Source organism: Blastochloris viridis (assembly GCF_001402875.1).
Lineage (GTDB): Bacteria > Pseudomonadota > Alphaproteobacteria > Rhizobiales > Xanthobacteraceae > Blastochloris > Blastochloris viridis.
In genome coordinates this window covers 3370247-3427917 of record NZ_CP012946.1, presented here as the reverse complement: position 1 = coordinate 3427917, position 57671 = coordinate 3370247, and the positions used below count along the sequence as shown (strand labels likewise).

At 68.9% G+C, this 57671-nt stretch carries 41 protein-coding genes, 1 other RNA gene and 1 riboswitch (1 of these 43 cut by a window edge); of the genes, 26 read left to right on the top strand and 16 right to left on the bottom strand.

Annotated elements, in window-relative coordinates; translation table 11 throughout:
- The 4 genes from BVIR_RS14895 to thrC form a co-directional block, all read right to left on the bottom strand.
- Window positions 1-1894 carry the 5' portion of a response regulator gene (locus BVIR_RS14895; protein ID WP_082781139.1) on the bottom strand. 710 nt of this gene lie to the left of the window's left edge, so 1894 of the gene's 2604 nt are visible here — the first part of the coding sequence; its start codon is at window positions 1892-1894; its stop codon lies beyond the left edge, outside the window.
- 139 nt (window positions 1895-2033) lie between these two features.
- Window positions 2034-2615: a GNAT family N-acetyltransferase gene (locus BVIR_RS14890; RefSeq protein WP_055038940.1), complete on the bottom strand. Its 582-nt coding sequence runs from the start codon at window positions 2613-2615 to the stop codon at window positions 2034-2036.
- A gap of 29 nt (window positions 2616-2644) precedes the next feature.
- Window positions 2645-3916, bottom strand: a complete 1272-nt coding sequence (locus tag BVIR_RS14885; protein ID WP_055038350.1) for a M16 family metallopeptidase — start codon at window positions 3914-3916, stop codon at window positions 2645-2647.
- Window positions 3913-5328, bottom strand: coding sequence for a threonine synthase (gene thrC / locus BVIR_RS14880; protein ID WP_055038349.1), 1416 nt, complete (start codon window positions 5326-5328; stop codon window positions 3913-3915). Before thrC ends, BVIR_RS14885 begins: the two co-directional genes overlap by 4 nt.
- A gap of 297 nt (window positions 5329-5625) precedes the next feature.
- On the opposite strand from thrC, the gene BVIR_RS14875 reads away from it, so the two are divergent.
- The 4 genes from BVIR_RS14875 to def all read left to right on the top strand — a co-directional run bounded on the left by BVIR_RS14875 (window position 5626) and on the right by def (window position 11392).
- Window positions 5626-6126 (top strand): invasion associated locus B family protein, encoded by a 501-nt coding sequence (locus tag BVIR_RS14875; RefSeq protein ID WP_055038939.1) that lies wholly within the window; start codon window positions 5626-5628, stop codon window positions 6124-6126.
- Between the two features lie 469 nt (window positions 6127-6595).
- Complete coding sequence (gene tldD / locus BVIR_RS14870) at window positions 6596-8023, top strand: metalloprotease TldD (protein WP_055038348.1); 1428 nt, start codon at window positions 6596-6598, stop codon at window positions 8021-8023.
- A gap of 406 nt (window positions 8024-8429) precedes the next feature.
- Window positions 8430-10253 carry a monovalent cation:proton antiporter-2 (CPA2) family protein gene (locus BVIR_RS14865; RefSeq protein ID WP_055038347.1) on the top strand — a complete coding sequence of 608 codons (1824 nt, stop codon included), beginning with the start codon at window positions 8430-8432 and terminating at the stop codon, window positions 10251-10253.
- A 623-nt stretch (window positions 10254-10876) separates the two neighbouring features.
- Complete coding sequence (gene def / locus BVIR_RS14860) at window positions 10877-11392, top strand: peptide deformylase (RefSeq protein WP_055038346.1); 516 nt, start codon at window positions 10877-10879, stop codon at window positions 11390-11392.
- Between the two features lie 193 nt (window positions 11393-11585).
- On the opposite strand, the gene BVIR_RS14855 is transcribed toward def, so the two are convergent.
- Complete coding sequence (locus BVIR_RS14855) at window positions 11586-12011, bottom strand: MerR family transcriptional regulator (RefSeq protein ID WP_055038345.1); 426 nt, start codon at window positions 12009-12011, stop codon at window positions 11586-11588.
- A gap of 448 nt (window positions 12012-12459) precedes the next feature.
- On the opposite strand from BVIR_RS14855, the gene BVIR_RS14850 reads away from it, so the two are divergent.
- Both BVIR_RS14850 and BVIR_RS14845 read left to right on the top strand, forming a co-directional pair.
- Window positions 12460-15708: an SEL1-like repeat protein gene (locus tag BVIR_RS14850; RefSeq protein ID WP_055038344.1), complete on the top strand. Its 3249-nt coding sequence runs from the start codon at window positions 12460-12462 to the stop codon at window positions 15706-15708.
- 586 nt (window positions 15709-16294) lie between these two features.
- On the top strand, window positions 16295-18259 hold the full coding sequence (locus tag BVIR_RS14845) for a methyl-accepting chemotaxis protein (protein ID WP_055038343.1): 1965 nt from the start codon (window positions 16295-16297) through the stop codon (window positions 18257-18259).
- Window positions 18260-18274: 15 nt separating this feature from the next.
- On the opposite strand, the gene BVIR_RS14840 is transcribed toward BVIR_RS14845, so the two are convergent.
- Window positions 18275-19069 carry a thymidylate synthase gene (locus tag BVIR_RS14840; protein WP_055038342.1) on the bottom strand — a complete coding sequence of 265 codons (795 nt, stop codon included), beginning with the start codon at window positions 19067-19069 and terminating at the stop codon, window positions 18275-18277.
- 134 nt (window positions 19070-19203) lie between these two features.
- Here BVIR_RS14840 and ssrA point away from each other — a divergent pair.
- The 3 genes from ssrA (at window position 19204) to BVIR_RS14830 (ending at window position 20967) form a co-directional block, all read left to right on the top strand.
- Window positions 19204-19566, top strand: a transfer-messenger RNA (tmRNA) gene (gene ssrA / locus BVIR_RS16540).
- Between the two features lie 250 nt (window positions 19567-19816).
- Entirely contained in the window at window positions 19817-20395 is a 579-nt protein-coding gene (locus BVIR_RS14835; protein WP_055038341.1) for an SspB family protein, read from the top strand.
- Window positions 20392-20967 (top strand): dihydrofolate reductase, encoded by a 576-nt coding sequence (locus BVIR_RS14830; protein ID WP_055038340.1) that lies wholly within the window; start codon window positions 20392-20394, stop codon window positions 20965-20967. Before BVIR_RS14835 ends, BVIR_RS14830 begins: the two co-directional genes overlap by 4 nt.
- 16 nt (window positions 20968-20983) lie before the next feature.
- Here the strand turns inward: BVIR_RS14830 and thiC are convergent, their stop codons facing one another.
- A complete protein-coding gene (gene thiC / locus BVIR_RS14825) occupies window positions 20984-22822 on the bottom strand; it encodes a phosphomethylpyrimidine synthase ThiC (RefSeq protein ID WP_055038339.1) in 1839 nt (612 codons plus the stop codon).
- A 132-nt stretch (window positions 22823-22954) separates the two neighbouring features.
- Window positions 22955-23061: riboswitch (TPP riboswitch) on the bottom strand.
- Between the two features lie 141 nt (window positions 23062-23202).
- On the opposite strand from thiC, the gene BVIR_RS14820 reads away from it, so the two are divergent.
- Window positions 23203-23691, top strand: a complete 489-nt coding sequence (locus BVIR_RS14820) for a hypothetical protein (RefSeq protein ID WP_055038338.1) — start codon at window positions 23203-23205, stop codon at window positions 23689-23691.
- A gap of 266 nt (window positions 23692-23957) precedes the next feature.
- Here BVIR_RS14820 and BVIR_RS14815 read toward each other — a convergent pair whose 3' ends face one another.
- Complete coding sequence (locus BVIR_RS14815) at window positions 23958-25664, bottom strand: carbamoyltransferase C-terminal domain-containing protein (protein WP_055038337.1); 1707 nt, start codon at window positions 25662-25664, stop codon at window positions 23958-23960.
- A 243-nt stretch (window positions 25665-25907) separates the two neighbouring features.
- Here BVIR_RS14815 and BVIR_RS14810 point away from each other — a divergent pair, with 243 nt between their 5' ends.
- Window positions 25908-26465, top strand: a complete 558-nt coding sequence (locus tag BVIR_RS14810; RefSeq protein ID WP_145911941.1) for a hypothetical protein — start codon at window positions 25908-25910, stop codon at window positions 26463-26465.
- A 117-nt stretch (window positions 26466-26582) separates the two neighbouring features.
- Here BVIR_RS14810 and BVIR_RS14805 read toward each other — a convergent pair whose 3' ends face one another.
- On the bottom strand, window positions 26583-28547 hold the full coding sequence (locus BVIR_RS14805; protein WP_055038335.1) for an acetoacetate--CoA ligase: 1965 nt from the start codon (window positions 28545-28547) through the stop codon (window positions 26583-26585).
- Between the two features lie 334 nt (window positions 28548-28881).
- Between BVIR_RS14805 and glmM the strand changes: the two genes are divergently transcribed.
- From glmM to mutL, 6 genes are all read left to right on the top strand, one after another.
- Window positions 28882-30231, top strand: a complete 1350-nt coding sequence (gene glmM, locus BVIR_RS14800) for a phosphoglucosamine mutase (RefSeq protein ID WP_055038938.1) — start codon at window positions 28882-28884, stop codon at window positions 30229-30231.
- 484 nt (window positions 30232-30715) lie between these two features.
- Window positions 30716-31525, top strand: a complete 810-nt coding sequence (locus BVIR_RS14795; protein ID WP_055038334.1) for an outer membrane protein — start codon at window positions 30716-30718, stop codon at window positions 31523-31525.
- A gap of 211 nt (window positions 31526-31736) precedes the next feature.
- Window positions 31737-32444 carry an outer membrane protein gene (locus BVIR_RS14790; RefSeq protein WP_055038333.1) on the top strand — a complete coding sequence of 236 codons (708 nt, stop codon included), beginning with the start codon at window positions 31737-31739 and terminating at the stop codon, window positions 32442-32444.
- Between the two features lie 183 nt (window positions 32445-32627).
- Window positions 32628-33803 (top strand): phosphoserine transaminase, encoded by a 1176-nt coding sequence (locus tag BVIR_RS14785; protein WP_055038937.1) that lies wholly within the window; start codon window positions 32628-32630, stop codon window positions 33801-33803.
- Window positions 33804-33967: 164 nt separating this feature from the next.
- Window positions 33968-35557 (top strand): phosphoglycerate dehydrogenase, encoded by a 1590-nt coding sequence (gene serA, locus BVIR_RS14780; RefSeq protein WP_055038332.1) that lies wholly within the window; start codon window positions 33968-33970, stop codon window positions 35555-35557.
- A gap of 83 nt (window positions 35558-35640) precedes the next feature.
- Complete coding sequence (mutL, locus tag BVIR_RS14775) at window positions 35641-37422, top strand: DNA mismatch repair endonuclease MutL (RefSeq protein WP_055038331.1); 1782 nt, start codon at window positions 35641-35643, stop codon at window positions 37420-37422.
- A gap of 3 nt (window positions 37423-37425) precedes the next feature.
- Here the strand turns inward: mutL and rsmD are convergent, their stop codons facing one another.
- Window positions 37426-37986 (bottom strand): 16S rRNA (guanine(966)-N(2))-methyltransferase RsmD, encoded by a 561-nt coding sequence (gene rsmD / locus BVIR_RS14770; protein WP_055038330.1) that lies wholly within the window; start codon window positions 37984-37986, stop codon window positions 37426-37428.
- A gap of 3 nt (window positions 37987-37989) precedes the next feature.
- Window positions 37990-40197 carry a pseudouridine synthase gene (locus BVIR_RS14765; RefSeq protein ID WP_055038329.1) on the bottom strand — a complete coding sequence of 736 codons (2208 nt, stop codon included), beginning with the start codon at window positions 40195-40197 and terminating at the stop codon, window positions 37990-37992.
- A 259-nt stretch (window positions 40198-40456) separates the two neighbouring features.
- On the opposite strand from BVIR_RS14765, the gene BVIR_RS14760 reads away from it, so the two are divergent.
- Window positions 40457-40885: a nucleoside deaminase gene (locus BVIR_RS14760; RefSeq protein WP_082417205.1), complete on the top strand. Its 429-nt coding sequence runs from the start codon at window positions 40457-40459 to the stop codon at window positions 40883-40885.
- A 114-nt stretch (window positions 40886-40999) separates the two neighbouring features.
- Window positions 41000-42076 (top strand): GTP cyclohydrolase II RibA, encoded by a 1077-nt coding sequence (gene ribA / locus BVIR_RS14755; protein WP_055038327.1) that lies wholly within the window; start codon window positions 41000-41002, stop codon window positions 42074-42076.
- Here the strand turns inward: ribA and cysN are convergent.
- Both cysN and cysD read right to left on the bottom strand, forming a co-directional pair.
- Window positions 42067-43986 carry a sulfate adenylyltransferase subunit CysN gene (gene cysN / locus BVIR_RS14750; RefSeq protein WP_055038326.1) on the bottom strand — a complete coding sequence of 640 codons (1920 nt, stop codon included), beginning with the start codon at window positions 43984-43986 and terminating at the stop codon, window positions 42067-42069. The two genes, ribA and cysN, sit on opposite strands and share 10 nt — an antisense overlap.
- Window positions 43986-44834, bottom strand: a complete 849-nt coding sequence (gene cysD, locus BVIR_RS14745) for a sulfate adenylyltransferase subunit CysD (protein WP_055038936.1) — start codon at window positions 44832-44834, stop codon at window positions 43986-43988. Before cysD ends, cysN begins: the two co-directional genes overlap by 1 nt.
- Before the next feature lie 558 nt (window positions 44835-45392).
- Here cysD and BVIR_RS14740 point away from each other — a divergent pair.
- From BVIR_RS14740 to BVIR_RS14720, 5 genes are all read left to right on the top strand, one after another.
- Window positions 45393-46187, top strand: a complete 795-nt coding sequence (locus BVIR_RS14740; RefSeq protein WP_055038325.1) for a glycosyltransferase family 2 protein — start codon at window positions 45393-45395, stop codon at window positions 46185-46187.
- Window positions 46188-46189: 2 nt separating this feature from the next.
- A complete protein-coding gene (locus BVIR_RS14735) occupies window positions 46190-47338 on the top strand; it encodes a GNAT family N-acetyltransferase (RefSeq protein WP_055038324.1) in 1149 nt (382 codons plus the stop codon).
- Between the two features lie 418 nt (window positions 47339-47756).
- The gene (locus tag BVIR_RS14730) at window positions 47757-48665 is read left to right on the top strand and encodes a WecB/TagA/CpsF family glycosyltransferase (protein ID WP_169788618.1); all 909 of its coding nucleotides are present in this window, start codon (window positions 47757-47759) and stop codon (window positions 48663-48665) included.
- 38 nt (window positions 48666-48703) lie between these two features.
- Window positions 48704-49864, top strand: coding sequence for a Gfo/Idh/MocA family protein (locus BVIR_RS14725; RefSeq protein WP_055038322.1), 1161 nt, complete (start codon window positions 48704-48706; stop codon window positions 49862-49864).
- The gene (locus tag BVIR_RS14720; RefSeq protein WP_055038321.1) at window positions 49861-50829 is read left to right on the top strand and encodes a DUF6492 family protein; all 969 of its coding nucleotides are present in this window, start codon (window positions 49861-49863) and stop codon (window positions 50827-50829) included. The genes BVIR_RS14725 and BVIR_RS14720 overlap by 4 nt, the downstream gene beginning before the upstream one ends.
- Here the strand turns inward: BVIR_RS14720 and BVIR_RS14715 are convergent.
- Both BVIR_RS14715 and BVIR_RS14710 read right to left on the bottom strand, forming a co-directional pair.
- Window positions 50799-51773 carry a glycosyltransferase family 2 protein gene (locus BVIR_RS14715; RefSeq protein WP_055038320.1) on the bottom strand — a complete coding sequence of 325 codons (975 nt, stop codon included), beginning with the start codon at window positions 51771-51773 and terminating at the stop codon, window positions 50799-50801. The two genes, BVIR_RS14720 and BVIR_RS14715, sit on opposite strands and share 31 nt — an antisense overlap.
- Window positions 51770-53131, bottom strand: coding sequence for an O-antigen ligase family protein (locus tag BVIR_RS14710; protein ID WP_055038935.1), 1362 nt, complete (start codon window positions 53129-53131; stop codon window positions 51770-51772). Before BVIR_RS14710 ends, BVIR_RS14715 begins: the two co-directional genes overlap by 4 nt.
- A gap of 190 nt (window positions 53132-53321) precedes the next feature.
- On the opposite strand from BVIR_RS14710, the gene BVIR_RS14705 reads away from it, so the two are divergent.
- Together BVIR_RS14705 and BVIR_RS14700 are read left to right on the top strand one after the other, a co-directional pair.
- A complete protein-coding gene (locus tag BVIR_RS14705; RefSeq protein ID WP_055038319.1) occupies window positions 53322-54251 on the top strand; it encodes a glycosyltransferase family 2 protein in 930 nt (309 codons plus the stop codon).
- A 41-nt stretch (window positions 54252-54292) separates the two neighbouring features.
- Window positions 54293-55921, top strand: a complete 1629-nt coding sequence (locus BVIR_RS14700) for a glycoside hydrolase family 44 protein (protein ID WP_236823621.1) — start codon at window positions 54293-54295, stop codon at window positions 55919-55921.
- A 66-nt stretch (window positions 55922-55987) separates the two neighbouring features.
- Here the strand turns inward: BVIR_RS14700 and BVIR_RS14695 are convergent, their stop codons facing one another.
- Complete coding sequence (locus BVIR_RS14695) at window positions 55988-57418, bottom strand: GumC family protein (RefSeq protein ID WP_058124848.1); 1431 nt, start codon at window positions 57416-57418, stop codon at window positions 55988-55990.
- Window positions 57419-57671 lie beyond the last annotated feature (253 nt).

The window sequence follows — 57671 nt, the reverse complement described above, 5'->3', positions numbered from 1 at the left end:
CGTAGCCGAGATCGCGCAGCGCGGCGCAGACGAAGCGGCGCACGCCGTCCTCGTCCTCCACCACCAGCACGGTGGCGTGGCCGCCGCCGGCGAGCGGCGGCAGCCGCTCGGCTGGGACCTCCTCCGACGCGCTCTCGCCGTAGCGGCGCGGCAGATAGAGCTTCAGCGAGGTGCCGCTGCCCGGCTCGCTGTAGATTTTGACGTGGCCGCCGGACTGTTTGACGAAGCCGTAGACCTGCGACAGGCCGAGGCCGGTGCCCTGGCCGGCGGGCTTGGTGGTGAAGAACGGCTCAAACGCCTTGGCGGCGACGTCCGGCGTCATGCCGCTGCCGGTGTCGGTGATGGAGATCATCACATACTGGCCGGACCCGACGTCCTGGTGGCCGGCGGCGTAGGCGTCGTCGAGGTGGGTGTTGGCGGTCTCGATGGTGAGGCGCCCGCCGCCCGGCATGGAGTCGCGGGCGTTGACAGCGAGATTGACCAGGGCGTTCTCGAGCTGGTTGGCGTCGACATAGGCCGCCCACAATCCGCCGGCCAGGACGGTTTCGACGTGGACCGTCTCGCCGAGCGTGCGGCGCAGCAGCTCGGAGACGCCCTGCACCAGCCGGTTGAGATCGACCGTCTTCGGCTCCAGCGGCTGGCGGCGGGCGTAGGCGAGCAGGCGTTGGGTCAGGCTGGCCGCGCGCGTCATCCCCTCCAGCGCCGCCTGCACCAGGTCGCGATTGCGGGTGTCGCCGTCGGCGAGGCGGCGCCGCAGCAGGTCCAGGCTGCCGATGGCGATTTGCAGCAAGTTGTTGAAGTCGTGGGCGATGCCGCCGGTGAGGCGACCGATCGCCTCCATTTTCTGCGCCTGGCGGAGCTGGTCCTCGATGGCGGCGCGTCGGCGCGTTTCGTTGGCGAGCCGTGCCAGCGCCGCGGACTCGCGGTGGGCCCGCCGCATCGCCACCAGCGTGAGCAAGGCAAGGGCGAGGGTGGCGGGCACGCCATAGGCGAGGTGCGGCAGCATCGCCTGGCGCCAGTCCTCGATGACGCGCGCCTGCGCCAGACCGACGGCAACGTAAATCGGCCGGCGCGGCAGCCGCCGATAGGCCATGATGCGTTCGACGCCGTCGACGGCCGACGTTGTCTCGAAGGTGCCGCTGTCGGAATCCCACTGGAGGGCGCGGAGGAACGTGCCGGGCGGCAACCGCTCCGGCGGGTCGGCCCGGCTCGGGAACTGCGCCAGGATGGCGCCGTCCTCGCGCAGCAGCCCGACCGTGTCGAAGCCCGCGCGCGCCGCCTGCTCGTAGAAGGTCTCGAAATATCGCGGCTCGATCGATATCGCGGTGACGCCGGCGAAACCGCCGTCGCGTTCGCGCCGGCGGCTCAGCTGGAAAAACCGGGCGTCGGGGGCGGCACGGCCGACCAGGACGTCGCTGACGAACACCGCGCCGGGCGGGATGCGGCGGTCGCGGTGGATGGTGAAATAGCCGCGGTCCGACAGATCGAGCCGGTGCGGCGCTGGCTTGAAATTGCTGGCCAGCAGCGGGTGGCCGGCCGCATCCACCACCCAGATGCCTCTGACCTGCGGCAGCCGGGCTACCAGCCGTTTCAGTTTGGCGTTCAGATCGGTCTCGCGGGCGAGGATGTCCGCGTCGCCCAGCCCCTCAAGCAGGATATTGACCTGCTCGGCCGCCAGCTCCTCGGTCTCGAACACCTTGACGGCGTGCTCGTGCACCACGTCGAGAAAGCGTAACAACCGCTCTTCGGCGTCGCGGACATGCGTCCGATAAGACACCACCGACGCCCCGGCGAACATCAGCAGCGGGACGAGGATGATGGCTGCGAGAAGCGCCCACAGTGTCCGCCCGAGCGGGCGCCCGGAGCTTTCCAGATCGGTGATTTTCGCCGGCACGTGACCGCGTTGTCGTTGGGAGCCCCCCGGCACCGAGCCAGTGATAGCAGAACCCTCCCGCGAGGTACAACCAATGCCGTTTCGGGCAGGATCGCGGGCAAACTGGCGGAACCGGCGGCCGAATCGGCCCGATTTCGGGTCAGTCCTCCCGCATCCGGGCGTAGAGGTAATGGTCGGCCCAGTTGCCGTTGATGCAGAGATAGCGCCGGGCGTAGCCCTCGCGCTCGAAGCCGTTGCGCTCCAACAGGCGGATCGAGGGCTGGTTGGTCGGCACGCACGCCGCCTCGACCCGATGCAGCCTGAGGGTCTGGAACGCGAACGGCACCAACGCCGCCACCGCCGCGCTCATATAGCCGCGGCCGGCATAGGGCTGGCCCATCCAGTAGCCGAGGCTGGCGCTCTGGGCGACGCCGCGGCGGACGTGCGACAGCGTCAGCCCGCCGACCAGCCCGTCGTCCTCGATGCGGAACACGAAGAACGGATAGGCGAGGTCCTCGCGCAGGTCGCGGGCGTAGCGGCGCAGCCGGCGGCGGAACGCGGCGCGCGACAGCTCGTCGGCCGGCCAGAGCGGCTCCCACGGCGTCAGGAAGTCGCGGCTCTGCGTCCTGAGCTCCGCCCACGGCTCGTAATCGGCCATCTGCGGCGTCCGCAGCACCACGCCGGCACCGGGGATGGCGGGAACCGCCGGCTCCGACCAGGGGACCGCTCGAAAAAGCGCCATGCTGCGTTGCCTGACGGTATCGGGCGGCCTCACGCCGCCGAGCGCCACAGACTTTCGGCCATGCTGGCGGCGGTTTCAAGCCCGCCGGCGGGGCCGACGCCGGCAAAGGCCGGCTTGGCGCGGGTCGTCAGCGCGAGCCCGGCATTGCGCACGTCCTCGACGGTGAGGGCGTCGATCTTGGCGACGATCTCGTCGGGGTCGAGCGGGCGGCCGTAGATCAGGATCTGGCGGGCGATCTGCTCGGCGCGGGTGGTCGGCCGTTCCATCGCCATCAGCAGCCCGGCCTTCATCTGCGCCTTGGCGCGCGCTACCTCGGCCAAGGTGATACCGGCACCGGCGCCGGCCAGTTCGTCGGCGATCACCCGCGTCACCTCGCCGGTGTCGCCCTGGTCGGTGCCGACATAGACGCCGAACAGGCCGGTGTCGGCGTAGGGCCAATGGAAGCTGTAGATCGAATAGGCCAGCCCGCGCTTCTCGCGCACTTCCTGGAACAGCCGCGACGACATCCCGCCGCCGGCCACGATGGTGAAGGCCTGCAGCGCGAAATAGGCCGGGTCGTGGTACGATACCCCCTCGAAGCCGAGGATCAGGTGGGTCTGGTCGAGATCGCGCGGATCGAGGCGGACGCCGCCCTGCCACAGCGCCGCCGGCGGCTCGGGCGGCAGGCCCTGGCCGAAGCCGCTCAGGCACGAATGCGCCGCGGCGACGATCTGGTCGTGATCGACCGCGCCCACTGCCGCCAGCACGGTCTGGCCGGTGAGGTAGTGGCGGTCGAGGTAGGCCTGGAGCTGGTCGCGGCCGAGCGCGCGCACCGAGCCCGGCGTGCCGAGGATCGAGCGGCCGATCGGCTGGTCCGCAAACGCCACCGCCTGGACGTGGTCGAACACGATGTCGTCCGGGGTGTCGTTGGCGGCGCCGATCTCCTGCAGGATGACGCTCTTCTCCCGCGTCAGCTCATCGGCCTCGAACACCGACTCGGTGAGGATGTCGGCCAGGATGTCGAGGCCGAGCCCGGCGTCCTCGGCCAGAACGTGGGCGAAATAGGCGGTGGTCTCGACCGAGGTCGCGGCGTTGAGGTCGCCGCCCACCGCCTCAATCTCCTCGGCGATGGCGCGGGCGGTGCGCCGCCGCGTGCCCTTGAACGCCATGTGCTCCAGCAGGTGCGACAGGCCGTGCTCGCCCTCCCGTTCGTCGCGGGCGCCGGCGTCGACCCAGACCCCGAGCGCGGCGGTTTTCAGCTCCGGCATGGCGTGGGTGGCGACGGTGAGGCCGTTGTCCAGGCGCGTCAGGCGAAGGGTCATCGGGCGGCTCCGGCTCGGACGGCGCGCGAGCGCTCGGCGACGAATTTCGCGACGGCGGCGGCATCGTTGGGCAGTACGGTCATACGCTCCGGCTTCGTCATCAGATCGGACAGCGTGGCCGGCAGGCCGGGACGCTTGCCGGACGCGGCTTCGACCGCATCGGGGAACTTGGCCGGATGGGCGGTGCCCAGCACCACCACCGGCGTCTTGGGGTCGACCTCGACCTTGCGGGCGCTGGCCAGGCCGACCGCGGTGTGCGGATCGAGCAGGTAGCCCGCCCGCCGCCAGGTCTCGCCGATGGTCGCCGCCACCTCGGCCTCGTCGGCCCGCGCGGCGCGGAACAAGCGCCGGATATTGACCAGGGTTCCGAGGTCGAGCGCGAAGCTGCCGCAATTGGCGAGGTCGGCCATCTGCCGGCGCACCGCGCCGGCGTCGCGGCCCCCGGCATCGAACAGCAGCCGCTCGAAGTTCGACGACACCTGGATGTCCATCGACGGCGAGGTGGTCGGCGTCACCTGGCGCGGCTGGTAGGCGCCGCTCTCCAGGGTGCGGGCCAGGATGTCGTTGACGTTGGTGGCGACGATCAGGCTCTCGACCGGCAGGCCGAGCTTGGCGGCCACATAGCCGGCGAACACGTCGCCGAAATTGCCGGTCGGCACCGCGAAGGCGAGCTTGCGCGCCGGCGCGCCCAGCGCCACCGCGCTGGTGACGTAGTAGACGATCTGGGCGAGCAGGCGCGCCCAGTTGATGGAGTTGACGCCGGACAGCCGCACCGTGTCGCGGAAGGCGTGGTCGTTGAACAGCGCCTTGAGGATGGCCTGGCAGTCGTCGAACGTGCCGTCGATTGCCACCGCGTGGATGTTGGCGTCCGGCGGCGTGGTCATCATCCGGCGCTGGACGTCGGAGACGCGGCCGTTGGGGAACAGCATCACCACGTCGACGCGGTCGCGGCCCCGGAACGCCTCGATGGCGGCGCCGCCGGTGTCGCCGGAGGTGGCGCCGACGATGGTGGCGCGCTCGTCGCGCTGGTCGAGAACGTAATCCATCAGCCGGCCGAGCAGCTGCATGGCGACGTCCTTGAACGCCAGGGTCGGGCCGTGGAACAGCTCCAGCACCCATTCGCGCTCGGTGAGCTGAACCAGCGGGCACACCGCGGGGTGGTGGAAGCCGGCATAAGCCTCCTCGACCATGCGGTCGAACGCCTGGGCCGGGATCGACTCGGCCACGAACGGCCGCATCACCGCCTTTGCGACGTCGGCGTAGCGGCGGCCGGCAAAGCCGGCGAAGGTTTCCGCCTCGAAGGCGGGCCAGTCGGCGGGAACATAGAGCCCGCCGTCGCGGGCAAGGCCGGTGAGCAGGGCATCGGCAAAGCCGAGCGCCGGAGCCTCGCCCCGGGTCGAGACATAGAGCATGAACGGTGTTCCGTGTTTGGCCGGGACCCTAGAGGGCGCGCGGGGCGGCGGCAAGCCGAACGGCCGGCCGAACCGCGGCGGCGGCCATTCCGCAGCGTTGGCCGGGCTGGTCGATCCGGCGCCGCCGCGGCGGCAGCTGGCCTCGGCGAGGGCGGCCGAATCGCGGGCGCTGCGCGAAGCCCCTTGTTCTTGACACGATTTTTGGGCGATGTGGCGTTGACGTGGCAGAGTGATCAGCGCCGCCGGCCTCCGATTCGCGCCGGCGCCGAAGGCGTTGAGGATGGCGAGGCGTTGAAGATGGCGAGACTGTGGAGCGTGGGAGCGGTTGCCGTCGCGGCGTTGGCCGCGCTGGTCGGACCGGCGGCTGCCCAGGGCGTGGTCAAGTCGGTGCATGGCGACTGGCAGGTGCGCTGCGATACCCCGCCGGGCTCGCAGGGCGAGCAGTGCGCGCTGGTCCAGAGCGTCACCGCCGAGGACCGGCCCAATGTCGGCCTCACCGTCATCGTGCTCAAGACCGCCGACCAGAAGGCGCGGCTGATGCGGGTGCTGGCGCCGCTCGGCGTGCTGTTGCCCTCCGGCCTCGGCCTGCGCATCGACGACGCCGACATCGGCCGCGCCGGCTTCGTGCGCTGCCTGCCCAATGGCTGCGTCGCCGAGGTGGTGATGGACGAAAAGCTGCTGGGCCAGCTCAAGGTCGGCAAGCAGGCCACCTTCATCATCTTCCAGACCCCGGAAGAGGGCATCGGCATTCCGATGCAGCTCAACGGCTTCGGCCCTGGCTTCGAGAAGCTGCCCTGAGGCTCCGCCGCGACGGTGGTCCGCCGCCACCCGCCGTGGCAGCGGCCGGCGGGGCGTCTTAATCCTTTGGCGTCGCGGATCATGGGTCCCCTTTCCTCGCATCGCTTCGCGATGCTCGCCGGGGACGACGCATCGAGGGTGTCGTGGGCGCGGCCGGAAAACTTGGCCAGAAAACTTGGCGGTGAAACCACCTCCGGTCATCCCCGGCGAGCGCGGCGTCAGCCGCGCGAGGGAAGGGGACCCATGATCCGCGGCAGGAACACGCGATACGGTTTCCGGATGATCCCTTCGGGCTCCCGGAAACAAGCTCGCCGAAAACCCCTTTGCGAATAAGGGTTTTCCGGCGATCGGAATACGGTTCTCCGACCTGATCGGCCGGAAACCGTATGAGGCGCACGGCTGGCGATCGCCCGAACTGGCAATCGCCTGGTGGCGGCCCTATCTTCCGGGCAACAGCCGGAGCCCGCCCATGACCGCGTCGTCCTCGCTCTCCCTCCTGGCCCGCGCCGGGCTCGACCCGGCCGCAGCCCTGCGCCTCACCGCCCACGCCCTCGATGGCGCCGACGATGGCGAGCTGTTCCTGGAGTATTGCCAGAGCGAGGCTCTGGTGTTCGACAACGGCCGGCTGAAGACGGCGAGCTACGACACCTCGCAGGGCTTCGGCCTGCGCGCGGTCAAGGGCGAGGCCGCCGGCTACGCCCACGCCTCCGACATCTCCGAGGCGGCGCTGGCCCGCGCCGCCGACGCGGTGCGGGCGGTGGCCTCCGGCCATCGCGGCACGCTGGCGCTGGCGCCGGAGCGCACCAACGTGCGGCTCTATGGCGACGACAACCCGCTGGGTGCCCCGGCGTTCGAGGTCAAGACTGCGCTGCTGGCCGAGATCGACGCCTATGCGCGCAGTCGCGAGCCGCGGCTCAAGCAGGTGTCGGCCTCGCTGGCCGGCTCCTGGCAGGTGGTCGAGATCGTGCGGCCGGACGGCGAGATCGTCCGCGACGTGCGGCCGCTGGTGCGGCTGTCGGTCAATGTGGTGGCCGAGCACGGCGGCCGGATGGAAACCGGCAGCTACGGCCTCGGCGGCCGCGAAGGCTTCGCCCGCATCATCGCGCCGGAGACCTGGCAGGCGGCGGTGGACGAGGCCATTCGCCAGGCGCTGGTGAATCTTGAGGCGGTGCCGGCGCCGGCCGGCGAGCTCGACGTGGTGCTGGGCGCCGGCTGGCCCGGCATCATGCTGCACGAGTCGGTCGGCCACGGCCTGGAAGGCGACTTCAACCGCAAGAAATCCTCCGCTTTCGCCGGGCTGCTCGGACAGCAGGTCGCGGCGCGTGGCGTGACAGTGGTCGACGACGGCACCATTCCCGGCCGGCGCGGCTCGCTCACCGTCGATGACGAGGGCACCCCCGCCCACCGCACCGTGCTGATCGAGGACGGCATCCTGGTCGGCTACATGCAGGACCGCCAGAACGCCCGGCTGATGGGCATGACGCCGACCGGCAACGGCCGGCGCGAGAGCCACGCCCACGTGCCGCTGCCGCGCATGACCAACACGGTGATGATGGGCGGCGACCGCAGCCCCGAGGAGATCATCGCCTCGGTCAGGAACGGCATCTATGCGGTGGCGTTCGGCGGTGGCCAGGTCGACATCACCTCCGGCAAGTACGTCTTCAACTGCACCGAGGCCTATCGCATCGAGAACGGCAAGGTCGGCGCGCCGCTGAAAGGCGCCATGCTGATCGGCAACGGCCCCTCCGACCTTCACCGCGTCACCATGATCGGCAACGACCTGGAGCTCGACCCCGGCATCGGTACCTGCGGCAAAGCGGGCCAGGGGGTGCCGGTCGGCGTCGGCCAGCCGACCCTGCGCATGGACAAGATCACCGTCGGCGGCACCGCCGGGTGAAGCTTGATGCCTGGGTCCCCTTCCCGACCGCCTGACGGCGGTCGCCGGGGACGACCGCGAGGTGGTTCGCAGCCATGTTCGGCGGTGAAGGTCCGTGGTCGGATTTTCGAGCTGCGGCGGCGACAGCTCGGCCGGTCGTCCCCGGCGAGCCCGCGCAGCGGGCGAGGGACGGGGACCCAGGGACCACGCTACAACCAAATCCGCTCCTCACTTCAGTGTGACCATCCGTCCCGAATCGGGACACGGGTTTTCGTTCCCCTGTCCGCATTGTGGTCACGAGCCTTGGCCAAGAAGGACGCGCGCGGCGGACGCCGCACGATTCGTACCGCGCAAGCCTGATGCGGCCTGCGAAATCCGGCCTGATCGGCCGGATTTCGTATGCCATCGCAGACCCCTTGGAGGACGGATGCACGCCGACGGCTTTGGCCTGTTCGAGCAGGTGTTGGTGTTGCTGGGCGCCGCGGTGCTGGCGGTGCCGCTGGCCAAGCGCGCCCGCCTCGGTTCGATTGTCGGCTACCTCCTTGCCGGGGTGGCGATCGGTCCGCAGGCGCTCGGGCTGTTCCACGATCCCGGCACCGTCTCCCACCTCGCCGAACTCGGCATCGTGTTCTTCCTGTTCCTGATCGGGCTGGAGATGAAGCCGTCGCGGCTGTGGAAGATGCGCGGCGACATTCTCGGCCTCGGCGGCGCCCAGATGCTGATCACCGGCGCCACCCTGATGTGCGTGCCGCTGGCATTCGGCCGGCCGTTCGATGCCGCGCTGGTGGCGGGGCTCGGCCTGGCGCTGTCGTCCACCGCCATCTTGATGCAGATCCTGGAGGAGCGCGGCGAGGTGCGCTCGGCCCACGGCCGCCGGGCGTTCGCGGTCGCCATCTTCCAGGATGTGGTGATCGTGCCGATCCTGGCGCTGGTGGCGTTCCTGTCGCCGCATCCGGCGGCGGCGGGCGAGCCGTTCTGGCTGTCGGCGGTGAAGATCATCAGTGCCATCGCCGCGGTGGTGGTGATCGGCCGCTATCTGCTCAACCCGATGTTCCGGGCGCTGGCGCGCTCGGGCGCCCGCGAGATCATGACCGCGGCGGCGCTGCTGGTGGTGCTGGGCTCGGCGACGCTGATGATGCTGGCCGGGCTTTCGATGGCGATGGGGGCGTTCCTGGCCGGGGTGTTCCTGGCCGAATCCAACTTCCGCCACCAGATCGAGGCCGACGTCGAGCCGTTCCGTGGCATCCTGATGGGGCTGTTCTTCCTGTCGGTCGGCATGGCGCTCGACCTCAACGTCATCGCCGAATCCTATTGGCGCATCGGGCTGGCGCTGGCCATGCTGGTGCTGCTCAAAGCCACCACCATGTACGTCATCATGCGGCTGTTCCGGCACGATCGCGAGGAGGCGGTGCGGGTGGCGCTTTTGATGGCGCAGTCCGGCGAACTCGGCTTCGTCGTCTACGCCGCCGCGGTTTCGGCCGGGGTGATCGGGCCCGACCACGCCTCGATCCTGGTGGCGATGGTGGTGATGTCGATGGCGGTGAACCCCTTCCTCTACCGCCTGGCGCCGCTGCTCACCCGGCGGGCGCCGACCCCGATCGTCGAGGACTTCTCCGACGCCCGCGGCTCGGTGCTGGTGATCGGGTTCGGCCGGTTCGGCCAGGTCGCCTCGCAGTGCCTGCTCACCAACGGCTACGACGTCACCATCATCGACAACGACGCCGAGATGGTGCAGTCGGCCGGCCGCTTCGGCTTCAAGGTCTATTACGGCGACGGCACAAGGCTCGACGTGCTGCGCGCCGCCGGCGGCGACCGGGTGCGGCTGGTGGCGGTATGCGTCGACGACCGCGACGATACCGACCGCATCGTCGACATCGTGCGCGCGGCCTTCCCGGTGTGCCGGCTCTATGTCCGCGCCTATGACCGCGGCCACAGCCTCGAACTCCTGGCCAAGGGCGTCGATTTCGAGGTGCGCGAGACCTACGAATCGGCCATCGCCTTCGGCCGCGGCCTCCTGGTCGGGCTCGGCGCCGACGACATCGTCGCCGACGAAGTGGTGGCGGACGTGCGCCGGCGGGATGCCGAGCGGCTGGTGCTGCAGCAGGCCCAGGGCTTCAATGCCGGGGCGCACCTTCTGCACTATCGCCGCAGCCCGGTGCCCGAGCCGCTGCTGCAGCCCGGCAAGACCGGCCGCGCCCTCAACCCGGAGGCCGAGGACGCGCTCACCGGCGAGACCGAATACTCCGGCTGAGGCGATTTTTGGTTGATCCCTTCGGGATCAAAGCAACGACCTCGCCGAAAACGCGCTGATCGGAAATGGGCTTTTCGGCGGTAGGAGTTCGAAACGCCGGCCTGATCGGCCGGGTTTGGGATCAGGTGGCCGGGGCGGACGGGCAAGGGCAAAGAACGCGGGCACTGTCGGCGCGCCATTGGTCGCATCTGCAACCGCAGGCGGCGCGCGAAGCCGGTGCGGTCGCGCCGCCGCCGCATAGACCATCGCCGCCGGCGGCAGGTTTTTGCACCGCAACACCGGCAGGATGCGACCAGGACAGAACAAAAGAGGAACAATCTGACCAAAAGAGAGGCCGGCACGATGTCTGGTGACAGACCGGTGCCGGCCTCTGAGTCTCGGGAAGACCACGGTGCAACTCGACGACGGACAGCCGGATGCGAACCAAGGTCCGCGGGGCTGCCCCATCGTCGTGTCAACCAGGCGGGCGGATATGACCATGGCGATGTGCGCTGCACATTGACCTGAATCAGACAACCGATAAGCAGGATTACCGACACGCAAAGCGTGTAATTCTGCGGTCGAACCCGGACTGCCGTTGCGGCCGCGTTGACCGGCCCGGTCGGTTACCCTATGTCGCGGTTATGGCCATCCGTGATATTTTGACAGTGCCCGATCCCAGACTGCGCGAGATTTCCGAGAAGGTCGCGGTGGTCGATGATGAGGTTCGGCGGCTCGTCGACGACATGTTTGAAACCATGTACGCCGCTCCGGGCATCGGGCTGGCGGCGATCCAGATCGGCGCGCCCCGTCGCATCGTGACCATCGACACCGCCCGCAAGGGCGAAGACAAGCGTCCGATGGTGTTCATCAACCCGGAAGTGGTGTGGTCCTCGGAGGACAGGCGCTCCCATGAGGAGGGCTGTCTGTCGATCCCGGATTATTACGAGCCGGTCGAGCGGCCGGACCGGGTGCGGGTGCGCTGGCTCGACCGCGACGGCAACGCGCAGGAGGCGGAGTTTTCCGGCCTGCTGTCGACCTGCCTTCAGCACGAGATAGACCACCTCAATGGCGGCCTGTTCATCGACTACCTGTCGCGCCTGAAGCGCGAGCGGGTGATGAAGAAGTTCACCAAGCTGGCGCGCCGCGCCGCCGAGTGAGTCGAAGTCGTTTTTCGGCAACCCGCGGCCGGCGGCGAGGCGTTACCGATGTTACCCTGTCGACGGTAGCTGGCCGCAGGTGTCGTTTCGCGCGAACGTTCTCTCGAGCCACGCCGCTGGCCACCCTGAAAACCCCGGTGGGGGATTTCGACGGCCCAGCCTCAGAACGCGCAGCCCTCGGCAGGAACTCGGGTCAGTCCGCCAAGGTGGAACGGTTGGCGTGGAGCTGAAGGTTGCTACGCAATTCGGCGATCGCGTCGTCGATCTCCTGGCGCTGCTTCTCCAGTACGGCGATCTGCTGCAGTACCTTGTCCTGCGACAACGCGAGGTTCTCGCCCTCGTCGCGGCCTTCGTGCGCCGCGACCATCGCCTTGATCTCGGTGAGGGTGAAGCCGAACCGCTTGCCCTTGAGGATCAGCACCAGTCGATTGCGGTCGGTACGGCTGTAAAGGCGGGTCAGGCCCTCGCGCTTGGGACTGAGCAGGCCCTTATCCTCGTAAAATCGGAGAGCCCGCAGTGTCACGCCGAACTCGCGGGAAAGATCGCCGATTGTAAAGTATTCCGAACGATTCGAGTTTGCAGGATCGGAGCCGATGGCCCGAACTGCAGTGTCGATCATGGCGATTCCACTTTCTTTCATCATTGTCCCAACTCGTATTTTATTTGAGGGATCCTCGTTCCTTCAGGTTATTCCTGTCGGCTGAGGGCGGCGCCATTCTTGTTCAGGGATGATTGAGGTTCGCGTCGGCCTCACGGAGTCGCAGTGCGAGCGGAGATCCCATTCGGATCGTCGGTGGATTCCGCTGCAATGGAAAACCTCGTGATTGGGCGAAAAACCGAGTCATTAGTTAGACTAATTTAAAACAAGTGGCGATCCCAGCCCGAAGGCCGATTGCCGCTGGGGACGATACCGTACTTCCGCACCGTCCGGGATGGTGAAGCTGTTAACCCGACGTTTACCCTGACGAGAAAAAGTGAATCGGGAAGCAAAGCGCCCGCGCGCCGCTGCTGATTCAGGGGCTGGCGGCCCCTTCGGCGGTGCCTGCAATCGCCCGACAGGTTCGGCCATGACACAAAGCGGATCGTGGAGCAGACGCAGCCAAGCCCCGGAGCCGGGCTCGGGGCTGCCAGCCGACGCACTGGAGGCGGCGCGCTCCGCCGCGGCGCGCGAAGGCGTGCCGGTGGAACGCTGGCTCGAACGCACCATCCTGGCGCGGACCGGCGCGGCGACGGCGCGCAGCCAGCCGCCCGCCGCGGCTGGCGAGAGCCAGCGCCCCCCCGACCCGGCCGCGCGCGGCACCGAGGACCTTTCCGCCGCGCTGGGCGAAGTCACCCGCCGGCTCAACGCCCTGCTGGGCGAGGTCGCCACCGCCCCGCCGCGGTCGCCGGCGTCGTCGGCGCAGCTGCGCGATACCGTCGCTAGGCTCGGCAGCCGGCTCGACGTGCTGACGGCCGAAGCGCGGGGCAGCCAGGGTGGCGGGCAGGGCGTCCCGTCCGCTCCCGGTCGCCGGCTCGACGACCTTGCCAGCTCGCTCGAAGGCATGGTCGAGCGCTTGAGCGCCCCGGCCGACCCGCGGTCCGGCCGCCGGCCCGGGGTCGACGCCGCGGTCGCCGAGATCAACGCCCGCCAGCGCATGCTCGACGCCCCGCCTGCCGCCGCCGCCCCGCCGCCGCCGCCGCGTCCGGGCCGGCTGGAAGCCGATGCCTTGTTCAATCTGCGCTGCGATATCGCCGATCTCGGCCGCGCCGTCGCCGATCTCGCGCCGCGTCACGCGGTCGAGGCGCTCGACGCCTCGGTGCGTGCGCTGGAGAGCCGGGTCGAGGCCAACGCCCCGCCGCCGATCGATATCGCCCAGCTCAACGAACTGACACGGATGCTGGTCGAGGTGCGCGAAAGCGTGCGCGACCTGCACGCCGACGACGGCCTTGCCGGGCTCACCGCCGACGTGCGGGGGCTGCACCAGCGCTTCGACGCGCTCGACCAGATGCGGCTGGAGCCGGCGGTGCTGCAGCACCTCACCAGCCAGGTCGCGGAGCTGCGCACCACGCTGGCGCAGCCGGCGCGGATGCCGGACGAATTCGCCCACGAGCTGGACCAGCTCGCCGGCAAGGTCGACCGCATTGGCGGCGTGCTCGACGATGCCGCCGCGGCGGTCGACATGATGGGCGCGCTCGAGCGCAAGCTCGACCGCCTCGCCGAGACCATGGTCGCCACCGCCGTCCCGGTGGGCAACCGCATCGACGACGCCGCGCTGATCGAGATCCGCGACCGGCTCGACCGCCTGCACACCGCGCTCCAGACCACAGCGCGCGACGCGCCGCTGGCGCTCGAGCACAAGCTCGACCAACTGGCCGAGGCTATTGCCGCCAACGCGGTGTCGCACCGCAGCCAGGGTGACGCCGCCGCCTTCGCCGAGATCCGCGACCGGCTCGACCGCCTGCAGACCGCGCTCGAGACCACCGCCCGCAACGCGCCGGTGGCGATCGAGCGCTCGATCCTGCTGCTGGTCGACAAGCTCGACCGCATCCAGTCGCTGGTCGCCGCCGGCGCTGATCCCGGCTCGGATTTCGACGCGCTCGGCGCGCGGCTCGACCGCATCGTCGAGCAGCTCGACCGCTCCGACGGCCGCTTCGGCCAGCTCGAGGCGATCGAACGCGGCCTCAACGACCTGTTCGTCCACCTGGAGGAAACCCGCTTCAGCGCCATCGACGCCGCGCGTGCTGCCGCCCGCGACCTTGGCGCAGCACCGGTCGAAGACCTGCTGCGCGATGTGTCGGACCTGCGCGCCGCCCAGCGCATCGCCGAGCTCAAGACCCACGACACCCTCGAATCGGTCCACAGCACCCTGGAGCGGGTGATCGACCGGCTGGCGACGCTGGAAGACGATCTGGTCTCACGGCCCGTGCCGGAGCCTGTCGCACCGGCCGCACTGCCGCCCCAGGCCGCGACGGTGCCGCCGCCGGCCCCGGCTGCGACGGTGGCGCTGCCGCCGGCCGAGTCGGCGCCCGCGCTGCCGCCCGACCATCCGCTCGAGCCTGGCTCGCGCACCCCGATCGTGCGCGCCGGCGCGCCGCTGCCGCCAAGTCGCGGCCAGGCACCTCAGGCCGCGCCGTCGCCGCAGGTCTTGCCTGCCGCAACGGCCAAGCCGGCGTCCGAGCCGAGCGCCAAGGCCAGCTTCATCGCCGCCGCACGCCGTGCCGCCCAGCAGGCTGCCGCAGACAGCGTCGGGCCTTCGGCGGCGACGGATGACGTTGCCGCGCCAGTCGGGCTGCGGGCTGCGGTCGCTCGCCACCGCACCTTGATCCTGGCCGGCCTGGTGTTGTTGGCCGCGGCCGCCACGGCGCCGCTGGTGCTGCCGAAGCTGCTGCCCGGTACGCCGAACCCGCCCGCCGTTGCGCCGGTGGTGCCGGTCCCCGAGCCCAATCCCTCCACCGTGCCGGGGCCGCAGTCGCGGCTGTCGCCGGCGGACCCGGTGATCGCCCGCGCGCCCTCGTCCGGCCTGTTGTCGCCGGAGTCGACGGCGGCAACGCCGGCACCGGCGTTCAGCGCCGCCGGGATTCCACAGGCGGAGCCCGACACCACCGCCGCGTTGGCGCTGAACGCTGCGTCCGGTGCACCGACCACCAAGCGCGACACCGATCTGCCGGCCGCGATCGGGCCGCTGGGGCTGCGCGACGCCGCCCTCGGCGGCGATCCGGCGGCGATGTTCGAGGTCGCAACCCGCTTTGCCGAGGGCCACGGCGTTCCGCAGAACTATGCCACCGCAGCGCGCTGGTACGAGCACGCCGCGCAGCAGGGCTCGATGCCGGCAGCCTACCGCTTGGGCAGCCTGTATGAGAAGGGTGAGGGCGTGGCGAAGAACGTCCAGCTCGCCCGCCGCTACTACACGCTGGCCGCCGACGCCGGAAACACCAAGGCGATGCACAATCTCGCCGTGCTCTATGCCGAAGGCATCGACGGCAAGCCGGACTACCGCGAAGCCAGCCAGTTGTTCCGCAAGGCGGCCGAGCGCGGCCTGCGCGACAGCCAGTACAATCTCGCCATTCTTTATGCCCGTGGCCTCGGCGTCGATCAGAACATCGGCGAATCGTTCAAGTGGTTCGCGCTGGCCGCCAACCAGGGCGACGCCGACGCCCAGAAGAAGCGCGAGGAGGTCGCCGCCCGGCTCGATGCCCAGACCCTGCTCGCCGCCCGGCTGGCGGTGCAGACCTGGGTGCCACAGGCGGTCGACGCCAGCGCCAACGACGTCCGGCCGTCGGCGGAGTGGGACCGGGTCGACGGCGGCCGCGCCCGCAAAGCGACCGGCCGGACCTGAACGGATACTGCGCGCGCTGCGCGCCGTGGCGTCCGTTGTCCGATGCCGCCCGGCCGCGGCGGAGACCTCGCGCCGTCGTCCCGGACAAGCGGCCAAGCCGCGCGATCCGGGACCCATCATCCGCGAGGCTTGCCGTCGTCCGCATCGCCCGCAGCGGCGCGGCATCGCTCGCAGCATGGTTCCCGGAGACGTTGCGGATCATGGGTTCCGGGTCCCAGCTTCGCTTCGCCCGGAACGACCGGCGGTTTCATGTTCGGCGGGCGGTGGCCGGCTCACGGGCAAAGCCGTCGTCAAGATCGAACCGCCCGGACAGGAGTGAAGGTCTCGCACGCAACTATGAGCTCGGATTGGCCGAATTTTGATCACTAATTGGGCAATATGACACAAGCATGCGCAATATGACGCAATCAATCGATGTGTTCGCCGGGCGACCTGGCCGATTTTGACTGTGAGAGGCGCAGCGAGCCCTGCTGTTTGGTCGCAGAAACACCTTCTCTCATCGCCGCGCTGCTCGCCATCGGTCGGATCAGTTCAATCCATATTAATAAAAGAGCCACAGGGTGCCGCCGTTCAAAGGGTATCACCTATGCGCTTCAGCCTGACTCACAAGATCGCCGCGATCGGATTGACCGGGGTTGTCGGACTGCTCGTCGTCAGCGGCATCTATTTCGTCGGTGCCGCGGTCGAGGATCGCCACCAGCGGCGGGCCGAGGACATCGGCGCGGTGGCGAAGCTCACCGCCACCACGCTGCGCGACATGCTGGAAGCACGGCGGGCGGAAAAGGATTTCCTGCTGCGGGCCGAGGCTGGCTACATCCAGCGCCACGCCGAACTCGCCACCAGTGCCAGCCGCCAAATCGACGCGCTGCATCGCGGCCTCCAGGCGGTCGGCCTCTCCGATCTGAAGGACAAGGCCGACGAGATCGAAACCGGCTTCGATGCCTACGTCGCCCAATTCAAGGAGCTGGCCGCGGCGCGGCAGACACTCGGGCTCGACCAGAACAGCGGGCTCGAGGGCCGGTTGCGGGCCTCGATTCATGCCGTCGAAAAGCGTCTCGGCGAGATCGGCTCGCCGCCGTCGCTGAGCGCGGCCATGCTGACGCTGCGACGGCATGAGAAGGACTTCATGCTGCGGCGCGATGCCAAATACGGCGCCCAGATGAAGACCGCCGCGGCGGAATTGCGCCGTCTGATCGAGGCCGAGCCGATGGCGGCGGCGACCAAACAGGCAATGTACGGCGAACTCGACGCCTATCAGCGCGACTTCTTCGCCTGGATGGACACCGCACTCGCGCTCGCCGACATCCAGCGCAAGATGTCATCGTCCTATGCCGGCATCGAGCCGGCGATCGCCGCGCTGTCGGAGCGGGTCGAGGCGGTCGACGCCGAAACCCTCAAGGCCACCGCCGCCGCGCGCGCCGAAACCGGACGATGGATCGTGGCGGCGATCGCGACCGTGGTGCTGGTGGTGACGCTGCTGGTGTTCGTCATCGGCCGCTCGATCACCCGGCCGCTGCGGGACATGACCTCCACCATGGGCGAGCTGGCGGCGGGCCGGCTGGACGTGGCCGTTCCGGGCGTCGGCCGCACCGACGAGATCGGCGCGATGGCGGCGGCGCTCGACGTGTTCAAAACGAGCATGGCCGACAGCGAGCGTCTGCGCAGCGAGCGCGCCGAGCTGGAGCGTCGCGCTGCCGCCCAGCGCCGAGACGAGATGCACCAACTGGCTGATCGGTTCGAGGCGGCGGTCGGCGGCATCGTCGACACCGTGTCGCGGGCGGCCGGCGACCTCGAAGCGGCGGCGCTGACGCTGTCGCGCACCGCCGAGATCACCCAGTCGCTGTCCGAATCGGTGGCGGCCACCTCCGAACAGGCCTCCGCCAACGTCCAGTCGGTGGCCTCCGCCGCCGAGCAGCTCGGCGCTTCGGTCGGCGAGATCGGGCGGCGGGTGCACGAGACCAACCAGATTGCCGACGCCGCGGTCGATGGCGCCCGCCAGACCGACGCCCGCATTTCCGAAATGGCGGCGGCGGCGCAGAAGGTCGGCGACGTCGTCAAGCTGATCACCGCCATCGCCGAGCAGACCAATCTGCTCGCGCTCAACGCCACCATCGAGGCCGCCCGTGCCGGCGAGGCCGGGCGCGGCTTCGCGGTGGTGGCAGCCGAGGTGAAGAACCTCGCCACCCAGACCGCGAAAGCGACCGAGGAAATCTCGCCGCAGATCGCCGGCATGCAGGCCGCGACCCGCGATTCGGTGGCGGCGATCGAGCGCATTTGCCTCACCATCGGCCAGATGTCGGAGGTCACCGGATCGGTTGCCGCCGCGGTCGAGCAGCAGGGCACCGCGACGCGCGAGATCGCCCGCAACGTCCACGAGGCATCGCAGGGCACCACCTCGGTCGCCCACGACATCGTCAAGGTCAGCCGCGGCGCCGAGGAAACCGGGGCGGCTTCCGCCCAGGTGCTGTCGGCGGCGCGGGCGCTGTCCGGCGACAGCGAACGGCTGCAGCACGAGCTGCGCGCGTTCCTGGAGACCATCCGCGCGGCGTGACGCGCCGGGCGGCGGCTACACCGCCACCGGCGCCTTGATGTGCGGGTGGGGGTCGTAGCCCTCGATGGCGACGTCGTCGTAGCGGAAGGCGAAGATGTTCGCGACCGCCGGGTTCAGCTTGAGCCGCGGCAGCGGGCGCGGCGGGCGGGAGAGCTGCAGCCGCGCCTGGTCGAGGTGGTTGAGGTAGAGGTGGGCGTCGCCGAATGAGTGGATGAACTCGCCCGGCTCAAGCCCGCTCACCTGCGCCACCATGTGGGTGAGCAGGGCATAGCTGGCGATGTTGAACGGCACGCCGAGGAACACGTCGGCCGAGCGCTGATAGAGCTGGCAGGACAGCCGCCCGCCCGCGACGTGGAACTGAAACAGGCAGTGGCAGGGCGGCAGCGCCATGTCCGCCACCTCGGCCGGGTTCCAGGCCGCCACCATCAGCCGCCGCGAATCGGGGTTGCGCTTGATCTGCTCGATCACCTCGGTGATCTGGTCGACGGTGCGGCCGTTCGCCCCCTGCCACGACCGCCACTGCTTGCCGTAGACCGGGCCGAGGTCGCCGGCGGCATCGGCCCACTCGTCCCAGATGGTGACGCCATGGTCGTGCAGGAATTTGACGTTGGTCTCGCCGCGCAGGAACCACAGCAGCTCGACGACAATCGACTTCAGATGCAGCTTCTTGGTGGTGAGGAGCGGAAAGCCCTGGGCGAGGTCGAACCGCATCTGGTGGCCGAACACCGAGAGGGTTCCGGTCCCGGTGCGGTCGCGTTTCTCGACGCCCGCGTCGAGAATAAGGCTCATCAGATCAAGATATTGGCGCATTGGAGGCTGCCAGGCGGTGACGGAGCGCGGCGGGAACGCCGCTCATCCACAAGCACCAGAACGCCCGCTGCCGCAAGCGCTTGCCAGCCGACTTTGCTCCCGCGCGGCGCCAATGCCTGCCGAATGTGACACACACCCTTCCTTTGCCGGCCGTCCGCCCCTATATTCATGAGGCCGGCGCAAGCCGGATATGGCGATAAATGGCTATCGGAATAAACCTTTCGGACCCGGGGGCGGTACCCGGCGCCTCCACCCCAGCCGGTTCTGAACCGAACAGGCCGGCTGCGGCGGGGGCGAAATAGGATCGACGAGGGCGTAAAGGGTGTGCTTTTGCCCGGCATGGTTCCGCCGTTATCGGGCCATTAGTGTAGTTGCGAATGACAACTATGCGCCGGTTGCTCAGGCCGCGTGACGCGGTTTGAAAGACCACTTAAAGCCCTAGTGCCTTGCGCGTACTAGGCGGGGTTCGGAGGCACCTGGCAACAGAAGCCTCCACTTCTCTCTGCGCCCTCCGCCGGGCGGATACCCCATTCCTGCCGGGGTTTCGGCGGTGATTTCAATGGTTTACGGCGGGCTCCGCCAATACGCTGTAGCGGAGCGGTTTCGCCGGATGGACGCCAATCGGGTTCGTATAAAAGCTGGATTCGACAGGCGCCGTCGCGGCGCTTAGGAATGAACCTCGAATCTCGTCTCGCGCCAGCCGGGCGTGGGGTTTTGCTCTCAAGGCGTGACCGGTTTTGTCCTCGTATGGCCGTCGACCACATTCGCTATGATCTTCTCGCCCAGGACGCCTTGCGCGGCGTGGTCCGCCGCGTCCTGCAGGACGCCATGCGCGACGGTCTGCCCGGCGAGCACCATTTCTATATTGCCTTCGACACCAGGGCGCCGGGGGTGCGGCTGTCGCCGCGTCTGCTCGAACGCTACCCCGATGAAATGACGGTCATTCTTCAGCACCAGTTCTGGGACCTGTCGGTCTCGGACTATGGCTTCGAGGTTGGCCTGTCGTTTTCCGGCATTCCCGAGCGGCTGTTCGTTCCGTTCAGCGCGCTCAAGGGGTTTTTCGATCCGTCGGTGCAGTTCGGGCTGCAGTTCGAGGTGGTCGACGACACTGCGGCCGAGGCGCCCGCCGAGGGTGCCGATCCGGCGGCGCGCCCTGCAGCGGTCGAGCCGATCGAGGGCCGACCGCGCGGTTCGGTGCCGCTGACCGGCAGCCCGGTTCAGGCCTTCGAGCGCGAGGCCGAGGACAAGCCGTCCGAGCCGGTCCAGGACGGCGCGCCGGACAGCGGCGCCACCGTTGTGCGGCTCGATAACTTCCGCAAGAAGTGACGGCGACCGATCCCATCGCTCCGGAGGCCCGCCCGGCCATCGCCTTCGTGGTGGCCCGCACTCCGCAAGGGGTGATCGGCTGCGACAACCGCTTGCCATGGCGGCTGAGAAGCGACCTCAAACGGTTCCGCGCGCTGACGCTCCATCACGCCGTCATCATGGGGCGCAAGACCTTCGAGTCGATCGGCAAGCCGTTGCCGAAGCGCGAGAACATCGTGGTGTCGCGCGCAAGTTCACTCGGCGTCGATGGCGTCACGGTGTGCCCGGACATTGCCACCGCCCTGCGCCATGCCGACGCCTGGTCGCTGGCCAACGGCCGCGACCGGGTGTTCGTCATCGGCGGCGAAGCGTTGTTCACCGCTCTCCAGGACGCAGTCGATTGCGTCCATCTCACCGAGGTCGAAGCCGATATTCCCGGCGACGTGTTCTTTCGGATGGCGTTCCCGCCGGCGGAGTGGCGGGCATCAGTGCCGGAGCGGGTGGCGAGGAGCGAGGACGACGAATTCGGCTCGGTCTACCGCCGGTTCGACCGCATCGAGCCGCGGCGCCGCACGCAGGGCGCCGCAGCCTGAACGTGGATTAGGCCGCTCAGCGGTTCGCCGGCACCTCGCCCACCTCGACGTAGACCTCGCTGCCAAGCGCCCTGAACTTCTCCGACATCTCGGCGAACCCTTGTTCGACGACGCCGGCGTCCGCAGTCTGTGCCGCTGCGTGATCGCGAACCGACGATTCGCGAATCTCGTGGCTGATCTTCATCGAGCAGAACTTCGGCCCGCACATCGAGCAGAAGTGCGCGGTCTTGTGGGCGTCCTTGGGCAGCGTCTCGTCGTGGAACGCGCGGGCGGTGTCGGTGTCGAGGGCGAGGTTGAACTGATCGTGCCAGCGGAACTCGAACCGCGCGCGGGAGATGGCGTCGTCCTGCGCCTGCGCGCCGGGGTGGCCCTTGGCGAGGTCGGCGGCGTGGGCAGCGATCTTGTAGGTGATGACGCCGGTCTTCACGTCATTGCGGTCGGGCAGGCCGAGGTGTTCCTTCGGCGTCACGTAGCACAGCATCGCGGTGCCGAACCAACCGATCATCGCGGCGCCGATCGCCGAGGTGATGTGGTCGTAGCCCGGCGCGATGTCGGTGACCAACGGCCCAAGCGTATAGAACGGCGCCTCGCCGCACAGCGCGAGCTGCTTGTCGATGTTCACCTTGATCTTGTGCATCGGCACGTGGCCGGGACCCTCGATCATCACCTGCACGCCGTGGTCCCAGGCGATTTTCGTCAATTCGCCCAGCGTCTCCAGCTCGGCGAACTGGGCGCGGTCGTTGGCGTCCGCGATCGAGCCCGGCCTGAGGCCGTCGCCGAGCGAGAACGCCACGTCATAGGCGGCGAGGATCTCGCAGATGTCGCGGAAGCGGGTGTAGAGAAAGCTCTCGGTGTGGTGGGCGAGGCACCACTTGGCCATGATCGAGCCGCCGCGCGAGACGATGCCGGTGACGCGGTTCGCGGTGAGCGGGATGTAGGCGAGGCGCACGCCGGCGTGGACGGTGAAGTAATCCACGCCTTGCTCGCACTGCTCGATCAGGGTGTCGCGATAGACCTCCCAGGTCAGATCCTCGGCGATGCCGCCGACCTTCTCCAGCGCCTGATAGAGCGGAACGGTGCCGATCGGCACCGGCGCATTGCGCACGATCCATTCGCGGATGTTGTGGATGTCGCGGCCGGTGGAGAGATCCATCACCGTATCGGCGCCCCAGCGGATCGCCCACACCAGCTTGTCGACCTCGTCGGCGACCGACGACAATACGGCCGAGTTGCCGATATTGGCGTTGATCTTGGTGAGGAAGTTGCGGCCGATGATCGCCGGCTCAAGCTCGGCGTGGTTGATGTTGGCGGGGATGATGGCGCGGCCGCGCGCAACTTCATCACGCACGAATTCCGGCGTGACGAGATCGGGGATCGACGCGCCGAAATCCTCGCCGTCGCGCGCCTGCTCGGCGGCTTTGGTGCGGCCGAGATTCTCGCGGATGGCAACAAATTCCATCTCCGGCGTGACGATGCCGGCGCGGGCGTAGGCGAGCTGGGTCGGCACCGCGCCGGGCTTTCCGCGCAGCGGGCGATGCTTCACCGGAAACGCCGGCACCGCGCCGGCCTTGCCGAGCGGCGGAATGGCGGTGGCCGCGACCACCTCGACGTCGCCGCGGGCGCGCACCCAAGGCTCGCGGTGACGCGGCAGGCCGGCCGCGATGTCGATCAAGGCCTCGGCGTCGGTGAAGGGACCTGATGGATCGTAGACCCGCACGCTGGGCTCGCCTTCGACCTCAATGGCGCGGCCTGGCACCCGCAACTCGGGGAAGCGCCGGCCGGCGTCATAGACCTTGCGCGAGCCTTTGAGCGGACCGGTGGTGACGGCGAAGGCGGGCTTGGTGTGGATGGTCATCTGGACGGCCTGTCGTTGTCGCGTTTCTCCCGCAGCACCGGCGCCGCTTGCCGCGGACGGCGCGCCGAAGCTGCCGCTGTGCGGCAGATCAACGCGCCGGTACCGGAGTTGAGTGAGAAGCGCTGAGCCCGCTGGCCCGCGACGTCCGCATCCCTCCGCCGGTACGAACCGGTTCAGGTTCAAAGGGTGGTCGGGCGCTCCCGATCTCAGCCCCGCACGGGGCCCCCCTTCGGACGGGCGGACTGTGCGGAAAGCCAGCGCCGGCGTCAAGCCGGGAGGGCTGCGGCATAGCGGTGCCGGCCGCCGCGTCCCCCACCAGGGCTCTGGCGGTAAATCGCGCGCCATGCCACGCTGGGCTTCTCTGCAATTGAGGGCTTCCCATGCGGATGATTTTCGCAGTCGTTGCTTCGCTGGCGTTCACGGCCGCGGCCGAGGCCGCCACCTTCCGCCTCGGCACGCCGCCGGTTGCCGCCATCACCCTGCCGGACGACTGGGACACCGACGAAATCGACAGGGGCGTGGAGTCGACCTCCAAAGACGAGGAAATCTATATCGCGGCCGAAGTCGCCAGCATCTCGAAGCTGGAGGACGCCGTCACCCAGGCGGTCGCCTATCTGATCAGCGAAGGCGTCCGCATCGACCAGAAGACCGAGAAGCGGTCGGAAGGCAAGATCGGCGGCCTGGACGCTTTTTTCATCGAGTACAAAGGTGTCGACGAGGACGATGCGGCGACCGAGGTCAGTGTCGGCGTCATCGTTGCCAGCCCGACCACCGCGATCATCGTGACCTATTGGGGCTCCGAGGAGGGCGAGAAGGCCAACGCCGCGGCGCTGACGGCCATCGTCAACAGCATCAAGAAAGTCGACTGACGCCGGCGGTCATGGAACTCTGTCGCCGTCATGGCCGGGCTTTGTCCCGGCCATCCACGTCTTTCCTAGGCATTTAATACAAATCCGGACGATCAGGCCGGTTTTTCGTATGCGGTCGTCGGAAAATAGAATTTCCGATCAAGGACTTTTCGGCGACGTTGTTTCCGGGATCACGAACCGACCAGGCGGAAACCGGATAGGACCTGGATGCTCGCGACGAGCGCGGGCATGACGGGCCAGGTCCGATACCCCTTGATAGGGCGACTTTAGCCGGCAAAGCTCCAGATCGCGCCCTGGGTGACGACGAGGTCGACCCGCCTGTCCTTGAGGGCGCGGACGCATTCGACCGGCGCGTTGATGATCGGCTCCTCGTGGACGTTGAACGAGGTGTTGATCAAGACCGGCAGGCCGGTGAGCTTCTCGTATTCGTCCAGGATGTCCCAATAAACCCGGTTCTGGCCGCGGCTGATCAACTGTGGCCGGGCGGTGCCGTCGACGTGGGTGACGGCCGGAACCTTGTCGCGCCAAGCGGGCTTCACATCACAGGTGGTGGTCATGAAATTGGCCGGGTAGACGAGGCTCTTCGGCAGTTCAAAAACCTCGGCGTAGCGCTCGATGCGCACCACCGGTGCGAACGGCATGAACTCGGTGCGGTCGAGCCGTTTGTTGAGGGTGTCGTTGATGGAGCGGTCGATGGCGCGCGCCATGATCGAGCGCGCACCGAGCGCCCGCGGGCCATATTCCATCGGACCCAGGAAGGTGCCGACGATGGCGCCCTCGGCGATGCGCCGCGCCGCCTCGGCGGCGGGGTCGCCGACATATTCGGCGTAGGCGCCAGCGGCGCGGAAGGCGTCTTCGGCATCGGCGTCGAAGTCGCGGCCGTAATAGAGCGCGCCGAAACGGTAGCGCCGACCCAGCCAGGCCGGCAGCCCGTCGCGCTGAAGCAGGAACTCCAGCACGCCGCCGGCGGCGATGCCGGCGTCCGACATTGCCGGATAGACGAACAGCTCATCGAACGGAAAGCGCTCGGCCAGGCGCTGGTTGAGCTTGACGTTGGCGAACACCCCGCCGGCGAGGCCGAGCGCCTTGGCCGGGTGGCGTTGGAGGATGTTGCCGACCGCCTCCAGTACCACGTCCTCCAGCACGCTCTGCACCGACGCGGCGACGTCCTCGCGCGGCGCGCTCTTCACCATTTCCTGGAGGCGGCGGCGCAGATCCTTGAGGCGCATCTTGCCGTGGGTGCGGCCCAGCGCGTCGACGGTGTAGTTGGCGCGTAGCTCGGGCGCGAACACCGGTTTGCCCCAGGCAGCAAGGCCCAGCACCTTGCCCTCGTGGCGCAGCGGTTTGAAGCCGAGCGCCGCCGTCACCTCCAGATAGAGCTGCCCGATCGATGAGCGCGCGCCCTCATAGCCGAGCAGCTTGAGGCCGTCGCGATCGTCGCCCCACAGCGCGGTCAGCTTGCCGTCTTTGAACTGGCGGGCGGAGGCGTTGACGCGGTCGCCATAACCGTCGGCGGTGTAGATGAGCGCGTCCGACCAGTCGGTGTGGAACAGCGCGCCCAAAGCATGGGCGTTGTGGTGGTTGTAGAAGTGGACGCGGGTGGAGGGCGAAAAGCCGTGGTCATCGAGCCACAGCTTGACGTCGAAGATGGTGTCCGGCGCCGCGCCGAGATGGAGCGCCATCTGGCGGAACAGATCGACCCGGCCCTCGCCGTCGGCTTTCGCTCGTGACCACCACGCTTGGCGCTTGAAGTATTTCGGCGCGAATTCCGAGCGCGGCAGCGCGATGACGTCGACGTCCTCGCGCCTCAGCCCGGCAATGGCAAGGCATTCCTCGACCGCCTCGGCCGGGTAGCGGTAGCCGTCGCTCTTGATGCGGGTCAGCCGCTCGAGCGCCACCGCCGACACCATGCGGTAGTTGTCGAACAGCGCAGCCGAAGCGTCGTGGTTGGTGTGGATGCCGAGGATGATCATGATGCCTCGCCTGATGCGCGATGATGATCCGCTGCGCGGCGGATCGGCCGTGGCGGCCGCGTTCTCGACCGCAGCGGGTGCTGTCCCTCGATCTCGGGCCTTAACGGTCGCCGCCGGCATTGTCCATTGCCGGAAGCGGGTCTGCACGTCGGCGCTGGCGCTGCATGCCCCATTTGCGCCGAATTCTGCCGACGCCGAAAGAGTTTCCGTGTATGATCTATTTGCAACACCTTTGTTAATGTCTTGTTTTCCAACATGGGCCACCCTCAATTGCCGGCGATGCTGGGTTTGCGGTGGGCGGCCCGGGTCTTGCGTTGCGTGTTCCGCTGTGGTTTGTGTTGGTTAATTTCCGAAGGGGGTATCATGTCGCTGCGCACGGCCATTGCCGCCGCTCTCGTCATGGCCGCGACCCCAGTCGTGGCGGAGACATTGAACGCCCACCAGGCGCGCGAGTTCGTGGTGGGACGCCAGTTCGCTTTCACCTGTTTCGACGGGACCGCCGGACAGGGCAAGATCATGACCGACGGTTCGGTGTCCGGCCGCGTTCGGCTGAAGGGCTCCGATCCGGAGCGTTATGTGGCGCTGCCGCGCGATACGCTGCGGGTTCGCGGCGAAGCCGTGTGCGCCGCGCTGCGCGGCATGGTGTTCGAGCCGTGCTTCGACGTGATCAAGACCGGCAACCGCTCGTTCCGCGGCACGCTCGCCGGCGTTCCCGGCCTGTGGTGCGACTTCGTGCGCGGTGGCCGCCCGGGCTTCGCGGCCGCGCCGCGCCGGGCGTCGCTGACGCAGGCGTCGAACTGATCTCGCCGACCGGCCGGCATTCCGCCCTAAGCGACCGTCACGATGGCCGGGCGTCGCCCCGGCCATTTGCATTTCCCGGCCCCGACCGAGTGTCGGCGCCGTGGCGCCCGCGGCAGACTATGTCGTGAGCTCGCCCAGTCCCTCGAACAGCGACAGCGCCTCCGGATTGGCCAGCGCCTCGGTGTTCTTCACCGGCCGGCCGTGGACGATATCGCGCACCGCGAGTTCAGTGATTTTTCCCGAGCGGGTGCGCGGAATGTCGGCGACAGGCAGGATCTTGGCCGGCACGTGACGCGGCGAGGCGCCGGCGCGGATGCGGTCCTTGATCCGCTTGGTCAGCGCGTCGTCGAGTTCGACGCCGTCCTTCAGCCGCACGAACAGCACCACCCGCACGTCGTGCTCCCAATCCTGGCCGATGGCGATTGCCTCGATCACTTCCGGAATTTGCTCGACCTGGGCGTAGATCTCCGCGGTGCCGATCCGTACCCCGCCGGGGTTGAGGGTTGCGTCGGAGCGGCCGTGGATGATCATGCCGCCGTGCTCGGTCCACTCCGCAAAGTCGCCGTGGCACCACACGCCGGGGAAGCGCTCGAAATAGGCAGCACGATATTTGGCACCGTCAGGGTCGTTCCAGAACTTCACCGGCATCGACGGGAATGCCTTGGTGCACACCAGCTCGCCGCGCTCCTGGCGGATCGGCGTGCCGCTCTCGCCCAACACGTCGACCGCCATGCCGAGGCCCGGCGCCTGGATCTCGCTGCGCCACACCGGCGAGGTCGGATCGCCGAGCACGAAGCACGACACGATGTCGGTGCCGCCGGAGATCGAGGCAAGGTGCACGTCGCTTTTGATCGCCCGATAGACCCAGTCGAAGCAGTCCGGCGCCAGGGGCGATCCGGTCGAGGTGATCAGTTCGAGGGCGGACAGATTGTGCGTGCGGGCGGGCTCGAGCCCGGCCTTCTTGCAGGCGTCGATGTATTTCGCCGAGGTGCCGAACACCGTCACCCGCTCGAACTGGGCGTAGTCGAACAACACGGTCTGGGTCGGCGCAAACGGCGAGCCGTCGAACAGGATCACGGTTGCCTCGCTGGCCAGCGCCGAGGCCAGCCAGTTCCACATCATCCAGCCCAGCGTGGTGAAATAGAACACCCGGTCGTCCGGCTTCACGCCGCAGTGCAGCCGATGTTCTTTCAGGTGCTGCAGCAGCGTGCCGCCGGCGCCGTGGACGATGCACTTCGGCACGCCCGTGGTGCCGGACGAATAGAGGATATAAAGCGGGGTCGCAAACGGCAGCCGGACGTAGGTGACCGGCTTGGCCTGGAACGGCCCGAGGAATTTGGCGAGCGCGACGCCGTTCGGCAGGCTCGCCGCAATGGTTCCGGCGTCGCCGAGATAGGGCACGATCACCACTTTCTCGACCGTCGGCAGCTTGGCGGTGACCGCAGCGAGCTTGTCGGCGATCAGGATGCGCTTGCCGGCGTACCAGTAGCCGTCGCACGACACCAGCACCTTGGGCTCGATCTGGCCGAAGCGGTCGAGCACGCCGCGCTCGCCGAAATCGGGCGAGCAGGACGAGAACACCGCGCCAAGCGAGGCGGTCGCGAGCATCACCGCGATGGCTTCTGGCAGGTTCGGCAGCATCGCCGCGACGCGGTCGCCGACTCCGACCCCGGCCGCGGCCAGCGCCTGCTGAAGCCGCGATACCAGGGCGTTCAGTTCGGCCCAGCTCAGGCGGCGCTCCAGCTTGTCCTCGCCGCGGAACACCAGCGCGGTGGTGGCGTCGTTGCGGCGCAGCAGGTTCTCGGCGAAATTGAGCCGGGCGTCGGGGAAGAAGCGGGCGCCGGGCATGGCATCGTCGATCAGGATGCGCGGGCCCTTGTCGCCGATCACCCCGCAATGGTCCCAGATCAGGTCCCAGAACGCCGGCCGGTGCTCGACCGACCAGGCGTGCAACTCGGCGTAGCTGCTAAAGCGCCGCCCGGCGATCGGCTCGGCGGCGCGCATGAAGGCGGCAAGATTGCTGGCGGCCACCCGCTCGGGGTTCGGCTGCCAAAGCGGCTGTTGCGTGTCCCGTTCCGGCATGTGCTCCTCCCGATTTGACTGGTGTTATCGTGCTGTCAGTTCCAAGAGCAACCGATGGAACTCTACCGGAGCGGGACGGACAAGTCATCCGCCGGGCCCGCCCGCCGGTGCCCGCTGCAACCAGCCATTCCGGCGGCCGATCCGCCAAATCCCTGTTCCTAAACCAAATCCCTGTTCCTAAACGAGGTCCGCTGCCATGGCGGACTCGCCGCCGGCAACGGGGTGCGATAGGTTCAGCAACGAATATTGAACGTCGTCGCGCCAGGGCCGGTTATGATCGGAATGCCGCGGCGCCACAGCCGGCCGCCGGCCGGCAACCAAGGATCAAGGCATGGTGCGTAAGTATTTCGGGACCGACGGCATTCGCGGAAAGGCGAATAACGGCACGCTGACGGCGGATCTCGCCCTGCGGGTTGGCATGGCCGCCGGCCTCATGTTCATGCGCGGCGAGCACCGCCATCGGGTGCTGATCGGCAAGGACACGCGCCTGTCCGGCTATATGATCGAACAGGCGATGACCGCGGGCTTCCTCTCGGTCGGCCTCGACGTGTTCCTGGTCGGGCCGATGCCGACGCCGGCGGTCGCCATGCTGACGCGTTCGATGCGGTGCGACCTCGGCGTGATGATCTCCGCCTCCCATAACCCTTACGACGATAACGGCATCAAGTTGTTCGGGCCGGACGGCTACAAGCTGTCCGACGAGGTTGAACTCGAAATCGAGGCGCTGCTCGAGGCCGATCTCCACAAGCGTCTCGCCAAGTCGGCCGATCTCGGTCGCGCCACCCGCATCGAGGGCGTGCAGGCGCGTTATGTCGAGTTCGCCAAGCGCACGCTGCTGCGCAATCTCGAACTCAACGGTCTGCGCATCGTGGTCGATACCGCCAACGGCGCCGCCTACAAGGTGGCGGGCGACGCGCTGTGGGAACTCGGCGCCGAGGTGATTCGCATCGGCGATGAGCCCAACGGCTTCAACATCAACCGCGACTGCGGCTCGACCGAGCCCGACGCGCTGAGCGCCAAGGTGCGCGAGATGCGCGCCGACATCGGCATCGCGCTCGACGGCGACGCCGACCGCGTCACCATCGTCGACGAGAAGGGCCATATCGTCGACGGCGACCAGTTGATGGCGGTGATCGCCGACAGCTTCCACCACGACGGCCGGCTGACAAAGCCCGGCATCGTTGCCACCGTGATGTCGAACCTCGGGCTGGAGCGCTATCTTGGTGGGCTTGGCCTCACGCTGGAGCGTACCGCAGTCGGCGACCGCTACGTGCTCGAGTGCATGCGCGAGCACGGCTACAATGTCGGCGGCGAGCAGTCCGGCCACATCATCCTGGCCGACCACGCCACCACCGGCGACGGCCTGCTGGCGGCGCTGCAGCTGCTCGACGTGGTGGTGCGGTCGGGCAAGCGCGTCTCGGAGATCTGCCACAAGTTCGAGCCGCTGCCGCAGGTGCTGAAGAACGTCCGCTACGCCTCCGGCAAGCCGCTGGAGAACGCGCTGGTGCTCGCCGCAATCCAGGATGCCAAGCAAAGGCTCGGCAATGACGGCCGGTTGGTGATCCGCCCGTCCGGCACCGAGCCGGTGATCCGGGTGATGGCCGAGGGCGACGACCGCGACCTGATCGAAGCGGTGGTCGACGACGTCATCGACGCCGTGGCCAAGGTTGCGGTCGCGGCCTGACCCGAAGCGGCAGCTTCACCGGAACGTTCTCGACAGCAGCGGTTGGGCGAGCCGACGCGGGCTCGCCCGGCCTCGCCCGGCCTCGCCCGGCCTCGCTCGCCGCGAGCCGGCCTGGGCGTGGCCGGACATTCTCTATGTGGGCATGCTCTATGTGGGCGTGACCAGTGCAGCCTCGGCGTCTCGGCAAGCGCGGGCGCCGGGAGCGCGCGTCTCCAACCGCTATCTCGCCGCTCTGAACCCACCCAGGGGCCTGCCACGCAAGCAGGCCGGGCGCGCCCTCGCGGCGGCGCCGCGGCCACGTTTAAGCATTGGTAAGGTTAACAATGTGTTTACACTGCAACCTGCTAGCGAATCAGAAGTAAGCTCGCGTGGTTAAGAATTAAGGTTAAGTGCTCTTTAATACTTGGCTGTCAATCTTCCGGATGTGTGTAAACCGGCGTGGGCTGGCTGATTCCGTTGCCCTGCCATTCGGAGGGAATTGGAGATGAACGGCTCAAAGACATTCGCGCTTGCGGCCGGTGTCTGGGCGCTGACGACAAGCTGTGCAATCGCGGCGGACATGCCGTTGCTGGAGCGCGTTCCGGTGATCGAAGAGTTCAGCGGTTGGTATCTGCGCGGCGATATCGGCATGACCAACCAGCAGCTGGACCGGTATCACAATATCCTGAGCGACACCGCGCCGCAGTATGAAGTGCTCAACAAAGGCAGCTTCGACAGCGGCTGGCTGTTCGGCCTCGGCATCGGATATCAGTTCAATAACTGGTTCAGGACCGACTTGACCGGCGAATACCGCGGCACGACGTCCTTCCGCGCGCTCGATAGATATTACGATACCTCAGTCAACGATTTTGCAGCAGATACCTATAATGCAACAAAATCAGAGTGGCTGTTCCTTGCCAATGCGTATCTGGATCTTGGTACATGGTACAACATCACGCCGTTCGTTGGTGTCGGCCTGGGTGTGGCCGAGGTCACCATCGGCGACTACGATGATGCCAATGTGAGAACCGCCGGAGGTGGTTACGCGGGTTCCCACTCCCAATGGAACTTCGCCTGGGCCTTGCATGCCGGTCTCGCCTACCACGTGACGCCGGCATTCACCGTCGAACTGGCCTATCGTTACCTCAGCCTCGGCGATGGCAAGACCGATGATGTCATCAATTACGATGGCACGAATGTTGTGCACAACCCGACCACCTTCCACGACCTCACCTCCCACGACGTGAAGTTCGCAATGCGGTGGGCGCTCGGTGGCTATGACGCGCCGCCGCCGGTCGTGGTGCGGAAGTACTGACCTCGCACGCGGGGCGGGCGCCGCACGCCGGTTCCCGCCCCGGCCGATGACATCTGCGGGCCCTGGCCTCCCCGGCTCAAGGGTGGCGCCGCGACGGCGCGCTGTCGGAGGTCATTTCGCCGCTTCGAGTCCCATGTTCCGAACCGCCGCCCGGCCTGCACGCGCGGTTCCGGAGCATCGGGACGCCTGTTCTCCGCCTCCGGAGCCTTCCATGAAGCCCGCTACCCTGTTCGCTCTCGTGCTTGCCATCGGCGTTGCCGCGGTGAGCGAGGCTCCCGCCGCCGACGTCGGCATTGCCCGCCCGGCTCCGCCCCCCATGCTGGAAGAATATGGCTCCGGCTGGTATTTGCGCGGTGACGTCGGCTGGACCGGATACACCAACGTGTCGGCCGACTATGTCATTGGCGGCTTGGCATCGGCCCACGATTCCAGCGCCAAGCTGGAAGACACCTGGTCGATCGGCGCCGGCTACGGCTACAACTTTGACTGGTTTCGCGCCGATGTGACCGCCGACTATCGCGCCAATGCGCAATTCACCGGAATAATGGGCGAACTGTTCGGCGAGCTGACGACGTGGTCGACGTTGCTCAATGGCTATTTCGATCTTGGCACCTGGTCCGGCATCACGCCCTATGTCGGGGCCGGCATCGGCGCCGCCTATCACGAAACCCGCAAGTGGCATGACCTCTACGGCGACCCGGTCTTCGCCGGCGGCAGCAACTGGGAACTCGCCTGGGCGGTGATGGCCGGTCTTGCGATCCAGTTCACCCCGAAGGCCTCGCTCGATGTCGGCTATCGCTATGTCGATCTCGGCAAGGCGGAGTCCGGTCTCGACGCCGACTTCAATGCCATCAAGGTCAAGACCGACAATATCTCCGCGCACGAGGTCCGCGTCGGCATCCGCTACACCATCGACTGAGTCTGTGGCCACCTGCGTCTCTAGCCACCTTCGCACAAGGCGCGGCCACCCCGGCCGCGCCTTTTTTCGTGCGCGGGCCGCCTCAATGCGTGTTGAAGCTTGACCGCTGTGCCATCCTGGCGTAGCCCCTCGCGCGGGACACCTCTCCCCAACGAGGGGCGCCCATCTGAGAGGATGGATACCATGACGACGACGATGCCCGGCGTGCGGCCGGCTGTTTCGCATTTTTCTTCCGGCCCCTGCGCCAAGCGCCCCGGCTGGTCCCTTGCAGCCCTCAACGACGCCGCCCTCGGCCGCTCGCACCGCGCCAAGCTCGGCAAGGGCAAGCTCAAGCGCGCCATCGATCTGACGCGCGAGGTGCTCGGCGTTCCCGCTGATTATCGCATCGGCATCGTGCCGGCCTCCGACACCGGCGCGGTCGAGATGGCGCTGTGGTCGCTGCTCGGCGCCCGCCCGGTCACCATGATGGCTTGGGAATCCTTCGGCGAAGGCTGGATCACCGACGTCGTCAAGCAGCTCAAGCTGAAGGACGTCACCGTCCTCAAGGCTGGCTACGGCCAGATCGTCGACCTCGCCAAGGTCGACACCAAGACCCAGGACGTGGTGTTTACCTGGAACGGCACCACCTCCGGCGTGCGGGTTCCGAACGGCGACTGGATCGCCGCCGACCGTGACGGCCTCACCATCTGCGACGCCACCTCGGCGGCGTTCGCGCAAGATCTCGCCTGGGACAAGCTCGACGTCACCACCTTCTCCTGGCAGAAGGTGCTGGGCGGCGAGGCGGCCCACGGCATGCTGATCCTCTCGCCGCGCGCGGTCGAGCGTCTCACCAGCTATTCCCCGCCGTGGCCGCTGCCGAAGATTTTCCGCCTCACCTCCGGCGGCAAGCTGATCGAGGGCATCTTCGAGGGCGAGACCATCAACACGCCGTCGATGCTGGCGGTCGAGGACTATCTCGACGCGCTGGAGTGGGCGGGCTCGGTCGGCGGCCTGAAGGGCCTGATCGCCCGTGCCGACGCCAACACCAAGGTGCTGGCCGATTGGGCGGCCAAGACGGCGTGGGTCGATTTTCTTGCCGGCGACCCGGCGATCCGCTCCAACACGTCGGTGTGCCTGAAGGTGGTCGACCCCACCATCGCCGCGCTGTCGAACGAGCAGCAGGCGGCGTTCGCCAAGTCGATCGTCTCGGCGCTGGAGAAGGAAAAGGTCGCGCTCGACATCGGCGCCTATCGTGACGCCCCTCCGGGCCTTCGCATCTGGTGCGGCGCCACGGTGGAGACCTCAGACGTCGAAGCCCTGACCCATTGGCTCGACTGGGCGTTCGAGACTGCCAAGGCCCAGCTCGCCAAGGCCGCCTGAGCACGTCCGTTTGCCATCGCCCTCGTCCTTCGAGACGCCTCGCGCAAGCGCTCGCGCCACCGGATGAGGGACAGCGCGAGGCCCTCGTCCTCAGAAGGTCGCGAATGCGTCCGTCTCGAACGGTCGAGGGCCGACCTGCAGCTCTTTTTCATCGAGACATCACCATGACCGCTCCCAAGGTTCTCATCTCGGACGCGCTGTCCGAGGCCGCCATTCAGATCTTCAAGGATCGCGGCATCGAGGTCGATTTCCAGCCTCAGCTCGGCAAGGACAAGGATAAGCTGGCCGAGATCATCGGCAATTATGACGGCCTCGCCATCCGCTCCGCCACCAAGGTGACCGCCAAGATCCTGGAGAGCGCCACGCGTCTCAAGGTGGTCGGCCGCGCCGGCATCGGCGTCGACAATGTCGACATCCCGGCCGCCACCACCCGCGGCGTGATCGTGATGAACACGCCGTTCGGCAACTCCATCACCACCGCCGAGCACGCCATCGCCATGATGATGACGCTGGCGCGCCAGATCCCCGAGGCCGACCGCTCCACCCAGGCCGGCAAGTGGGAGAAGAACAAGTTCATGGGCGTCGAGCTCACTGCCAAGACGCTCGGCGTCATCGGCTGTGGCAATATCGGCTCGATCGTCGCCGACCGCGCCGTCGGCCTGAAGATGCGGGTCATCGCGTTCGACCCCTATCTGTCGGACGAGCGCGCGGTGGCGCTCGGCGTGCACAAGGTCGAACTCGACGAGCTGCTGCGCCGTGCCGACTTCATCACGCTGCACACGCCGCTGACCGACAAGACCCGCAACATCATCGACGCCGACGCCATCGCCAAATGCAAGAAGGGCGTGCGCATCATCAACTGCGCCCGCGGCGGCCTGGTCGACGAGGCGGCGCTGGCGGACGCCATCAAGTCCGGCCAGGTCGCCGGAGCTGCGTTCGACGTGTTCGTCGACGAGCCGGCCACCGCCAACCCGCTGTTCGGCCTGCCCAACGTGGTGTGCACGCCGCATCTTGGCGCCTCCACCACCGAGGCCCAGGAGAACGTGGCGCTGCAGGTCGCCGAGCAGATGTCGGACTACCTGTTGCAGGGTGCCATCACCAATGCGGTGAACTTCCCCTCGATTTCGGCGGAAGAAGCGCCCCGCATCAAGCCGTTCGTGGCGCTCGCCGAAAAGCTCGGCGCCTTCCTTGGCCAGCTCACCGAGGCGCCGATCAAGGGCATCCGCATCGAATACGAAGGCGCGGTCGGCAGCCTCAACACCCGCGCCATCAACGCCGCCGCCATCACCGGCGTGCTGCGTCCCTTCCTCTCCGAGATCAACATGGTCAACGCCGCGGCGATCGCGAAGGAGAAGGGCATCACCATCGAAGAGGTCAAGAGCTCGCACGAGGGTGACTACGAGAGCCTGATCCGCATCGTGGTCGAGGCCGAGGACATGCCGCGCCACGCCGCCGGCACCGTGCTGCAGGACGGCAAGCCACGTATGGTCGAGATCCGCTGGATCGACATGGACGCCGAGTTCGCGCCCAACATGATCTACATCCGCAACGACGATAAGCCGGGCTTCATCGGCCGGTTCGGCACGCTGCTGGGCGAGTCCGGCGTCAACGTCGCCACCTTCAACCTCGGCCGCGACAAGGCGGGCGGCAACGCCATCTGCCTGGTGGCGGTGGACGAGGAGGTGTCCGACGATCTTCTGCGCGCCATCGAGAAGATCCCGCACGTCAAGCGGGCGCGGCGGCTGCGGTTCTGATCGCCGCCCACCCTGACCGACCACATTTCGCGCCGCCGCCGGTCTGCTAGACTGGCGGCGGTTTCGCATTTGAAGGCTCATCAATGCCGGTTTGCCTGTTGCCCCCGGTCGTGGTCGACCGCATTGCCGCCGGCGAGGTGGTCGAGCGCCCGGCCTCCGTGGTCAAGGAACTGGTCGAGAACGCGCTCGACGCCGGGGCGTCCCGCATCGAGGTGATCGTCGATGGCGGCGGCCGCCGGCTGATTCGGGTCGGCGACGACGGCGCCGGCATGACCCCTGCGGACCTCGAACTGGCGGTCGAGCGCCACGCCACCTCCAAGCTCACCGCCGAGTCCGACCTGCTCGCCATTTCATCGCTCGGCTTTCGCGGCGAGGCGCTGCCCTCGATCGGCTCGGTGGCGCGGCTCCTTATCACCTCGCGCACCAGCGGCGGCGAGGCCCATGCCATCGAGGTGGTGGCCGGGAACAAATCCGGGCTCCGGCCGGCGGCGCTCAGCGCCGGCACTCGGGTCGAGGTGCGGGATCTGTTCTTCGCCACCCCAGCGCGGCTGAAGTTCCTGAAAACCGAGCGCGCCGAGACCGCCGCCGCGGTCGACGTCGTCAAGCGTCTCGCCATGAGCCGGCCGGACATCGCCTTCACTGTGGTCGCCGACGAGCGCGACCCGGTCAGCTATGCCGCGCGCGGCACCGGGGTCGAGGCACGGCTTGCGCGGGTCGGCGACATCCTCGGGCCCGACTTCCGCGCCAACGCGGTGCCGGTGCTGGCGGAGAAGGATGGCGTCGGGCTCGCCGGCGTCGCCGGCCTGCCGGCGGTGGCGCGCGGCAACGCGCTGGCGCAGTATTTGTTCGTCAACGGCCGTCCGGTGAAGGACAAGCTCCTCATCGGCGCACTGCGCGCAGCTTACGCCGACCTCGTACCGTCGGGGCGGTTCGCTGCCGCCGCGCTGTGGATCGAGCTCGACCCGCGCGAGGTCGACGTCAATGTCCACCCCGCCAAGACCGAGGTGCGCTTCAGAGATGCCGGGCTGGTGCGCGGGCTGATGGTGTCGGCGCTGCGCGCGGCGCTGGGAGGCGAAAGCCACCGCTCGGCCGCGTCGCCGCGCCCGGTCGACAGCCTCAGGCCGATCAGCGCGCCGCGGCCGACCGGTATCGCCGGCTGGCGGGCGGATGTTTCGCCCGCGGCACCGCCGGGCTTCGCCGAGGCGCGGCAGGCGTCGTTCGCGGCTTTCGCGCCGTCGGCCGATGCCCGCGCTGACGCCGCGCCGCCGCTCGCGGAGCCGGCAAGCCATCCGCTTGGCGCTGCCCGCGCCCAGCTCCATTCGACCTACATCGTCGCGGAGACGGCCGAGGGGCTGGTGATCGTCGACCAGCACGCCGCCCATGAGCGCCTGGTCTATGAGCGCCTGAAGCGCCAACTCGCCGGGGGCGGCATCGCGCGGCAAATGCTGCTGGTGCCGGCGGTGGTCGAGTTCGACCCCGACGATGCGGCGCGGCTGGCCGCCCGCGCCGACGCGCTGGCGACGTTTGGCTTGGTGCTGGAGAGTTTCGGCCCCGGCGCGGTGATGGTGCGCGAGGTGCCGGCGTTGCTCGGCGAGACCGACGTGGTGAAGCTGGTGCGCGACCTCGCCGACCACCTCGCCGAGTGGGACGACGCGCTGCCGCTGGAGCGGCGCCTGCTGCACGTCGCCGCCACCATGGCTTGCCACGGCTCGGTACGTGCCGGGCGCCGGCTGCGCCCGGAGGAGATGAACGCCCTGCTTCGCGAGATGGAGGCGACCCCCAACGCCGGCCAGTGCAACCACGGCCGGCCGACCTACGTCGCGCTCTCGCTCGCGGAGATCGAGCGGCTGTTCGGGAGGCGGTGAAACTCAACCGTTGGCGCGCTGCAGGATCGCGATCTCGCTTTCGCCGTATGGGCGGCGGTCCAACTCGGTGAAGCCGTCCGGCGGCACGAAGCCGGCCTCGGCTGCTTCCTCCACCACCACCAGCGCTTCCGGCCGCAGCCAGCCGCCGTCGCGCGCGGCGACCAGTGCCCGCTCGGCGAGGCCGTGGCGGTAGGGCGGATCGCAGAACACCAGCGTGAACGGCTCGAACGGCCCGGCCGGGCCGAGCTTGGTGGCGTCGCGCCGGAGCACGCGCGTCGCGCCGGCGAGGCCGAGCGCGTCGATATTGGCGCGGATCAGGCCGCGCGCCTCGGCCCCGTCATCGACGAAGGCGGCAAAGCGCGCCCCGCGCGACACCGCCTCCAGTCCGAGTGCGCCGGTGCCGGCGAACAGGTCCAGCACCCGCGCATCCTCGCCTGGCGCGCCATAGGCGTGGGCGAGGATGTTGAACAGGCTCTCACGCAGCCGGTCGGAGGTCGGCCGGACGTCGTACGAGGTCGGGCTCGCCAGCACGCGGCCCTTGAACCGCCCCCCGACGATGCGCATGGCCTATTCCGGACGCGGCCGCCGCGGGCCGCGAGGCTTGTCGAATGCTGGCTTGCCACCGGGACGTCCACCCGGCTTGCCACCGAACTTGCCGCTAGGACGGTCGCCGCGCGGTGTGAACGGCCGGTCGCCACGGGGCTTGAACGGACGGTCGCCCTCGGGCCGGTCGCCGCGCGGTGTGAACGGCCGATCGCCACGGGGCTTGAACGGACGGTCACCCTCGGGCCGGTCGCCACGGGGCTTGAACGGGCGGTCGCCCTCGGGCCGGTCGCCACGCGGTGTGAACGGCCGGTCGCCACGGGGCTTGAACGGGCGGTCGCCCTCGGGCCGGTCGCCACGCGGTGTGAACGGCCGGTCGCCACGGGGCTTGAACGGGCGGTCGCCCTCGGGACGGTCGCCGCGCGGCGTGAACGGCCGATCGCCACGGGGCTTGAACGGGCGGTCGCCCTCGGGCCGGTCGCCGCGCGGTGTGAACGGCCGATCACCACGGGGCTTGAACGGGCGGTCGCCCTCGGGACGGTCGCCGCGCGGCGTGAACGGCCGATCACCACGGGGCTTGAACGGGCGGTCGCCCTCGGGACGGTCGCCGCGCGGCGTGAACGGCCGATCGCCACGGGGCTTGAACGGGCGGTCACCGTCGGGACGGTCGCCGCGCGGTGTGAACGGCCGATCGCCACGGGGCTTGAACGGGCGGTCGCCCTCGGGCCGGTCGCCGCGCGGCGTGAACGGCCGATCGCCACGGGGCTTGAACGGGCGGTCGCCCTCGGGCCGGTCGCCGCGCGGTGTGAACGGCCGATCACCAAGGGGCTTGAACGGGCGGTCGCCCTCGGGACGGTCGCCGCGCGGCGTGAACGGCCGATCGCCACGGGGCTTGAACGGGCGGTCACCGTCGGGACGGTCGCCGCGCGGTGTGAACGGCCGATCGCCACGGGGCTTGAACGGACGATCGCCGTCGGGCCGGTCGCCACGCGGTGTGAACGGGCGCTCGGTTTCGGCCGGGTTCGGTGCAGCCACGGGCGCCGGCGAGGCGATGCGCTCGACAACGACGCTGCGGCCCTTGCGGTCCTCGGTCTGGCCGCGCCGCTTGGGCCGCGGATCCTCCGATGCCGGCGGGATCGCCTGGCGCTCGCGTCGCGGCAGCCGGCTCATCAGCGGGGCATCGCCGTCGGGCGGGGCGCGCCAGATGCTGGGTTTGCGCAGATTGGACGGCTCGCGCAGCGGCCGGTCGCTCCGCTCCGGTCGTCCACGCCGCTCGCCACGCTCTTCGCGCGCGTCAAAGCGGCCGCGTGCCGGGCGATCGTCACGTCCCGAGCGCTCATCGCGCCCCGGTCGCTCCGCCCGCGTCGGGGCTTCGCGCGGCGGCCGTGCCGCCTCGCTATAGTCGCGCACCGGGGCGTCGAAATCGACGCCGGCCAGCGCCGCAAGTTGCTCGCCGAGTTGCTCGCGCAGCACTCGCGTCTTGATTTCCTCGATGGCGCCCTCGGTCAGTTCGCTGAGTTGAAATGGGCCGAACGATACTCGGATCAGCCGGTTGACGTGGACGCCGAGCGCGCCGAGCACGGTGCGGATCTCGCGCTTCTTGCCTTCGCGCAGCGCCACCGTGATCCAGACATTGGAGCCTTGCTCGCGGTCGAGCGTCGCTTCGATCGGGCCATACTGCATGCCCTCGACCTCGACGCCCTCGCGCAATTTGTCGAGCTGATCCTGCGTCACCTCGCCGAACGCGCGCACGCGGTAGCGGCGCAGCCAGCCGGTCTCCGGCAGTTCGAGCACCCGCGCCAGCCCGCCATCATTGGTGAGCAGCAACAAGCCCTCGGTATTGAAGTCCAGCCGCCCGACGCTGACGAGGCGGGGCAGGCCGGCGGGCAGCACGTCGAACACCGTTGGCCGGCCCTCGGGGTCGTCGGTGGTGGTGACGAGGCCGCGCGGCTTGTGGAACAGGAAGAGGCGGGTGCGCTCCTTCTCCGGCAGCGGCTGGCCATCGACCTCGATCCGGTCGGCGTCGGAGACGGTGAAGGCCGGGCTGTCCAGCAACTCGCCGTTCACGGCCACCCGGCCGGCCTCGATCCATTCCTCGATCTCGCGGCGCGAGCCGAGACCGGCGCGGGCGATCACCTTGGCGATGCGCTCACGCTCCTTCAGCACCGGCTCCGGCAAGTCCGCGCGGGCGGGCCGTTTCAGGCTGGTCTTGGTGCGCGGCTTGCCGAACATCGGCCGCTCCGGACGCGCATCGAACTCCGGGCGCGGGCCAGCGTTCGGCCGTGGGCCGAATTTCGCCGGCCCCTTGCGGAAACCGGGCTTGGCGCCGTCTGCGGCGGGTGTTCCGGCGCGGGGCGTGCGATGGGGACGGGACGAGCGGCGCGGACCCTCGTCCGTCGGCTTGCGGGGCATGGCGGTTCCGTGCCTTGAAGGGAAGAGGGGCGCCTGTAGCATGGCGCGGGGAGGAATACGAGCGGTGCGGCCCTCATTCATGGACATTGCGTTGGCGGAGGCCTGCGCTGCAGCGTCGCGCGGCGAGGTGCCGATCGGCTGCGCCATCGTCAAACAGGGCGTGGTCATTGCCCGCGCCGGCAACCGCACGCTGGAATTGCGCGACCCCACCGCGCACGCCGAAATGATCGCGATCCGCGCCGCGGCGGCCGCGCTCGGCTCGGAGCGGCTGATCGGCTGCGACCTCTACGTCACGCTGGAGCCGTGCCCGATGTGTGCGGCGGCGATCTCGTTCGCGCGCATCCGCCGGCTCTATTACGGCGCAAGCGATCCCAAGGGCGGCGCGGTGGAGAGCGGCGTCCGGCTCTATGCCAGCGTGACCTGCCACCACCGCCCCGAGGTCTATTGCGGCCTGGCCGAGCAGGACTCGGCCGCGCTGCTGAAGGCGTTCTTCCGCGAGCGGCGCTGATCAGGGCAGCGCCGCTGATGAAATATGCTGCAACGCCAAATGATGCCGGATGGCTCCGGTTCTGATAGGCAGGCCGATGCGGTTTTGACATGCGGCCGCGGTGAAGAGTGGACGATGAGGTTGCAGCACGAACATGTGGCGGTCGAGCGGGCGCTGGCTGAAATCCGTGCCGGTCGCCCGGTGACGATCATGGACGGCGCCGCCGCGGTGCTGGCGGTCGCAGCCGAGGGGCTCGACGCGACACTGGCGGCGGAATTCGGCGCGTTGGCGGCGGGCACGGCGCGGCTGGTCCTGCCGGCGGCGCGGCTGCGCCGGCTCGGGCTGGAGCGGGCCAGGCCGGGGGTCGTGGCGTTGCCGCGGCTCGATCCCGCCCGGATCGAACGGTTGACCCTGGCGCTGGACGCCACCATCGACGCGCCGGTGAGCCCGGCCGTACCGCTCGACGACGTCGCGCTCGAACTCGCCCGTCTCGCTCTGGTGCTGCCGGCGATGGTGCTGGCAGAGGTCGCCGCGCCGGATGCCGGCGTGCTGCGGGTCGCGGCGAGCGCGATCGCCGCCTACCGCGCCGGCGAGGTCCAGCGCCTGCGCATCGTCGGCCGCGGGCCGGTGCCGCTGGCGGGTGCGCCTGACAGCGAGTTCGTGGTGTTCCGCGGCGGCGAGGGCCTGCGCGACCAGGTGGCGGTGGTGGTCGGCCGGCCCGACCTCGCCGGCGTGGTGCCGGTGCGGCTGCACTCGGCCTGCCTGACCGGCGATCTGTTCGGCAGCCTGGCCTGCGACTGTGGCGACCAGTTGCGCGACACCGCCCGCCGCATGGCGGCCGGTGCCGGCGGCATCATCCTCTATCTGGACCACGAGGGCCGCGGCACCGGGATTGCCAACAAGATGCGGGCCTACCAGCTGCAGAGCCAAGGCTTCGATACCTTCGACGCCGACGAGGCGCTGGGTTTCGACCCCGACGGCCGCCGGTTCGATTTCGCCGCCGCGATGCTGCGCCAACTCGGCGTGACAAAGGTGCGCCTCCTCACCAACAACCCGGTGAAGACCGACGCGTTGCGGACGGCCGGCCTTGAGGTGGTGGCCGAGGAGCGCGTGTTCGGCCGCCAGACCGCCGCCAATCTGCGCTATCTCTCAGCCAAGCGCGACCGCGCCGGCCACGCCATCGATATCAAGCCGCCGCCCGATCAAGCCTGAGCGCTGCCGTGACTTGTGCCGGCCGCGCCGGTGGGCTGGCCGCCGGGCTGAATGCGGGCGAGCACCCAGTCCACCACCCGCTCGGCGGCAGTGTACGGTGGCTCCGCCAGTGTGGCGATGGTGATCTCGGGTGCATCCGGCCGCTCGTACGGGCTGCCGATGCCGGTGAAGTTCGGGATCTCGCCGGCCAGCGCCTTGCGGTAAAGGCCCTTGGCGTCGCGGTCGATGCAGACCTCGATCGGGGTGTCGACGAACACCTCGCAGAACTCCTCGGGCTGGACCAAGCCCCGCACCATCTGCCGCTCGGCCCGGAACGGCGAGATGAAGCAGCACAGCACGACCAGCCCCGACTCGACGAACAGCTTGGCTACCTCGCCGACCCGGCGGATGTTCTCGACCCGGTCGGCGTCGGTGAAGCCGAGGTCGTGGTTGAGGCCGAGCCGCACATTGTCGCCGTCGAGCAGCATGGTGTGAATGCCGCGGGCGTGCAGCGTCCTCTCGACCAGGTCGGCGATGGTCGACTTCCCCGACCCCGACAGCCCGGTGAACCACACGATGCACGGGCGCTGCTGCTTCAGCGCCGCCCGCGCCCGCTTGTCGACGGTATGGCGCTGGCGATGGATGTTGGCGGCCCGCCGCAGCGGGAACAGCACCATGCCGGCGCCTGCCGTTGCGTTGGTGTCGCGGTCGATCAGGATAAAGGCGCCGGTGCGGCGATTGTCGGCATAGGCGTCGAACGCCACCGGGCGCGCGGTGGCGACGTTCACCACGCCGATATCGTTGAGCGCCAGCGTGCGTGCCGGAACGGTGCCGAAGTCGCCGATGTCGATGCGGTGCTTGAGTGTCGTCACCCGTACCGGCAGCATCGCGGTGCCGATCCGCATCAGATAGGAGCGGCCGGGCAGCATCGGCTGCTCGCTCATCCACACCAGCTGTGCCGAGAACTGGTCGGCCACCACCGGCCGGTGCTGCGGCGGCGCCAGCAGATCGCCGCGGGCAAGGTCGATCGCGTCCGCCAGCACCAGCGTCACGGCGTCGCCGGCACAGGCCACGGCGCGGTCGCCGTCGAAGGTGACGATGCGCGCCACCGTGCTCTGCTGTCCCGATCCTGCCACCACCACCGCATCGCCGACCGCGACCGCGCCCGACGCCACCGTGCCGGCATAGCCGCGGAAATCGGCGCCGGGCCGGTTCACCCACTGCACCGGAAAGCGGAACGGCCGCTCCGGCGCGTGCCCGGCGACGTCGATGCTCTCCAAAGCCTCCACCACCGTCGGCCCGCCGTACCACGGCGTGCGCGCGGAGCGGATGGCGACGTTGTCGCCCCAGCGCGCCGACACCGGGATCGCAACGACGGTGCGAAGGCCGAGTTGCGCCGCGACCTTGCGGTAGTCGGCGGCGATGCGGCTGAATGTATCCTCCGAGGCGTCGACCAGGTCGATCTTGTTGACCGCCAGGATTGCCGTGCCGATGCCGAGCAGCGCGCAGATGAAGCTGTGGCGCCGGGTCTGTGCCAACACGCCCTTGCGCGCGTCGACCAGCACCACCGCGGCCTCCGCGGTCGAGGCCGCGGTCGCCATGTTGCGGGTGAATTGCTCGTGGCCGGGGGTGTCGGCCAGGATGAAGGCGCGCCGGCCGGTGCGGAAGAAGCGGTAGGCGACGTCGATGGTAATGCCCTGCTCGCGTTCGGCAGCGAGGCCGTCGACCAGCAGGGCGAGATCGAGGTCGTCGCCGACGGTGCCGTGCCGCCGGCTGTCGCGGGCGACGGCGGCGAGCTGGTCGTCGAGGATCAGCCGGCAATCGTAGAGCAGCCGGCCGATCAGCGTCGACTTGCCGTCGTCGACCGAGCCGCAGGTGATGACGCGCAGCGGCGGCCGGTCGTCGGCGGGCGCGGCGGGCGGCGCCGTCATCAGAAATAGCCCTCGCGCTTCTTGATCTCCATCGACGCGGCCTCGTCATGGTCGATCAGGCGGCCGTGGCGTTCGGAGGTGGTGGCCGCGCGCATCTCGGCGATGATGTCGTCGACGGTCTCGGCGGCCGACTCGATGGCGGCGGTGAGCGGATAGCAGCCCAGCGTGCGGAAACGGACGCGGCGCAGCCGCACCTCGCCGGCTGCCACCGGCAGGCGGTCGTCGTCGACCAGGATCAGCGCGCCGTCGCGGGCGACGACCGGCCGGTCGCTGGCGAAATAGAGCGGCACGACGGGAATGTCCTCGGCGGCGATGTAGCTCCAGACGTCGAGCTCGGTCCAGTTCGACAGCGGGAACACCCGCATCGACTCGCCGGCGGCGACGCGGGCATTGTAGAGGTTCCACAGCTCGGGCCGCTGGTTGCGCGGGTCCCAGGCGTGCTGGGCCGAGCGGAACGAGAACACCCGCTCCTTGGCGCGGCTCTTCTCCTCGTCGCGGCGGCCGCCGCCGAACGCGGCGTCGAACGTCCATTGGTCGAGCGCCTGCTTCAGCGCTTCCGTGATCATCACCCGCGCGTGGACGCCGGGGTCGGAGGCAATCGGGCTGATGCCGCGCTCCAGGCCCTCGGCGTTGGTGTGCACCCTGAGCTCGACGCCGAGCGCTTGGACCAGCAGATCGCGATAGGCGATCATGTCACGGAAGTCCCAGGTGGTGGCGATGTGCAGGAACGGGAACGGCGGTGGCGTCGGGAAGAACGCCTTGCGCGCCAGGTGCATCATCACCGTCGAATCCTTGCCGATCGAATAGAGCAGCACCGGGTTGGCAGCCTGGGCCACCACCTCGCGCATGATCTCGATCGCTTCGGCTTCGAGGGCCTTGAGCTGCTGCGTCAGCCGGTGGCCGCACGGACAGGCCGGGCCGCGGCTGACATAGCGCCGGATGAGCGGAGCCAATGCATCATGGGCGGTTTGACGAAACGGAACGGTGAGGTCTGCCGCGCCCTCGCGCCAACTGTTGCCGTCACGCTGCATGGGGTGTCCGCCGGCCTCGGTGTCGCGCAAAGATTAGCATGGGCACGGCCATGGCCGAAGCCGGCGCGTGCGCAACCGGGGCCGCCCGCAGCGGCAACATAACCCGAACGTGATCGCTTCCTTTCGCCGCCCGAGGTAAACGGCGGCTGGCATGTCGCCTGTTTTCTGACATGCCTTCCGAATTCGCCCGAGGCGCAGCCAACTCCGGATATGCCGGAAAACCGAATGGAGATGCCTGCTGCCCGCCGTGCCGTCGGGCGCCGAGGGCAGGCCCTTGTCCCGCTGTCACCCGCTCGATAGGAAGCGCCGGTTCCGATCTTCCCGATATCACCCGCCGTTCGCCCGCAGAACGTGCCGTCAGACAGAGGCTCGAGCGTGAGGCCCGACGTTTCGGTCATTATCCCGGCATACCGCAGACCGGTCGAGTTGGAGGCCGCGCTTCGCAGCGTGCTGTCCCAGGCCAATGTGACGACCGAGATCGTCGTCGTCGACGATTGTCCGGACGGATCGGCCTCGGCCGTCGTAGCCGGCTTCCACGCCGATGGCATCCGCTATCTCAAGAACCCAGAGCCCTCGCGCGGGCGGCCCGCGGTGGTGCGCAATCTGGGTTGGCCGCTGGCCCGCGGCGAGCTGGTTCATTTTCTCGACGATGACGACCTGGTGCCCGAGGGCCACTATGAGGCGGCCAGGGCGGCGTTCGCCGCGCACCGCGATGTCGGCGTGGTGTTCGGCCGCGTCGAGCCGTTCGGCGCGGTCGACCTGACGCACGAACGCCAGTATTTCGCCGACGCGACCCGCCGCGCCCGGCGCTTCGCACGGTTCGGCCGCAGGCTGGGTCTCGGTGCGGCGATGGTGTTCGGGCCGACGCCGCTGGTTTGCGGCGCCGCCATGATCCGGCGGTCCTGCATCGCCGACCTGGGCGGGTTCGACCCGGACCTGGAACTGGTCGAGGACGTTGATTTCTACGCTCGGGCCATCCGGCGATTCGGTGCGCTGGTGCTGGACCGGGTGTCGCTGCACTATCGCATCGGCCCCTCGCTCATGCACCGGCCTGGCCAGCAGGATGCCATCGCGGCGTGCTACCGGCGCATCCAGGCGCGCTATCGGGCGGAGCATGGCGCCCTTGAGTTTGTTCTGGCGAAGGCGTTTGTGCGTGTGATGGGGGGCTGAGGGTGCTCAAGGTCGAAACCATCACCGATGCGGCGGGCCTTGCCCGGATCTGTCCCGAATGGGAGGATCTTGCCCAGACGGTATCGCCGCGCTCGCCGTTCGCAACGCCGCTGTGGAACGTGACGTGGTGGCGTCATTTCGGCCGCAAGTCGTTGAAGGCGGAGGATCGTCTGCGGATCCACTCCGTCCGCGACGATGCCGGCAAGCTGGTCGCCGTCGCGCCGATGATGCTGACCGTGCGTCCATCGGTCGGCCCGTTCCGCACCCGGGAGCTGCAGTTCTTCGGCGCCGATTCCTATGTGACGGAGATGCGCGGGCCGGTTTGCGTGGCCGAACGGGTGGCTGAGGTCATGCCGGCGTTGCAGGCGGCCTTCGACGGCAGCGCCGAGCGCTGGGACTGGGTTCAATGGCGCGGCGTGCAGCGCTCGCCGGTGGCGGACGACTGGCTCGGCCGTGCCGTTCCGTCGTCTCGGGCGTTCGATCTGGTCGATTACGTGCTCGACCTGCCGGACAGCTGGGAGGGCTTCCGGGCCTTGCTGCCGCGCAACATCAAGGAATCGCTGCGCAAGTGCTACAATTCGCTGACGCGCGATGGACACGGTTTCGAATTTCGCGTGGTCGAGGCGCCGGCCGAGGTCGATGCCGCCGTCGGGCGCTTTCTGGAACTCCACCAGCATCGCGCCGACCGGTCGGGGACCATCGCCCACGCCAATGTGTTCGCGACCCCGACGTCGCGCGCCTTTCTGCACGACTATTGCCGCGCGCTTGCCGCCCGCGGCGGGCTTCGGGTGTTCCAGTTGGTGGTGGCGGAGACGGTGATCGCCACCCGGCTCGGCTTTCTGTTCGGTGACGAACTCTATCTCTATTTCTCCGGATACGCGCCGGAGTGGGGCCGCTACAGCGTGATGACCACCACGGTGGCGGAAGCCATCAAGTGGGCGATCGCTCAGCGCCTGCGCCTGGTGAACCTGTCGACCGGCACCGACGTTTCCAAGACGCGCTGGCGCCCGCGGGAGGTGCATTATGCCGGCGGCGATCTGGTGGCGGACGCATTGCGTAGCCGTTTGGCCCACGGAGTGGTCGATCTTATGCGCAGACCCGCCGCCCGTCCCCGTTCGACGGCGCGAGAGCCGGTGGCGGCGTCGGAGTGAAGGCTGCTCCCGGAACGGCGGCGATAAACCATAACTTTATCGAGACATCGCACGATCGCGTCGAGGGGACAGATGATCGAAAATGGCATTCCGCGGTGTCGTTTTGCTGTTTTGATAGCACGATGCCCTTGGTGCTCGGGTCATTTGACGCATGCGTGTGATACGAAATCCAGCCGACCGGGCCGGAGTGTCATTTTTCCGGTCGCCGAAAAATCCAATCTGGATCAAAGGGTTTTCGGCGAGGTTGTTTCCGGGATCACGACGTGATCAACCGGGAACGGTATGCGAAACATCGTGTTTGGACATGCTCGGCGCTCGCGGAGCTTCGTTCCGGCACAAGGGCGCCGGCGGTGACGCAAGGGTGCATCGGGATGCTGTCCGCTGTCACCGTGACGGCGGCTGTCGAGGTCATCGGGTCATGACGTGTTCTCGAGCGCCTGTCGCCAGAGGCGCCTCAGCAGGCGAGGCGGGAGCCGGCGCCGAGCCGGTGGTGGAGGCGGCCAGCGCGCCGCGACCCGATCCGGGTGCAGGCGGCGTGCAGTCCTTGCTCGGGGTCGAGTTCACCGACCGCGGCTTTGACGCGTTGACCGACGAGATCCTGGCGAACGACGGCGCCGATGCCGCCTGCCGCTTGGTCGTCACCGCGAACGTCGATCACATCGTCAAGCTGCAGCACAATCGCGACCTGCGGCAGGCCTACGATTTCGCCTGGCGTGCCACCGTCGACGGCGCCCCGCTGCAATGGGTCGCCTTTCTCGCCGGCAGCACCGTGCCGCACCGGATCACCGGCGCCGACCTGTTCGTCGCGGTGGTGGATCGGCTCGATCCCGCCCGGCATCGGCCGGCGTTCGTGGCCAGCGACGAGGCGCTGGCGCAGACGGTGCGCGAGTGGCTGGAGAGCCGCGCCTTTCCGGCCGACAGCGTCAGCGTCTGCGTGCCGCCGTTCGGCTTCGAATCGGACGATGCGGCGAGCGAGGAGCTGCTGCAGGCGGTTGCGCGCTGCCGGCCCACCCATGTGTTTTTCGGCGTCGGGGCGCCGAAATCGGAGATCTTCGCGTTCCGCCATCGTGAGCGCTTCCGAGGCGCCATCGTGATGTGCATCGGCGCCGCCATCGGCTTCCGGTTCGGCACGCTGCGCCGCGCGCCCTCCCTCGCGCGCAGGTTCGGGTTCGAGTGGCTGTGGCGGCTGCTGTCGGAGCCCAAGCGGCTCTTTCGGCGCTACCTGATCGAGAGCGTGCCGTTCTGCCGCGTTGCCGCGGCCGAGATCACGCGCGGTTGGCAGGCACGGCTCGCCGCCTTCGTCGGGTCGATGCGGACCAGGGGCTGACGGCGCCCATAGGCGTGACAGATGCGCGGGGGAGTGCAGTGACGGCACCGGACATCACAGGGATCGCGATCGTCGGCTGCGGCTATGTCGCGGACTCCTATCGCCATTGCCTCGAGCATCACCGTGCGCGCCTTCGCCTCACCGGCGCCTACGACCGCGATCCACAGCGGCTGACCGCCTTCCAAGCGTGCTGGGGCGATACGGTCTACCGCTCGCTCGACGAGCTGCTCGACGATCGCGCCTGCACCATCGTCGTCAACCTCACCACGCCGGAGAGCCACAAGGCCGTCACCGCAGCGGCCATTGCCGCCGGCAAGCACGTCTATTCGGAAAAGCCGCTCGCCATGACCGTGCGCGAGGCCGTGGAGCTGCGAACGAAGGCGCAGCAGGCCGGCGTTCGCCTCGCCGCGGCGCCCTGCAACGTGCTCGGCGAATCCGCCCAGACCGCCTGGGCTGCGCTCCGCGCCGGCCGCATCGGCCGCGCTGTGCTCGCCTATGCCGAGCTTGACGACGGCATGATCCACCGCACCAATTACCGCGACTGGAAGAGCCGCAGCGGCCAGCCTTGGCCGGCCCGCGGTGAATTCGCCACCGGCTGCACCTTCGAGCACGCCGGCTACGCCATCACCGTGCTGGCGGCGATGTTCGGGCCGGTGCGCACGGTGACGGCGTTCTCGGCGCTGCTGATCGCCGACAAGGCCACGGCGCCGCCGCTGGCCGACCCCGCGCCCGACTTCTCGGTCGGCGCGCTGGCGTTCGACGGCGGCGTGGTGGCGCGCCTCACCAATTCGGTGGTGGCGCCCTACGACCACCGTCTGCGCCTCATTGGCGAGGCGGGAACGCTCGATATCGCCGAGCCGTGGGACTATGGCAGCGCGGTGGTGCTGCGACGCCCGGCTCAGGGCCGGCTCGAACGCTTTATCGAGCGGCGGTGGGGCCAATCCCGCGGCCGGCGTCTGCCGCTGGTGCGGCCGGTGCCGTTCCGGCGCGGCTGGCGGGAGCCGACGATGGATTTCATGCGCGGCGTTGCCGAGCTGGCGGCGGCGGTGCGGGAGGGCCGGCGCTGCCGGCTCGACGAGGATTTCGCCGTGCACGTCACCGAGGTCACAGAGATCCTGCAATATCCCGAGCGCTTCGACCGTCCGGCCGCGGTGACGTCGACCTTCGCGCCGATTGAACCGATGGAGTGGGCACGATGAGCGAGTCCGCCGCGCCGCCGCCGGATGACGCGCCGCTGTCGGCCAGCATCGTCACCTGTTCGTTCCGCGGCGATTTCGAACTGTGCCGGATGCTGTGCGACAGCATCGACCGCTTCGTGCCGGCGACGATCCACCACGCGCTCTACGTTCCGGCGCAGGATGTCGCGCTGTTCGCAAGCCTGTCCTCGCCACGGCGGACCATCGCCACCCAGGAGAGCCTGCTGCCGCGCTGGCTGCGCAAAGTTCCGATGCCCAGCGCCCGCTGGCGGCGGCTGCTCGGGCTGTCGCACCGCAATTTCTACGTCACGCCGTTCGGCCTGCCGGTGCGCGGCTGGATCGCGCAGCAGATCATGAAGATCGCGGCGACGGCCGCGGCGCCCACCGAGGTGGTGGCGCACATCGACAGCGACAACGTCGTCGTCCGCCCGCTCGGCCTCGACCGTCTGGTCCATGGCGGCCGCGTGCGGATCTATCGCGATCCAGCCCCGGTTCCGCTCGCCTCGCACCGTCGCTGGCACGTCGCCGCCGGGCGGCTGCTCGGACTGCCGCCGAGCGATTTCTACGGCGCGGAATATATCGATCCGTTCGTGGTGTGGCGCCGGTCGACCCTGCGCGGCATGATCGCCCGCATCGAAGCGGTCGCCGGGCGCGACTGGCGGGTGGTGCTGAGCCGCACGCCGCATTTTGCCGAGTACGTTCTCTACGGCGTTTATGCCGACAAGGTGGCCGGGCTCGACGCTTCAGGCCTCTGCCCGGAGGCGTGGTCGCTGTGCCACTCCCGTTATTCCGGCAGCTTCGACGGCGGCGCCGACGAGGCGAGGTTCGTCGCGGCGCTCAGGCCCGAGCACGTCACCTGCCTGATCCAGTCGACCATCCCGGTACCCGAAAGCGCGCGCCTGCGGCTGTTCGCGCAGGTCACCGCGCGCGCCGCCGATCAGGACCGCGCCGCGGCCGGCGCGCGGTAGATCGGGTGGATCTCGCCGAACGCGAGCTTGCCGAGCACCCCGGCCCAGGCGCAGGAATAGGCGTCGAGCGCCTCACCCCCGCGCCAGAGCCGGAGCGGCAGCACCGAGGCGAGATAGAGCGCCTGCACCGCGGCTTTGCCCCGCAGCCACCACCGCGTCGCCGCCGGCCAGCGGCTGTTCTTGGCGATCGCCATGGCGAACGCCTGGCCGCCGGCAAACATGCGCCGGCGCAGATAGGCGGTGTCGCACCGTTCGGCCGGCACCTCCTCGCGCACCAGCGCGCCTGGCACCCAGCCGAACCGGCAGCCGCGGCGTTGCACGCGGCAGAACAGGTCGTAGTCTTCGCCGCCGCCGTTTCCGAACGCGCGGTCGAACGGCTCGGCATCGGTCAGGGTGGTGGCGCGGCGCAGCACGGCATTGCTGGTCGAGAGCGCGACGTCGCGGGTCTTGCCGCGGCCCATTGCCGACAGTTCGCGACCGGTCGCCGCCGCCAGCCGGCGTGAATACACTGCATGGGTCCAGGACGGCGCCCGGCTTGGCGCCTCGAACACCGGCTCGATGGCACCGAACAGGATGTCGTAAGGGTGCTCGCGCAGCGCGCCCACGACCGCCTCCACCCAGCCCTCCGCCAGTTCGGTGTCGTCGTCGATGAAGGCGACGAACGGCGAGGTCGTCGCGGCGATGCCGGCATTGCGCGCCACCGAGATGTTGGGCGGGTGGGCCGCGACGTAGCGCAGTTCGAACGGACAGGCCTCCCGCATCGCCTCGACCGCCGCCGCGGCCTCGCCGTCGTCCGAATTGTCGACGACGGCCAAGATGAGGTCGACGCCGGCCGGGCAGGCCTGTCGCGCCACGCTGGCGATCGCCCGGCGCAACAGCCGCTCTCGCTTGAAGGTGCAGATCACGATGGAGAGTTCGAGCGCCGGCTCGCAGGTCATTGTCATCCTTCCGCCCCGGATCGTTCGCCGCGCGGCGCTGCGTCCGCGAGGAATTGCGCCTGCGCGGTCACGAGAATGCACAGGATGGCGAGGTTGGCGAACGCGACGCCGCGGGCGAACAGCGTCGCTTCGGTCGAGTTGTGCAGAAGGTGGAGGAACAGCAGCGCCGCCAGCATGCCGAGCGCGGCCCGTGCGCCGCGGTCCAGGTCGCGGAGCAGCGCGCGCCGGCCCGCCGACAGCGCCGCCGCGAGCACGACCAGCGTGGCCACCACCGTGGCCGGCAGCCCGATCTGAAGCCACAGGTCGAGATAGCCGTTGTGGGCCTGGTTGATGATGCCAGGGTCGACGTCGCCGAGCCACGTCCCCGGCTCGAGGCTGCGGAGCGGATCGTTGGTCAGCCCGACGTCCCAGAATGCGCCATAGCCGTGGCCGAGCCACGGCCGCTCCAGGCAGGATCGCAGCGCGAATGCCCAAAGTTCGTCGCGACCGGTGAAGGAGGCATCGCCGAACAGGATTTCCAGCAGGCGGGCGTTGTCGAAATCAATTGCGGCGAACACCGTCAGCAGGCCGGCCAGCGCGAGGAGCGCTCCGAACACCACCACCAGGACGAAGCGCGGCCCGCCCTTCTCGGCCAGCACGAACACCGCGATGATCAGCAGCGCCAGCGCGGCAAGGCCGATCGAGGTCTTGCTGTTGGTCAGCACCAAAAACAGCGCGGACAGCGCCATTCCGCCGAGGCCGACCATGGTCGATTGCAGCCGGGATGCGCCGATGGTCCAGGTCGTCGCGCACACCACCGCAATCATCGCGACCGCGCCGGCCGGATTCTTTTGAGCGTAGAGGCCGACCACGCCATTGTCGGCGATGGTCAGAGACGGCCACGCCGCCACCGCGAGGAAATTGCACGCCACCACCGTCATCATCCCGATGAAGATCGCGGTGTGGAACCGCCGCAGGTCGGTGACGCCCACGGCGATGCCGACCGCCACCCCCGTCACCAGGATCTGGAACACCGCCCGGCGCAGGGCGAGATCGGGAAATGGCGACCACAGCACGCTCGCCAGGCAGAAGCCGACGACCGCGAACAGCCCGACATTGGCCTTGAGACACGGCACCAGGGCGCTGCGGTTGGTCCAGGCGACGACGACCGCGAGCGCAAGAAGCACAAGCACGACAACGCGGCTCGCCGGGTTGCCGTCGACGCGTTCGGCCAGCGGCCGGTAGTCGATCGGGTTGGTGCCGATGAAGGTGTAGAACAAAAAGCCGTAGGTCAGCAGGCTATGGAGGAAGCGCGAAAATCCACCCGGCAACGCCCACAATCCCGCCGGTGCGCCCGTCGCGGCGGGCAGCGGGATTTCGCTCATGGCCTCAAGCTCCACATCTGCCGGGCGCTGGTCGCCCAAAACAAGGCGCCAAGTGCACACCCTCGCTGCGAGGGCGGCTTGCATCAAAGAAGATCTATGTTACCACAGAGAAACGCGCGGCCGGAATATGGCGACGTCGGTGAATAGATCTTTAACTCGACCGTCGTTCGAGTGACAGGAGTCGGCGCGGATGGACGTGGTTTCCATTGTCGTTCCGACACTGAACCGGCCGCAGCCGCTGCAGCGAGCGATCGCCAGCACGCTGGCGCAAGCTGAACTGCAGAACATCCACATCGAAATTGTCGTGGTCGACAATTCGGCCGAGGGCTCAGCGCAGGCGGTGGTGACGGCGCTGCCGGCGGGACGCCGGCCGGTTCGCTATTTGCGCGAGCCGAACCCGGGCGTTGCCAACGCCCGTAACGCTGGCGTTCGGGCCGCAAGCGGGCGCTGGGTCGCCTTCCTCGACGACGACGAGGAAGCCTCGCCCAACTGGGTCGCTCAGTTGGTCGCGGTCGCGCGGCGCAGCGGCGCCGCCGCGGTGTTCGGGCCGGTCGAGGCCAGGGCGGAGGAGGGCGGCGCCATCGGGGCGTTCGCGCCCTATTTCTCCCGCCGGATCGACCGCGCCGACGCCAGCGACATCACCGATTTGTCCGCCTATCTCGGCACCAACAACTCGATGTTCGAGCGCGAACGCTGTTTCGCGGAGGCGCAGCCGTTCGACGCCGGCCTCAACGAGGTCGGCGGCGAGGACAGCCTGCTGCTCAAGCGGTTGGCGCGGCGCGGCCTGCGGTTCGCCTGGGCGGCGAACGCGGGGGTGCTCGAATGGGTGCCGCCGCGGCGCCTGACCTGGGGCTACGTCTGGCGACGCAAGTTCCTCAGCGGCCAGATTCGGGTGTTCGTCTTTCACATGCTGCGGCCGGTACCATGGCCGTCGATCGCGTTGTGGATGACGGTCGGCCTGGTGCAGCTCGGCGGTGCCACTGCCGCCGCCCTGATTGTGCTGCCGTTCCGGCGTGCTGCCGCCGCCCGGCTGGTCGCCGTCGCCTGCGGCGGGCTCGGCAAGCTGTTGTGGATGCCGCGCTTCCGCCAGGCGCTCTATGGCACCAAGCTGGTGTCATGAGCGGCGGTCGGCGAGCGCCAGGGCGGCCGACACGCCGCAGCGTGATTGTCGGCGGCGTGGCCTCGGCATTGGTCGCGCCGGGACTGGTCACCCCCGCCGGGGCCTCCGACGATACCTTGCCCGGTATCTTTCCCATCGTCATCGACGATACCGCGCCGGGCCGGCTGATCAGCCCGCTGATCTACGGCTCCAGCGAGATCGGCACTGCGGACGGCGGCGCGCGCTCGGCCGAGCTCGATCGGGCCGCACACGTCACCGCCCGGCGCCTCGGCGGCAACCTGATGACCGCCTACAACTGGGTTAACAACGCCACCAACGCCGGCAAGGATTTCCAGCACGCCAACGGCGCGTTTCTGCTCGACATGCTCGGGGTGCCGGACCCGCACCGGACCCGGCCCGCCGCGGTGATCGAGGCGATGCACCACGCCTCGCTGGCGATGGGCGCGAAAAGCCTTGTCACGCTGCCGCTGGCCGGCTTCGTCGCAGCCGATTTCGGCGGGCCGGTCGCGGCCGAGGCGGCGGCGCCGTCGGCGCGGTTCGTGCCGGTGCGCTGGCGCGGCCACGCCGGCGCCGCCGATCCGATCGATCCCAAGGTCGCCGACATCCCCCAACTGCTCGCCCGGCTGGTTCAGCGCTTCGGCGGCGCCGACACCCCGGACGGCATCCACGCCTATGCGCTCGATAATGAGCCCGGCCTGTGGTTCGAGAACCATCCGCGCATCGTCACCGGCCGGATGCCGATCCGCACCTTCATCGAGCGTTCGGTCGCCGCGGCGCGGGCGATCAAGGCGGCGGACCCCGCCGCGGCGGTGTTCGGCCCGGTGTGCTGGGGCGCGACCGAGATGGTCGACTTTCAGCAGGCGCCGGATTGGAATGAGTTCCGCCATTACGGCAGCTTCATCGCCGCCTATCTCGACACCTTCCGGGCGGCCTCGGCGCGGGCGGGGCAGCGGCTTCTCGACGTTCTCGACATCCATTGGTATCCGTTCAGCCGCCGCGGCAGCCTGTTCCGCACCGAGCAGCCCGATTTGGCCGAAGCATTGCTGGATGCGCCGCGCTCTTTGACCGAGCCGGGCTTTCGAGAGGACAGCTGGGTGGCCGACGTGCTGCCGGTCGGCGATGGCGAAGCACTGGCGCTGCCGCTGCTGCCGAGCCTGGAGCGGCTGATCGCACGCCGATATCCCGGCACCCGGATCTCGGTCACCGAATTCAATTTCGGCGGTGCCGGGCAACTCGTCTCCGGCCTCGCCCTCGCCGACGTGCTGGGCCGGTTCGGCGCCGCCGGGGTCTATTTCGCCTGCCACTGGGGCAGCCTCGCCGGCTGGCTCGGCGAGGCCTACCGGCTGTTCCGCGTCGCCGATGCCACCGGGGCGCCGTTCGGCGGCCGCGCGCTTGGCGTGGCGACGCCGGGCGGGCCGGCCGTCACCGCCTATGCGGCGGCGGGCGCCGCCGGTGCCCCGCTCCATCTCGTCGTGCTCAACAAGGCAACGCAGGCGGCCGAGATCGAGGTGGCGTTCGCCTCCGGCCGCTCCCCACGCCTGCTGTCGGTGCGGGGGTTCGATGCCGCCCACCCGGCGACGACGACGCTCCCGGCCGAGGCGCAGGTCGGCGAAAGGTCGGTCCGGATCGCGCTGCCGGCGCGTGCGGCGCGGCGGTTCACGTTCGCCTAAAGGGACCGCCGATCTGATGGCACCAGGCGGGTTTCATATTGCCCTGCGCGAGCGCTGACCTGAGCCTCAGGCCGGCTTGGCGCGGGGTAGAAGCCGCATCAAGCGGCCAGTGCCGAACAGCGTGGTCAACGTGATCACCGCGACCGCGGCGAGGACGCCCATGACGGCGCCGAACAGGCCCCACCGGATCGCGCCGGCCACCGCGCTGCCGCGTTCGGGCGGCCGGGCGATCGAGACGACGCGCAGGTTGGCGGAGTCGATCTGGCCGAACTCGCCGGCCTCGCGCGAGCGGGTCTCGAACGATTCGAGCACCTTGCGGTTGGCCTCGACCTGCTGTTCGAGGGCCCTGAGCTCGATTTCGGCCTGTTGGGCGCGGGCGACCTCGCCCGACAGGGTTTGGACGGTGCGCGCCAGGCCGTCCTGTTCGGCGATGGCGCGGCTGAGATCGGCGCCGGCCGACTCGCGAATGGAGCGCAGTTCGGCGGCAACGCGGCGGCTGATTTCGTTGGCGCGGTTGCGCGCCCCGACCAGGGCCGGGTGACGCTCGCCGAGTTCCGCGGTTAGGCGGGCCAGTTCCTCCAGCGCCGCGGTCTGGCGGTCCCGCAGTAGCAGCAGGCGCTGCGATTCGGAATCGACGCCGAGGGCGCCGGTGTCCAGCGCGGCGGACTTCAACTGCTCGACGCGAGCGCGAGCCCGCGCCAGCCGCGACTGCGCCGCGCCGAGCGCGGTGATCGCCTCGGTCAGCTTCTGTTCGACCACCAGGCTTTGCCTGGTGCCGATCAGGTTGTTCTTCAGGCGAAAGGCCTGGGTCTTGACCTCGGATTCCCGCAGCGCCTGGCCCAGCGCCTCCAACCGGGCGGTGAGGTGGCTGGTTAGGCGGCGCGCGGCGTCGGCGCGGCTCTCCGCGTCCTCGTCGATATAGGCCTTGACGACGTCGTTGGCGCGGCGGGCCGCCGCTTGCGGCGTCGACGCCCGTGCGGTGATGTCGACGACATAGCTGCGGTCGGCGCGGTGGACGGTCACCGAGCGGCGCAAGGCGTCCAGCGCCTTGGTGTCGACCCGCCGCTCGCCGTCCGGTGACTGGCCGGGCCGCAATTCGACCTCCCTGCCGTCCCGCCGCAACGGCGGCGGGGTCCCGGCGGCCGCTGCTTCCTCGCGAAGCACCCGCGCCAGCACGCTCTCGGAAGTGATGACGCCCATCTGGCTTTCAAGGAAGCCGAACGCAGCGTTGGCGTCGAACTGGCCCGGGTTGAGATCGTTGGAGAAAACCCTCAAACCGCGCGGATCGATGAGGAGTTGCGCCGTCGCGGTAAAATCGCCCGGGTACACCGCCTTCACGCCGCCGGCGAGGACGCCGCCGGCCACGCCCGCGGCGATGATCGCCCAGGCATTGCGTTTCAGGGCTTTCGACAGAACGGCGAACGCGACCAGCCACGGGCCTGACCCGTTCGGCAGCGTTAGCTGGTTCTCGTCGGTAGCCTCGGGCACAAGAGCCATCGATGCTCAGCTCTCTACAACGCGAAATACGCCACGCTGCCTTCCATCACCCAAAGATGATGCCGGCCACGCTGAAGGAACCGGTGGTGACCTCAATGAGCCATGTTAAAATTTTAGGGTTAACATTCGGTTCGGACGGACGTTGTTTTCGCACGAGGGCGTGATGCCGCATCATCCCCGGCAGGACCGGCCTGTCGCAGGCGCGGCCGTCCGACCGCTCCCGGTCCGAGTAGTGGGCGACCGGAACAAGAGG

Bases quoted from the DNA above. Each gene is read 5' to 3' on its own strand.
- thiC (WP_055038339.1), bottom strand. From the start codon at position 22,822: ATGACCATCCACACCAAGCCCGCCTTCGCCGTCACCACCGGTCCGCTC.
- def (WP_055038346.1), top strand. From the start codon at position 10,877: ATGGCCATCCGTGATATTTTGACAGTGCCCGATCCCAGACTGCGCGAG.
- BVIR_RS14705 (WP_055038319.1), top strand. From the start codon at position 53,322: ATGGACGTGGTTTCCATTGTCGTTCCGACACTGAACCGGCCGCAGCCG.
- BVIR_RS14850 (WP_055038344.1), top strand. From the start codon at position 12,460: ATGACACAAAGCGGATCGTGGAGCAGACGCAGCCAAGCCCCGGAGCCG.
- BVIR_RS14855 (WP_055038345.1), bottom strand. From the start codon at position 12,011: ATGATCGACACTGCAGTTCGGGCCATCGGCTCCGATCCTGCAAACTCG.
- BVIR_RS14730 (WP_169788618.1), top strand. From the start codon at position 47,757: ATGACGTGTTCTCGAGCGCCTGTCGCCAGAGGCGCCTCAGCAGGCGAG.
- BVIR_RS14805 (WP_055038335.1), bottom strand. From the start codon at position 28,547: ATGCCGGAACGGGACACGCAACAGCCGCTTTGGCAGCCGAACCCCGAG.
- thrC (WP_055038349.1), bottom strand. From the start codon at position 5,328: ATGCTCTATGTCTCGACCCGGGGCGAGGCTCCGGCGCTCGGCTTTGCC.
- BVIR_RS14875 (WP_055038939.1), top strand. From the start codon at position 5,626: ATGGCGAGACTGTGGAGCGTGGGAGCGGTTGCCGTCGCGGCGTTGGCC.
- cysN (WP_055038326.1), bottom strand. From the start codon at position 43,986: ATGACGGCGCCGCCCGCCGCGCCCGCCGACGACCGGCCGCCGCTGCGC.
- BVIR_RS14720 (WP_055038321.1), top strand. From the start codon at position 49,861: ATGAGCGAGTCCGCCGCGCCGCCGCCGGATGACGCGCCGCTGTCGGCC.
- BVIR_RS14820 (WP_055038338.1), top strand. From the start codon at position 23,203: ATGCGGATGATTTTCGCAGTCGTTGCTTCGCTGGCGTTCACGGCCGCG.
- tldD (WP_055038348.1), top strand. From the start codon at position 6,596: ATGACCGCGTCGTCCTCGCTCTCCCTCCTGGCCCGCGCCGGGCTCGAC.
- BVIR_RS14710 (WP_055038935.1), bottom strand. From the start codon at position 53,131: ATGAGCGAAATCCCGCTGCCCGCCGCGACGGGCGCACCGGCGGGATTG.
- BVIR_RS14795 (WP_055038334.1), top strand. From the start codon at position 30,716: ATGAACGGCTCAAAGACATTCGCGCTTGCGGCCGGTGTCTGGGCGCTG.
- serA (WP_055038332.1), top strand. From the start codon at position 33,968: ATGACCGCTCCCAAGGTTCTCATCTCGGACGCGCTGTCCGAGGCCGCC.
- rsmD (WP_055038330.1), bottom strand. From the start codon at position 37,986: ATGCGCATCGTCGGGGGGCGGTTCAAGGGCCGCGTGCTGGCGAGCCCG.
- BVIR_RS14890 (WP_055038940.1), bottom strand. From the start codon at position 2,615: ATGGCGCTTTTTCGAGCGGTCCCCTGGTCGGAGCCGGCGGTTCCCGCC.
- BVIR_RS14840 (WP_055038342.1), bottom strand. From the start codon at position 19,069: ATGCGCCAATATCTTGATCTGATGAGCCTTATTCTCGACGCGGGCGTC.
- BVIR_RS14785 (WP_055038937.1), top strand. From the start codon at position 32,628: ATGACGACGACGATGCCCGGCGTGCGGCCGGCTGTTTCGCATTTTTCT.
- BVIR_RS14760 (WP_082417205.1), top strand. From the start codon at position 40,457: ATGGACATTGCGTTGGCGGAGGCCTGCGCTGCAGCGTCGCGCGGCGAG.
- mutL (WP_055038331.1), top strand. From the start codon at position 35,641: ATGCCGGTTTGCCTGTTGCCCCCGGTCGTGGTCGACCGCATTGCCGCC.
- BVIR_RS14765 (WP_055038329.1), bottom strand. From the start codon at position 40,197: ATGTTCGGCAAGCCGCGCACCAAGACCAGCCTGAAACGGCCCGCCCGC.
- cysD (WP_055038936.1), bottom strand. From the start codon at position 44,834: ATGCGCGAGGTGGTGGCCCAGGCTGCCAACCCGGTGCTGCTCTATTCG.
- BVIR_RS14835 (WP_055038341.1), top strand. From the start codon at position 19,817: ATGGCCGTCGACCACATTCGCTATGATCTTCTCGCCCAGGACGCCTTG.
- BVIR_RS14865 (WP_055038347.1), top strand. From the start codon at position 8,430: ATGCACGCCGACGGCTTTGGCCTGTTCGAGCAGGTGTTGGTGTTGCTG.
- BVIR_RS14790 (WP_055038333.1), top strand. From the start codon at position 31,737: ATGAAGCCCGCTACCCTGTTCGCTCTCGTGCTTGCCATCGGCGTTGCC.
- BVIR_RS14885 (WP_055038350.1), bottom strand. From the start codon at position 3,916: ATGACCCTTCGCCTGACGCGCCTGGACAACGGCCTCACCGTCGCCACC.
- BVIR_RS14845 (WP_055038343.1), top strand. From the start codon at position 16,295: ATGCGCTTCAGCCTGACTCACAAGATCGCCGCGATCGGATTGACCGGG.
- BVIR_RS14815 (WP_055038337.1), bottom strand. From the start codon at position 25,664: ATGATCATCCTCGGCATCCACACCAACCACGACGCTTCGGCTGCGCTG.
- ribA (WP_055038327.1), top strand. From the start codon at position 41,000: ATGAGGTTGCAGCACGAACATGTGGCGGTCGAGCGGGCGCTGGCTGAA.
- BVIR_RS14695 (WP_058124848.1), bottom strand. From the start codon at position 57,418: ATGGCTCTTGTGCCCGAGGCTACCGACGAGAACCAGCTAACGCTGCCG.
- BVIR_RS14715 (WP_055038320.1), bottom strand. From the start codon at position 51,773: ATGACAATGACCTGCGAGCCGGCGCTCGAACTCTCCATCGTGATCTGC.